The organism is Pseudomonadota bacterium (assembly GCA_016927275.1).
Taxonomy (GTDB): Bacteria; UBA10199; UBA10199; order 2-02-FULL-44-16; family JAAZCA01; genus JAFGMW01.
The window spans coordinates 1-57,671 of the sequence record JAFGMW010000116.1; the positions used below are offsets into that span (position 1 = coordinate 1).

Consider the following 57,671-nt stretch of genomic DNA (forward strand, 5'->3'; position numbering starts at 1 on the left):
CCCGAGAGCGTGAAGAAGAGGACGAAGATCATCTCCTCGGCATAGCGCTCCAGGATTTCGAACACCCGTTCGCGCTCGGGGTTGAAGTTGGCGACCATGATGCCCATGGCCATGGTGGCCAGCAGCTCGTCGAGGTCGGCCAGCCTCGCCAGCCCGAAGCAGAGCCCGAGCAGCGCGAAGAGCATCACTATGAGCACGCCCTCCGTCTGTTTCCTGATCAGCTTCCCTATGAAATTGAAGGTCAGCCCGAAGAGGACGCCCAGGACCAGCGCGCCGACGACCTGGTACAGGGGGACGACCAGGGAGTTGTAGGCTGAGAACGACTCGTGCAGCACGAGCACCTGCGCCGCTACCATCGCGATCGAGAAGTTCATGAGCCCCAGGGCGTCGTCGAACGCCGAGACGGACAGTATCGTGTTCGTGACCTCGCCCTCGGCGCCGAACTGGTGCTTGACCGCCAGCGTTCCGCTCGGGTCGGTGGGCGAGGCGAGCGCGCCTATGATGAGCCCTAGCGGCAGGAAGGCGTGCAGGAAGCTGGCATGCAGTTCACGGGCGAAGAAGGGGACTATGAGCGCCACCCCCAGCGTGACCAGCACGAAGGTGACCTCCGCCTCGAAGATCGTGATCGCTATGATGCTGCGGCCGAGGGATTTTATCTTCGACCACAGGAGCGAGCCGCCTATGGAGAAGGTGATGAAGGAGAGCGCTATGTTCGTGACGAACTCGGTGTGCTGCCCGGTGCCGCTGGGAAGGATCGGGGTGACCTGCGGGTTGAGTATCACGCCGGCGATTATGTAGCCGGTGATCCGGGGCAGCATGAGCTTCTGCGCCAGCTCGCCCATGAGAAACCCGGAGAACAGTATCGTCCCGATTATGAGCGTCGCGTCCATATGACCTCTGGGTGAAGTCCGCTCCCTTCACAGACCGAATATCTCGAGCGCCAGCATGAAACACGGGATGAGCAGCGCCAGCGGGATTATCACCCGCCATGGGCTCACCTTGAATAGCTGCGGTATGGTTATCGGCCCGAAGCGGCCTATCGAGAGAAGCTCCTTGTCCAGCCTGTCGTATATGAAGGCGAATATGCCGGAGCCGACGAGCATGCCGATCATGCCTCCGAAGAGGGCGTCCATGGAACCTCGGCCCACCGCGCCCGCGATCGTGCCCGGGCAGTAGCCGAGTATCGCGAAACCCACGCCGAAGATGAGCCCCCCCACGATCGTGCTGCCCACGGAACCCGACTTTATGTGGAGCCTCACGAGCCCGAGCTCCCGCAGCGCGTACACGCCGATCATTCCGGTGACCACCGCGGAGAGCATTATCTTGAGGATTGTGAAATCGAGCAGCATCAGCTGCCCGGTCACGACGTTGTAGTCGGTGGCGCCCCCCTTCTGCAGGAGAAAGCCCAGGCATATCCCTGTCATGAGCCCCATGACGAGCTGAAGCGCCCTGCGTGTGTGCAGCGATACGAGCATTGAAATCCCCCTACAGCAGAATCAGGGCCGTGATGGTCCCGCTCACGAAGAAGCACAGCACCGCGATCCAGCTCGAGACCGCGAGCTGGAAGAAGCCGCTTATCCCGTGGCCGCTGGTGCACCCCCCTGCCCAGCGGGCGCCTATCCCCATGATCGTCCCGCCCACCAGCGCCCAGAAGAGGCGGACCGCCGGGGCGGCGCCGAACTTGAGCGCCCAGCGCTGAGGGACCCACGTGATGCCATAGTCCCCTGAGATGAGGGCCGCGATTGCCGCGCCGATGACGATGCCGAGCACCAGCATCCACTGCCAGTCGACCTGCGGCTCCACCTCCCGGAAGAAGCGGTTTCTCTCGACCTTCTCCGCGTGGAACACCTTGAGTATCATCCCCGTGGTGCGCGCGAAGGAGGTGGAGGCGCCGAGCGGCTTGTCCGATATCAGAAACGATATCCAGGAGAGCACGCCGATCCCTGCGCCCACCGCGTACGGCGACCACCTGTGCATCGAGAGCCACTCCACCCTCAACCTCCGCTCAAATCTTGCCTAAGATAAATGATCCGTTGATATGACACAAGGTTATCAAGATGCTTGAACCTGCTTCGGGTGGCGCCGGGTCGGGGGCCCCCATTTGACGCCAGCAGCCGCTTTCGATATTTGCCGATATTAGGTGATTGATGCGGCGATGCCGCAAATGGGGTTGACCCGGCGACAGGACCCGAAGCCACAAAAGCCATTGATATCATTAGGTTATTTATTGAGTCCGCATTGTTAATAAAAAAATGAGGTTTCACGCAACCTCTCCCTTTTTCAGCCGATAACTATGGAGAAAGGGGAGGCCGGCGCACGGGAGTCCGCGCGCCGCCTATAGGGGTGATGAAAATAGGTGTTCAGACAACTCTTCTTTCCTCCGTCTTTTCCTCCACTTCGATGGTGGGCGCGTCGCTCGCCGGCTCGCAGCTGGCCCTCGGTTCAGCGGGCATCTTCCTTGGGCCGAGCAGGAACCTGGCAGCGATCACCGCCTCACAGAGAGATCCAGGCCGCTGCCCTGCTGCTGTCTTTGCCAGGGCCAGCGCCACTGAGACGCCGGCGTTCGGATATTCACAGGTCGCGCCCAGGGCAGCCATTGTGTCAAAGGCCGGGGCGGTCGCCTCAAAAAAGAATCCAGTCCAGACCGCGGCGGTCGGGGCCGCATCGAAGACGGAGGTGGCCGGCGAGAGGGGTTCGCCTCTTCTCCATGCGCCCTCTGAGGAGCGCGTTTCCGAGACGGGCGGTTCGGCCGATGCGCCGGATGAATCGGGCGTCATGGGCTGCTCGTCAGAGGGGTGCGCCGAGCGGTTCGAGTGTCCGGCGGAGTCGGTTGCCTTGTTCGCCCAGGCAGCTGTGATCGGCTTTGTTATCGGCGTGGAGTTCGCGATATCGGGCGGAGACGATGATGGGCTTTCGGTGTCCGGCGGCAGCGGAAAGGGCGCCGTCACTCCCTCCCAGCGCTTGACGCCGGAGCAGGGGGGCGCCATTCGCGGCCTTTCGGCCCGGCCCGCACTTGCGCAGGAGGAGACTTTGCGCCCTGTCTCCGATCTCGAGCCGTCGGCGCAGATGCGGTTCCCCGGTGCTGACGCTTCCTCCATAAGGTATATCGCGAAAGAAGCGGCCGAGGCCGATCGCGCGATCGACGCTTTTGCGAAGGGGCTGGCCGGCTCGGTCGCGGTCCTAACTGCCGCGGGACGTGGCGACAGGCCCAGGCTGATCTCGAATAAAATATTCCAGGAGCTCGCCAGGATGGGTTCCTTCAAGGGCGGGCCGTCGATCGCCGATTCGGAGGCGTTTACAGAGACGCTTGACGGCGCAGCGCTCGATCTCGAGATGGGCGGCCGCAGGATCGAGGCGATCTTCGCCAGGCACGACGGCAGGCTCGTATTCGCCGGATGGCGTGAGGCGGGGGACAGGGCCTTCGTGGCGCAGCCGGATGTCGCCCGCGAAGAGGCAGGCAGGATAGAGGCGCGCTTCGACGGGATGAGGGTCATGGGCCTCGGCCAGGCCGGCGGCGAGTCCTCTTTCGGCAAGGAACCGCTCGAGATAGACGACCCCGAAGTCGTCGAGAGGCTCCTGGGCCTCATCCTCGCGCAGCTTGCGGCGGGGCCCGGGTCCCTTGCGCAGGGCGACATGCTCAGGCAGTTCAACGCCTTTGTCCGCGCCAGGCTCTCCAACGGATCGAGCGCGCCGCACACCCCGGAGCAGTGGGAGGCGTATCTCAAGGAGGCGCTGGTCTCGGCGGTCAGGCTCTCCATGCCATTCGACGAGAGGGGCGCTCGCTCCATAGAGCAGATCGAGTCGGACGCGGCGCGCATCCTGGGAATCGATCTCGTCAGGGTCTCGGAGTGGGAGGAGCACCTGGGCGCCGAGTTCATATCGGAGCAGCTCTTCGAGACCGCCGGGAGCCTGTCCATGGAGTTCGACCGGTCGTCGCCCAAGGCCAGGCTGGCCGCTGAATTCACAGGCTCGATAGAGTCCATGGCGAAGAGGGCCACGGGCGCGTCGCCCGATCCCGCGGTCCCGTTCGCCGACGAGGCCTCGGTCCAGTGGGGCGTGGCCCGCGCCGGCATGATGGAAGGGATCACCGCGAAGGCCGATCAGGCGGCAGGGCTCATGAGGGAGCTTCGCCTCTCCGGCAAAAGGGGCATGGCGTCGAGGGCGCTCGCCATAATCTTCAGGTCCTCCGATGCGAGCGAGGCGGGTGCGCGCGAGGACGGGATAGTCCCGCGCTGGTCCGAGGCCGAGGTCGCGGCGGTGGTCAAGAGGCTCATGACCGACGAGACCTGGGACGTGGCGAGCCACCGGTCGTTCCGCATGCACCTCACGCCGGCCGAGAACGCGTTCGCCAACCGCCTGGTGGAGATGGCCAACCTGCACAACGTCGTGGACGTGGTGCGCTCCTTAGACCTCGCCTCTGAGCGCGACATCGACGAGGTCTGGGAAGCGATCGACTCTTCGGGGCAGGGCGAGGCCATCATGTCGATGGTCGTCGGGAAGATGACCGACATCCTGAGGCTGAGCCCCGGGATAATAGACGCTTCGATGAGCGAAGAGTTGAACTGATCGCCTCTTCAGTATCCCTTTGCGATCTCCCTTATCTTCATGATGCAATCCAGCACGTTTTCCGTCTTCGTGCCGCCGGGCTGCGACCTTCGCTCGACCGCGCTCTCGAAAGATATGCGTTCGGCGAGCTCCGTGTTCGGGACGGGGAGCGCCTCCCTGGACCCTTTGCGCGTGACCTCGTGGACCTGCACGCCCATGCGCTCCGCCCGCTCCACCATGCTCGCGGTGGCCGCGTAGGCCTCCCTGAACGGCATGCCCTGCGAGGCGAGAGCGTCCGCCATCTCGGTCGCCAGTATGTGGCCGCGGCCGAGGAGCTCCCTCGCGCGTTCCCTGTTAAGCGCCAGCCCCCTGATCAGCGGTGTCAGCGCCGACAGGACCTCCCTCGTCTCGTCGAACGCCCTGATGAAGGTCTTCTTGAGCTCGTGAAGATCGCTCGCGTAGCTGGTTGGCAGAGACTTGGCGATCGAGTGCGCCTCGTTGGAGAGGGAGACGATCCTGGCAGCCCTCGCCCTTGCGCACTCGGCGACGTCGGGGTTCCGCTTGTTCGGCATGATGGAGCTTCCGGTGGAGTGCTCCGCGGGCAGATCGATAAGCCCAACGGCTGTCGAGGACCAGATGACGATGTCCTCGCTGAGCCTGCCTGTGTGGACAGCGACCGAGGCGAAGGCGTCCATGAGCTCGATCATGAAGTCGCGGTCCCCGACCGCGTCGTAGCTATTCATGGGGGGTGAGCAAAAGCCCAGCTCCTCGGCGCAGGCAACAAGATCAACTCTAAGCGGGGTGCCAGAAAGCGCAGCCGAGCCGAGAGGCATACGATCGAGGCATGCATCCCTCGCCGAGCGAAGTCTCCTCAAATCCCGCACGAAGGCCAGCGCGTGAGCAGAGGCGATATGGCCGAACGAGACCGGCTGCGCGTGCTGCAGGTGCGTGGTGCCGGGTACGATCGCGTCCGCGCAACGCTCACCCAGGTCGCAGAGCGCCGCCGAGAGCGACGAGGCGCGTGATGCCGTATCTTCGGCGCATTTCGCCGCGAAGAGCCTGAGGGTCGTCGCCACGAGATCGTTCCTGGAGCGGCCCATGTGCATCTTCCTGCCGAGATCGCCCGCCTCCCCGGTCACGAACCGCTCCAGGTTCATGTGTATGTCCTCGTCCTCCACCCTCCAGTCAAAGGTGTTGTCCGATATCTTCCCGAGCGCTCGCTCGAGCAGCCCCAGGACCGCTTCGGTCTCCTCCGGGTCGAGATATCCGCCCCCGCCCAGGGCCCGAGCCCACGCCCTCTGCACGCGGATCTCGTGCTGGGCGAGCCTGAGGTCGAACTCGATGCCTCCGGTGAACTCGTACAGCGCCCGCTCGCCGCCCCTGTTGCGATCCGTAATCAGTACGCCCATCTTGCCTCCGTATTCTGATTTCTAGCCCAGAGCCTCAGGCTTTCTCCTCCCCGCCTGCCACTGCCTGTAGGAGAGGGTGCGGCAGAACCCGTGCGAGGCCTTGTTGAGCCCGAACTCATCGTGTTCAAAGCTCACCAGGGCCTTCCCGTAAAGGGAAAAAGGCGATGTCCTACCGGTTATGAACATGTGGCCGTTCTGGATCTTGAGGCTGATCGTCCCGGTGAGCACACGGCTCGCCTCGGCGAAGTAGGCTTCTATCGCCTTCCTGGCGTCCGAGTGCCACAGCCCGTCGTAGACCAGCTCGGCATACCTCCTGCCCAGCTGGGATGATATTCCAAGGACGTTGCGGTCCCAGCACATGTGTTTGAGCACCTTGCAGGCGTAGTGGAGGATCGTTCCCCCGGGCGTCTCGTAGATGCCGCGGCACTTGATCCCGTTGGTCCGTTCCTCCACCATGTCCGCCACACCTATCCCGTGCTCTCCGCCGATCCCGTTGAGCGCCTGGAGCAGTCGCGCCGCCGACAGCCTTTCACCGTCGAGGCCGACTGGGATCCCCTCCTTGAACTCGATCGCAACCTCGGTCGGCATGTTTACGCAATGTGTGTGCGGCCTCGTCCACTCGTATATCCTCCCGGGGTCGAACTCCTTTTCCACCTCCTCGAGTATCTCTCCCTCGCACGATCTGTGGAGGAGGTTCACGTCGACGCTGTAGACGCTCGAGGCGCCGCCGGCGTCGAAGCCCCTGGACTCGAGGAAGCCGACCAGGTCGCTGCGGCCCTTGTAGTCCCAGATCTTCCACGGGGCGATGATCTCCATCTCCGGGACGAGATAGGCCCACGCCAGCTCGAAGCGGATCTGATCGTTGCCCTTTCCCGTGCATCCGTGCGCGATTGCGCGGGCGCCCTTCGCCTTTGCAATCTTCGCCACCCTCTCGGCTATCAATGGCCTGCCGAGCGCCGTGCCCAGCAGGTAGTCGTCCTGGTAGATCGCGCCGGCCCTCACCGCCGGGAAGACGTAGTCGCGCGTGAGCTCCTCCTTGAGGTCCTCGAAGATGAACTCCGCTGCGCCGAGCTCCTTCGCCCTGCGCGCGAGCCAACCCTCGTCGGGCGCGTTGCCGAGGTCGGAGCAGTACGCGATCACCTCCGCGTCGTATTTCTCTACGAGCCACGGGATTATTGCCGATGTGTCCAGTCCGCCCGAATATGCCAGCACGATCAGTTTTTTCTCCATCACCCCTCCTTTACATTAATATGCGCGACTAAGCATAAATAGTCACATTATACAAGTAAAAATGGGTTAATTTATGATTTCATCGCATAATTATGCACTAATTGAACAGGGGAGTTCCGGCAGGGAACGGGGTGGATCCGCGTCCGGATGGATCATCCGGCCTATGAGCGCATCGCTATCACCTGCAGCGCGGCATCGGTGCGGTATTTTTCAAGGGCCGCGACGGCGGCATTGCGGACGACCTCGTCCGGGTCGCGGGTGAGCTCTACCGCGCGCCTGGCCGATTCGGCGCAGTCGAAATGGGGGAGGGCCTGCGCCATCCGCAGCCGCACGACGGGATTCTCGTCGGTGCTCCTGGCTATGATCCAGGGCAGGATGCGCTCGTCCTCCGTGATGCTGAGCGCAGTGGCGACGACTGACCGCACCTCGTCATCGTTCGTGTGCAGGTAATGAGCCAGCCTGGGCACGTATGGCGCCGTGTCCAGGCCGGTCCTCTTTAAAGCCGCGACAGCGCTTGCCGCTATTATAATGAGCTTCTGCGGCGCTTTCTCGGTCTCCAGCATGTCGAATATGCTGTTCAGCCCATCTGCGGGCTTCAGCGCAAGGAGCGACTGCGCGGTGAACAATATCACCGTCGAGTCCTTTTCGGTCCTCAGCATCTCCTCCAGCATCGGTGCGGCGCTCATAGGCTGGCGGAACATGCTTATCGCCTGCAGGGCGAGGAGCTTCAGGGTTGGAGAGTTCTCCGCCGAGCCCTCCTTGCCTGCGACGAGCGGCATGTCCATCATCGCCATGTGAAGGAGATCGCTGTCCGTGCAGTTATCAGGCATCTCCAGCGGATTCAGGATGGGCTTGCCGGTTGACTCCAGCGGGCTCTGCGTGATCCTGTCCATCATGGCGATCCAGTCCCTTTGATTGCGCCTCGGCGGTTCAAAGACCATGTCCCTCTTTCCGCGAGGCGAATTCGAGGCGCGCCCGACCCTCTTCGCTGTATTGTGGTAGCGCTCCAGGTCCCTGGCCAGCAGAGCGGCCACGTCCGGCGCATTCCACTTCATGAGAGCGTGCACTGCCAGGTATTTCACGCGAAGGTCCCTGTCGCCGGCCAAGTTTACGATCGATCTGATGAGCTCGATGCTCGGCCTCTCGATCTCCCTGTGGGAGGGGGTGCCCTTCCTCGGATCCGGCGGACCCTCGATCTCCGCCTCCGGCTGAGCGCCGCTCGCTTCCGGCTGCATATCCGTGATCATGGCCCTCAACGCCGCGATCCTCACGTCGGGGTTTTCGTGATTCGAGAGGTTCTTCAGGTGACTCATCTTCTCCGCATCGTCCAGCAGTACGGCAGCCATTGCGGAGGCGATTTTGAAATGCGGTGAGCTGCGCTCCATGCCCAGCGTCTTCTTGACCCATGCGATCGCCTCATCCGACCTGTCCCCTTTCTTGAAGCAGGCGACAAGCAGCGCAGGGTGAGCCGCCGGATATCTCTCGAGGCTCTCTATGAGCATCGGGATGTCCGGTATCTGCGACGATCCCGTCGCCTTTTGAACCAGGCGGGTGATGATCGGGATGTACACTTCGAAGCGGAGGTCCATGCCCGCAGGGGTTCTGCCGTTGGCTGCGGCGGCCTTGCCCGCAAGGTGGGCGATGATCCCGGCGGTGTGAACGGGATCGTCCAGCAGATCGTCAAATCTCTGGAATATCGCCTTGTAGCTTGCGGCGTCGAGCCCCCTGCCGTTCAATGATTTTTTATTGTTGAGCTTCTCCTGCAGATCTATCGCCCAATCGACAAACGAGAGGGGGGAGATCGTTGCGTAGCGTCTGGCCAGGATCCTGGCCTTGATCCCCTGGAGCCTCAGCCTGTTGGCTTCCGCCCTCTTCCATTGGTTGCCCACGTGGTCCCCGGGAGCCCCTGTGTTCAGCGGATTGTTTCTCGTGAGAGTCATTATCGGGCTGACGACCGTTTGTTCGAGCATCAGGCCCACGGTTTCAGGATCGTAGAGCATGTCCGGATGGCTTTCGGTGTCAAAGTGACCGCCGTTCATGATCCTGGCCAGGAAGGCGTCGTCGCTTTCGGCCCACTTCTCTATGAGGGGGATGGAGTCTATGGACCTCAGTTTCTTAAGATGCTCGAGGGTGCTGCCGAATCTTAGGGCCGCCTCGGCTTCGAAGCCGTCCTCCGGGATCGTTGCGCGCGCCCTAGCGAGGGCGGCTCTGGATTCGGGAAAGTCGTCCACGAGCGGGTTGGCTTTGAAGTGGGCGGCCAGCTCCCTGCCCAGACCGGGTATTGCGCTGAGGATGTCGGGGTTGCGCATTATCTCCGAGTGGATGCGGTCTTCGCCCGACCGCTCGGTTCGGCCGCCCGCGCTCCATCTCGGTTCTTCCGGCTCTTCCCGGCCCGGGCCGAAGTCGTCTATGAAGATGTCATCTCCAGCCTTGTCGCGCGTCAGGTGCTCGAACAGCGGGGCGTTTTGTGATATGAGCTTCGTCGCTATCTCGATCAGGAAGGGATGTTCGTCGAGAGACTCCGGCCGCCCCTTTATCCTCTTAACCGCCGCAGAGACCATCTTGGGATACGCCTCGCTCTCGGCCCTCTCCTCCGCCTTCTTGGCCTCACGCTTCAAGATAATTTCTGTTGGAAGTGAAAGAAGCCCGTCGGATGGATCATCGATATCAAGCCTTTCCAGCAGGGCTGAGCCGCTCACCATCCTGTCGATGTTCATTTCAAGGCTGGACACGTCCATCGCGGACCAGAGCCTCAAGAAGGCCTCCTTAAGCTCCGACTCCTTGATCTCCCCGAGAGCGTAGGCGTAGAGATACTCCCCGATGTTCTCGCTGCTTCCGCGTTTGACGTCCATGATCACGTTGGCCCTGAGCTTGAGCCTCTCTTCGTCCGGGTCGCTTTCGTCGACGCTGAATGGCGCGTATATCTCGTGAAAGGGGACGGCCAGCACAGACCCGCCGAAAACATGGCCGGCCTTGAGCCATCGCATGCGCTCCCCTGAGTCGCTCCTGTCTCCGAAGAACCAGTCGTCGCTACCTTCCAGCACCATGACCATGTCCTCGTTCATCTGATTCTTTTTCGGCTCATGGTGCAGGGTCTGAAAGATGTGGTTCGAAGGGTCGGATTCGGCGTAGTCGATGCATTTTTCGGCCATGGCCATGGCGGATTGCATGCAGGTCGTCGAATGATCCTGCGAGCCATAGAGACGCTCGCATTGCTGCGCTTCCTTCGCGAAGTTGACGGCGCAAATATTAATCAGATCGTAACGGCTCAGAGGTTTCGAGGAGAGTGTGAACCGGGCACCTGCTGATCTGCCGGGCATTGCCGTCCCGTCAGGCCTATTTCTCTTTCCGGTCGTCGCCATGTGCAGAAAGAACTGGGGAGAATAATACAGGGCGTCGGAGTCAGATATGTAAGAGGCCGTGTCCGTTGAGAAAATTGAGATGAAAGAGCCGTCCGAGAGCCCCATCTCCACCTGTTCGGCAAGGCATGTCTCGTCGGAGGGAGGCCCGTCGCCGCGGCACTCCATCCTGATCCTGTCGGCGAGACCGTCGCCGTTGAGATCGGCCTCGATGGTGCGCCTTATCGCCTTGCCCTGGCTGTCGTTTTTCACCACGCCCATATCGAATCCCCTTCCGGGAGGCTCGTCGTCGGCCGTCACCGTTCGAGATTGGAACCCGCGACCCCGTTCTTCAGCCTGTTGCACCTGTCGTCCACCGTCCCGTCGTACCCGTCGCAGTTGAGCTGATCCAGCTCCTGCCTCCAGTTCCTGAAGTGCCCCTTGGGGTCCAGGATCATGCTTATCAGCGTGCCGACGCCAGGGAAGTGGCGCATGAATCCGGCGACATCCTGCTTCGTGACATCATTTCCGCCCGCGCCCCTGGAGTCGTTGCGATAACTGGTGCTGTCCGGCTGACTCGAGCGGCTGTGCGTTTCTTCGCCGCTATCGTCCAGCATCGCACTCCTGATGAGGACCACGCTCTTGTCCTCCATTATCCTGAAGAACAGCTTGGTGATCGAAAATTCATGGGTGACGGAGTCTATTCCGAACGCGCTCACGGTGTCGCCTATAGCCGCGGGTATCCTGACCCTCACCGTCCCGTCGGGGCCGGCGGCGTTGCTGCTGCCCGCTCTCGATCTCAGATTCTCGAGGCTGGCTATGAAATAGGGCCAGTCCGCCACGCATCGAAGATCAGCCCTCGACCTCACGTAGCATCCGTAGAGGTCGAAGATGAAGTGCTTGCCGTCAAAAGACGCCCTGTAATTGACGCGGTCTTTTCTCAGAGGGCCGGGGAGGTCTATCTGCGGAGACGCCCCTGCGTTGCCCACGTATTTTTCCAGGAGATCGTCAAACGAGGGTATGCTGGCGTATCTTGATGAGCCGTCATTTTTGAACCGAGGGTCCTCCTCGTACGGCACCGGATCGTCCAGCCACTTCGGGTAATCGGGGCTGAAGGCGGAGAGGTCGGGCGCCTTTTTGGGGGCCTTTGCGGTCCTGCCGGGCCTTGTTTTCTTTGGCGCAGGGATGTCCGGCAGCGACGGCTCGTCCGGCGCGACGCATACGCCCCCTGCCTCAGGGTCGCTTTTCAGGTTGCGCGCGTCGAGGCACAGCTCGGTGCACCTCTGGCTGTCTATGTACTGCCTTATGTAACTCTTGAACTGCTTGAAGTCCTTGAACCGCATGAGGTCGGCTTCGACCCTCTTCACGTCGTTGAACTCCTTTTCGGAAAGCTGCCCGTCCGTCTTGCCCTCATTCGCCACGGCGTCGATCTTCGTGAGGATCGAATAGAGAGAGATGCCGCCGAGCATCACGCACCTGGGGACGCTCCTGATGTCGAGCGGGGACTCGTTCACCGCTATGCCCGACTCCTCCTGACAGATGGGGTTGAAGCGGTTGTTCTCGATGTAACTTTCGACATAATCCCTGAACCGAAAGAAGCCTTCGAACGCTGAGAGGTCCCTCCAGCCGACGAGCCTCAGGCGCAGGGCATCGTCGTAGTTCGCGCGGGTGAACTTGCCGTCAGGGGCATTTCCCCTCGCCTTGTCCGCTTCGCGGTCCAGCCCCCTCACGAAGTCCTTGAGGTCCGCAAGGCAATTCGGGATGCTGCCCACCGATATGTGATCAAAAGCGCTCATTTATCGCGTTCACTCCGCTTTTTTTGGCGGCGCATAGATCTCGGGAAACGCGCTTCGGTCTTCGACCGACTTGATGTCGGCCATGCGGATTACTTTTGTGTCATCCTGGGACAGCTCCTTGCCGTTGCGCGCCTGGACGAGTTTCGCCTTGGATATGACCTGGAGCTTGATCCCGTCGTAGTTCACGGTCATGTTCCTGCCGTCCCAGCGGACCGCGTCGGTTATCACGATGCGGACCACAAAGTAGGTCCCCTTGGATCCCTTGATAGTCACCGGGTCATCCTCCTGCACGCTCTTCTTGAGGTGTTTGATCGGAAAAGGGGTCTGGTTCTTCAACGGGAAGATGGGCATGGCGAGGTGGGTCTTCACCTTCGTCATGTTATCCGAGACCGAGTACTCCGCATTCCAGAAGGGCCCGGTCAATTTGCCGCCTTCGGCCGTATCTGTGTGCGAATCCTGTTTCCCGAAAAGGGCTGTGACCTGATTGAAGAGCGCCTCCTTCGGCATCTCCCCGCAGAGCGTCAGGATCTTTCTGGTGACGGTGAAGTACTCCTCCTTTTTCCCGTCCAGATTCAGGTCCGCGGGCACCATATCCACTATCGATTCCTGCTTCGCGACCGTGATGCCCTTCATCTGCGGCATGCTGCATACTTTGGGCGTCTTCTCGCTCATAAAATCTCCTTTAATTTCAACATATTGAATTAATGTCCTATATAGATTATCGGTTGAGAAGGGCGCTGAGTTGCTTCATCTTTTCAATTTATGAAAAGAAAAAAGATTGATAACGGGCCCGCATCTGCATATTTATGCTTATCAGGAGGGCACATGGACCATCTGAGGAGGCAGGAGATGATAGAGGCCTTGAGAAAGCTCCTCTCCGAGGGGTTTGAGGGGACGCAGGAGGAGATCTGCGAGGAGCTGGCAGGACAGGGGTTCGAGGTCAACCAGTCCACAGTCTCCCGGGCCCTGAGGAGGGTGGGCGCCGTCAAGTCCATGGCGGCCGGCAGGATCGCCTATCGGCTTGGCGAGGCCCGCTCGGCAGGGTTCACAGGGTCGGTCAGCGACCTGGTACAGACCATTGACGCAAACGACACGATGATCGCCATCAGGACGGTCGCCGGCTCCGCCTCGTTCGTGGCAGAGTTCCTGGACAGGGCGGGGCTCAGGAATGTGCTCGGGATAGTCGCGGGAGACGACACGATATTCGTTGCCCCGAGGCATACCGGGGAAATCGCCACGACGCTGGAGGAGCTCCGCCAGGCGGTCAGGGGCGCTTAGTCCTCCTCATCCGTCCGCCGGGCCGTTTTCGATCAAATTCAAAAAAACCAGGCAACTTTGGGCGGCATCCGGCGATAAAACTCCCTGAAGGAGGGGTCCCACATTACCATGACCATGGCATCGACCAGCCCTGTTAGGTGGCCTTTCCCAAACGGGATGAGCGCGTTCTCCCCGGCCTTTTCAGGGGTGAGGCCTGAGATGCTCTCGAACATAAGGCCAGTTTCCGCGGAGCGGCCGTCGCCCGCGGGCGGAGTTTTCGAAGGGGCCGCCGGCCTCACCGAGGCGCGCGCGCGCGTCATGCTGTGCGGCGGATTTCCGTTGAGGGACGGCCGCGGCTGGACCTTCAGCGAGGCGGGCCACCGCGAGATAGCGAGGGACTACTACAGGCGGTCGCGCGGGATGATCTTCGAGGGGAGCCGCTTCGACCAGAGGAGCGACTACCTCTTCACGAACGAAATCGACTACCACTCAGCGTTGTCGGCGATCAGCGGCAGGGGGGGTGCCTACGCCGGCGTGGGCCACATGCTCTCGTTCACCTATCCCGCATGGCAGGGCGCTGCTGACGCATACGCAGTGGACGCGAACGCGAGGGTCCCTTTCATCACCATCCCGCTGTACGGGCTCATGCTCGCAATGGCTGCCGACCGGATCGATCTCATCTCGCTGCTCACCGGCAAGCTCGTCCCGAGATCGGCGAAATGGCGAGATCTCGTCGACGGGCCTCCGTGGCTGCTCATCGAGAACCTGATCGCGCTCCCGGGCAACCCTTCGTTCGCTGCGGCGGTGAAGCGGGAGCTGACCGAGACCCTGGTCGGCGCCGCGCCTTACCTCGACGCCGGATCGCTCGAGCACGAGGCCTCAGGCCTCGTCGACCGCATCAGGAATTCGATCCTCCGATCCAACGCCTCGTTTTACAGCCTGTTCAACCCGGTGGCGCTCATGAAGGCGAAGGACTCGGCCGGCCGCGGAGGGCCGCTGACTAGCGAGGAGCAGCTCCGGAGGGAGAGGTCGCTCTTCATAGAGGGCAGGATCACGGGGGTCGCCTCCCCGATACAGGCCGCGGGGCTCGATGCGGTGATGTCCCGCGTCTCGGAGTCCGGCGACCGCCTTGGCGTGATGTATCTGTCCAACCTCGAGGACTGGCTCTTCGACGACGTGGAGGAGGACGAGGAGGGCAGGCGCGACGGCGCGAAGGCCCAGAGGTTCGCAGAGGGGGTGGCCGCTCTTTACGGCAGGCTGCGCGGCTTCGACTATCCCGAGGAGTCGCTGCTCGTATCCGCGAAGGGCTGTTACCCCACCTCGGTCCACGGCCTCGTCGGATATCTCGGCGACTCAATGCCTCCCGACATGCCGCCCGCCGATGCCGGGCGTTCCGCGCGCCTGGTCTACAGGCTGCGCAGGGAGGCGGCCAGGGCGGGCCGCGAGCCGATCCGCCAGAGGCTCAAGTTCCTCGAGGGGCATCTTGCAAAGAGGCCCGATCTGGCCGAGATCCCGGCCGCGCTGAGGAGGGGATGGAGGGGGAGCCCCTACGGGCAGAAAGAGGCGTGCCGTGCGCTGCTTGACAGGTCAGGGTATTTCAGGGGACTTACGGATTGGGAGCGTTCATCCGTGATCAGGATACTCATCGGGATGGGAGTCGTAAAAGGGGCGGGCGAATGAACAGGTTCAACCCTCAGATCCCGGCTGCCGCGCCTTTGTCACAGCCGACCCTCGGCTTCGGGCCCATTCCCTCCATGCCGTTACTCAGGTCTCCGCACATCCTGGATTCGACTGCGCATGCGGAAAGGCTGCGCGAGCAGGGGGCGTATCCCGAGCGCGCGTTCGGACGGTGGCGCGCGGACGCGCAGTCTCTGAAACACGTGATGGAGGGGTATTTCGACAGGTCGAAACCGATGATCTCCGCGGGCAGCGACTCCAGCTCAAAGGTCGATTTTTTCCTCACCAACGAGCGGGGTTACACTTCGGCCATAGGCAGCATCAAAGACAATGGAGGCGCTTTCGTGGGTGTGGGCAGGTGCGTGCCGGTCACCTATGCGGCATGGCAGAACGCGTCGCATGCCTATGTCGTGGACAGGAAGGCGGCCATACCGCTGGGCTTCACCCCCATCTACGGCGCATGGCTCTGCATGGCAGGGTCCCGCATCGAGTTTCTGTCGCTCATACTGGGCAGGCCGCTGCAGAGGACGATCAACGCGGAGGGCTTTTCCGCAGAGGACATAGTCGACATAGTGCAGTCGATGCCCTTCGACGCATCGTTTGCGCGCTCCGTCGTGTCCGCCATAGCGTCCACCTTCACGATAAGCGCCAGGACCTCGGGCGTCCATTCCCTCAAGGGCGTGCTCATGGAATGGATGGCGAAGCTGGACAAGGCCTTTTATCGGCATCGCAGGTCAACGGGCGAGGAGATGAATCCGGCCGCAGCCCTCATGAGGCACGACCCGCAGGGACGCGGAGGCGCGCTGTCCAGCGATGCATCGTTCATGAGGCAGAGGGATGTCTTTCTGGAGGGGAGGATCACGGGCGTGTCCGGCGACATGATCGAAGGGGGCCTCGATATCGTGGAAGCGGATATGAGGAGAAGGGGGGAGAGGCTGGGGGCGCTGTACATCTCGAACATCGAAGACCTGCTTCTCTTCAACTACCTGTTCGACGAGAGGAAGCCCGATGTCTACACGAGGGTCCTCAGGGTGCAGAGGTACTACGACTTTTACCGCAGGATTGCGGCCGTGCCCGATGCGGAGGACGCCTTCGTGATATCCGCCAAGAAGAGGCGCGTGACGAGCGTGGACAGGGTGGCAAGATATGTCCGACGCAGCATCCCGCTCGAGCTGGGCGTCGATCAGGCCACCAACGCGGCCAAGGACTTCTATCGTCTTCGCGTGGACGTTGAGTTTCTAAAGGGCTTTCCTCTCATGGAGCGGCTCGAGCGGATTTCGAAGAGCTGCAGGAGCAGGCATCGGTTCAACATCGCGCTGTCTGTCCTCAGGTCGATCTTCCGCGGGAGCGCGGTGAACCGGGAGGCGTTCGAGGCGAGGCTGGCGAAAGAGTTCGATCGCAAAGGATTGGAGAGGAGCGGGTGGTGGGAGCGGATGTTCGTTGAAAATCTCGAGGAGCTGGGCCTTGTGACGAGGAGGCTCAGTCCTTCCTGAACAGTATGGAAGCCAGGTAGAACATGCCGCCGCGCGACACCTTGGCGCCCGGCATCTGGGTCACCTCGGTCTTGACGTCCTGCACCGCGAACCCCCGCACGTCCGGCGAGTTGATAGCGTCGTTTATGCGCTCCTCGAGGTCGTACGGGCTCGTCGCCTCGACTATCTTCACTGTGAATTTCATCTGAGAACCCCTTGAGAAGCTAGAAGCCAGACGCTAGAAGCCAGATAAAAACAGGTGTCTTAGGCTCTGGCATCTCAATTCTAGCATCTAGCCTCTAGCTTCTGCATATCTTCTTCACACCCGCCATATGCGGCACAAGCGCCTCGGGCACGGTCACCGAGCCGTCGGCCTCCTGATAGTTCTCGAGTATGGCGATGAGGGCGCGGCTTATCGCGACCGCGGTGCCGTTGACCATGTGCACGTGAATCGGCCTCTTCTCCCCCTCTCGCCTGAAGCGGATGCCGAGCCTGCGGGCCTGGTAGTCGGTGCAGTTGGAGGTGGATGTCACCTCGCCGAACTCCCCGCCCTCGCCGCGTCCGGGCATCCACGCCTCCAGGTCGTATTTGCGGTACGCCGGCCCGCCGAGGTCGCCGGTGCAGATGTCCATGACGCGGTAGGGGATGCCCATCGCCTGGAAGAGGTCCTCCTCCATCCGCACGAACTCCTCGTGCGTGCGTTCCGATTCCTCCGGTGTCGTGAAGGCGAACATCTCGACCTTGGAGAACTGGTGCACGCGGTAGAGCCCCTTGGACTCGCGGCCCGCGGCGCCGGCCTCGGTGCGGAAGCAGTGCGAGACCCCCGCGTAGCGGAGCGGGAGATTCGCCTCGTCGAGCACCGTGTCGGAGAGCATCCCGCCGAGGGTGATCTCCGCGGTGGCGATGAGGCAGAGGTCGGTGTTCGCCACCGAGTAGATCTGGGTCTCCTCGCCGCGCGGGTTGAAGCCTATGCCGTCGAGGATCGACTCGCGCGCCATGTCCGGCGTCGCCACCGGCACGAAGCCGGCCTTGACAAGCCTCTGGAGCGAGAAGTTGATGAGCGCCTGCTCCAGCAGCACCGCCTCGTTCTTCAGGTAGTAGAACTTCTGGCCCGCGACCTTGGCGCCGGTCTCGAAGTCGATGAGATCCAGCCTTGCGCCGAGCTCGAGGTGGTCGAGAGGCCTGAAGCCGAACTTTCGGGGCTCCCCGTGCCTGCGGATCTCGCGGTTGCCCTCTTCGGTTGCGGCCACAGGCGCGTCCGGGTGCGTCATGTTGGGGATCGATCGCATGAGCGAGTCGAACTCCGCTTCGATCTGCGCGACCTGCGCCTCCGCGTCCTGGATCTCGGCCTTCTGCGATTTGCCCTCCGCGATGAGCCTCTCGCGCTCGGGCTTCTCCATCCCGCCCTTCATTCTGGACGAGAGGTCGTTGAGCGCTCGACGCATCTCCTCGAGGCGCGTGATCGCCTGCCTGCGCCCCTCGTCGAGCGAGGTGAAGCGGTCCAGATCGACCCTCGCGTTTCTCGCCAGGCAGTTGGCCCTGACGGCGTCGAGGTTCTCGCGTATGAATTTGGGATCGAGCATAAAATAAAACCAGGCTGAGGCTGAGGTTTAGGTTGAGTGACCTTATAACTTAACCTAAACCTTAACCTAAACCTAAACCTAAACCTTCAATTATCGACTCAACTCTGTTTCAATTATCTCCTTGAACGATCCGTAGGGCTGGGCTCCGGACAGAAGTATACCGTTGATGAAGAAGGTCGGCGTCCCGTTCACTCCGGCCTGCATGCCCTGCGCGACCGATTTCTCCACCTCGGCCGCGTGCGCTCCGCTTTCGAGGCACTCGCCGAAGGCGCCGGCGTCGAGCCCGAGGTCCTTCGCGAGGCTCTTCATGTCCGCCACGGACATCCTGCTCTGGTTGTCGAATATCTTTTTGTTGAAGTCGAAGTATTTGCCCTGATCCCCCGCGCAGCGGGCGGCCTCGTGGGCCTTCTTCGCGTCCTTGTGAAATGAGAGAGGGAAGTCCATGAAGACGTACCTGATCTTGCCGTCGTACTCCTCGAGCAGTTTCCAGACGGTGGGCCTCACCCTCTGCGAGAACGGGCACTGGTAGTCGGAGAACTCCACGATGGTGATCTTGCCGCTGCCCGTCTCGGGGGCGCCGGCGAACTCCACCTCCACCCTGGGCGGGCTGAGCAGCACCTTCACGTTCGCGTCGGAGCGCAGCCTCGCGAGAAGCTCCGCGCGGGCGCGCGCCATTCGGTTGCCTACGAGGTAGTCGCGTATCTGGTCCTTCACCTCGTCGAACGGCTGTTTCATGGCGCCCTTGCGGGCGTCGTAGAGGGCCTTCACCTCCTCGTCGGTCGGGCGGTTCACCTTGGCCTCTATCTCCTGCCTTATGAACTCGTCGGCTGAAAGCCCCTTCTTCTTGGCCTCCAGGGCGATGATCTTCTCCTCGATCAGGCTGTCGAGCACCGTCTTCTTGATCTGGAATATCTGCGTCTCGACCCTCATGAGCTGGTCCTTCGAGGCGGTGTTCAGCTCTCCCATGGTGATGGTCTCGCCGTTTATCGTCGCTGCGGGCGACCTGTCGCTCTGAGGCTGCGGGCCGGTACCGGAGCAAGCGGAAAGCGCTAGGCATGCCGCCAACGCAAACAACAGAAATCTCTTCATGATTTTCCTCCCCAGCGTTTCGGGCGAATGATTTGTTCAAAGATCGCGGAAGGTTAGACCATGCCGGCGCCGCTTGCAACGGAAATTGAGCGATTCCCCGGGCGAGGCTATTGACACGAAACCCGGCGAAATATAACAGTTGCCGCCCAAATCCGGACCCCTACGCTGAAAGGAGCATGCAGATGGAAAAGAGGAGATGGCTCGTGGTGGTCGGCGCCATGCTGGTGCAGCTGTGCCTGGGAGCGATCTACGCGTGGTCGGCATTTACCAAGCACCTGACGCTTCCGCCTTACGATTTCAACAGGACCCAGACGCAGGCGATCTTCTCGCTGGGGCTGCTCTCGTTCGCGGTCGTCATGGCCCTGATCGCCGGGAAGTGGCAGGCGAAGGTAGGCCCCCGCAGGGTGGCGCTGGTCGGAGGCCTCGTCCTGGGCGCAGGCTACGTCATGGCCGGGCTTTCGGGGGCAAGCTTCTACGGGATGCTCATTGGGATCGGCCTCCTCGGCGGCGCCGGAATAGGCCTGGGCTATGTCTGCCCGATCGCCGCGCTCGTGAAGTGGTTCCCTGACAAGAAGGGGCTCATCACCGGGCTTGCGGTCGCGGGTTTCGGGTTCGGCGCCCTGATCTGGATCAAGCTCACGAGCGGTTTCGAGTTCGGGCCGCTGAACCTCACGCCCGGATGGGCGGGGCTGTTCGGTGACGGCCTTTCGGTCAATCAGATATTCATCCTCTACGGCATACTCTTTGCGGCGATCGTGGCGCTCGGATCGACGATGCTCGTCAATCCCCCCGATGGGTTCAGGCCCGAAGGCTGGACGCCGCCGACCGATTCAAGGGCCGCGCTGACCGGCGGGATAGACTTCACCGTCTCCGAGATGGTCCGCACCTCGCAGTTCTGGGGTCTGTTCTTCATCTTTGCGGTGGGTGCCACTGCAGGCCTCATGGTGATAGGGGTGATCAAGCTATTCGGAATGGAAGCGCTCGCAGCGAGAGGGGTGGACGATCTCCGCGCCGGTGTGATCACCGGCACGGCGATGGGCCTGTTCTACGCCCTGATGAACGGCCTCGGCCGTGTGGCATGGGGCTTCATCTCAGACAAGATCGGGCGCAGGGCGTCTATCGCGGCCATGAGCCTTTTGCAGGGCGTCACGATGATCGCTTTCTATTACACCGGCGGCACGGAGACGGGGCTCTACATAGGCTCTGCGATCGTCGGCTTCAACTTCGGCGGCAACTTCGCACTCTTCCCTGCGGCGACCGCCGACTTCTTCGGCAACAGGAGCGTGGGCACGAACTACCCTTGGATATTCATGTCCTACGGCCTTGGGGGGCTTGTCGGGCCGCTGCTCGGCGGCGCGATGGGCGACGCCAGGGTCTGGATGTGGGCGTTCATACCTGCTGGGGTAGCGTGCCTGGCCGCCGGCGTGGTCGCGCTGAGGCTGCGCTCGCCCCATCACAAGGCCGTGATGGCAAAGGGCGGCGCGGCTTTGTCGGCACAGCCCTCCTGAAAGGTGTCTTTGGCGCCTGAGAGGCCCCCAGGAACCATGTGTATTTACGGGCGTTTTTTATTTTTTTAGAAAACAGAATTTTCAGGGCAACAAATCCCTGCGCCTGCCGATAAAGAAATTGAGTGGGGGAGAGAATCGGGGTCCTGGTGATAAGGCGTGCTTTTTCAGCCGCAGCGCTTCTGTTCGTGGTCCTCTCGGCATCGGCGCTCCACGCAAACCCCAAGATAGACCCCTATCTGGACAGCTCGTCCGCCGATCCCGATTTCAAGGCGCTTTCCATAAGCGCCCCCCTTCCGAAGCCCGCCGATGATCCGCCGGTGGAGGTCTTTGTAAAGGCCTCCGATGTCGGCGCGGCGGCGGATCTGATATCTTCGCTCGGCGGCAGCGTCCGCGTGACCTCCGGTTCCGTGATCACCGCTTCCATTCAGGCGTCGGGCCTTGAGGACCTCGCAGGATCGGAAGACGTGGTCTTCATCGAGGCGGCCAAGCCGGTCGGTTTATCGAGCGACCTCGCGGGCGCCGAGATAGGCCTGCCGGAGGTGAGCGCCGGCATGGGGCTGCCGGCCGGATACACCGGCGAAGGGATCGTCATCGGCATCGTGGACACGGGCGTCGATTATTCTCACCCGGATTTTCTGGATTCCGAGGGGCGCAGCCGCGTGCTCGCCATATGGGACCAGGGCCGCAGCGGCGGCCCCCCGCCGGCGGAGATAGCGAACAGCTACGGCAGCGAGTGCGAGCATGAGAAGATTTCCAGCGGCACCTGCGCCCTCACCGACGCGGACGGCCACGGCACGCACGTGGCGGGGATCGCGGCGGGCAGGCACGGCCAGTATCGGGGCGTGGCCCCCGACGCCAACATCGTCGTGGTGAAGTACGACGCGAAGCTCGACCTCGAGTCGGGCTACGCCGACACCCTGTTCTCCACCAAGATCTGCGAGGCGGCATACTACGTCTTCGCCAAGGCGGCGAAGTACGGCGTTCCGGCGGTCGTCAACATGAGCCTCGGCACGCACCTGGGCGCGCACGACGGGACGTCGCTCTTCGAGCAGTGCCTCGCAGGCCTTGCACAGGGCCAGGCTGGCCGCGCCCTCGTGGCGGCCGCCGGCAACGAGCACAACTCGGACCGCAGCTACACCGGGATACACGCCGGGTTCGACCCTGCCGGCAGGGAACTCGCGTCGAATTTCGTGATAAGGCAGAAGACCGGCGACCGCCTCTACTACATCGACCTGTGGGGTGCCAAGGGCTCCGACATTGCGGTGGGGCTCGCGATACACAACGGCACCCCTTCCAGAGACCCGGCGCAGCGCTCCTATATGGCGAGACCGGGCGACAAGATCTCCGGCTCGTTCTACAGCGGGAAGATAAAGTATCTCATCAACGCGACGGAGAAGAGCTCGCCGCTAAACGGCAAGCCGCACGTGGGGATAAGGATTCAGCTGTCCACTGAGGTGGAGAACCCGCTGGCATACTCGTTCGACCTGGTGGTCAAGGGAACAGGCGGATTCGACGCCTGGCTCTTCCCCGACAAGCCGGCGCGGACGATGGAGTTCACCGCGATCGAGGGGAACAAGGGCGGCGCCTACGACTACGTCCCCGGCGACCGCATCAAGAGCATCGCGATACCTGCCACATCCCCTGAGGTCATAGCGGTCGCGGCGTACGCCACCCGGACGCGCTGGGAGGCGGACTCCCTGACATGGGTATTCAACGGCCAGGAGCTCGGCGACATACTCAACTTCTCTAGCTCGGGCCCCACCGCGGACCCGGCGTTCACGGGGCAGAAGCCCGAGCTGGCCGCCCCGGGCGGCATGGTGGCGTCCGCGCTCTCCGCGAGCGCCGGCGTCTCGAGCCAGGTCATCACCGCGGACGGGAAACATTATATGCAGGCCGGGACCTCCATGGCCGCGCCGTTCGTGAGCGGCGCCGTCGCGCTCATGTTCCAGCACAACCCGAACTTCACGCAAACGGACGTGGAGGCGTTCCTCACGCAGGGAGCGTACGCCGACTCATTCACCGGGGGCGTGCCCAACGACAGGTGGGGGGCCGGCAAGCTCGACCTGCTCAAGTCCATGGAGCTTGCGGTCAACGGGACCGCCTCGGGCAGCTTCGCGGCGCAGGGATCGGTCTCCATCCCCTCCGGAGACGGGGGAAGCGGCGGATGCGAGATGATCGCCTCGGCCTCGGGCGCGGGAAGCCCTGCGGCATTGGTTATCGCAGCGGCGCTTGCGCTGTGCGCCATGGCTTGGAGGAAAAGGACCGAGACATCGATTCGGTGAAGCCTTATTTCACCGACCCCGAAAAAGGGCCCCGGCTCCTTGCGGAACCGGGGCCCGATTCTATGTACAACAAGGCTGAGGTTAAGGCTTAGGCTAAGTGGTGCTCAACCTCAACCTCAACCTGATTTATATATCGTAATACAGACTGAACTCCATGGGCACGGGCCGAAGCCTCATCTGGTTCACCTCGTGCTCGCGCTTGTAGGAGATCCAGGTGTCGATGGCGTCCTGCGTGAACACGTCGCCCGCGAGCAGGAACGCGTGGTCCTGTTCCAGCGCGTCCAGCGCCTCCTCGAGCGAGGCCGGCGCGCGGCCCACGTCCTTGAGCTCCTCTGGGGAGAGCTTGTAGATGTTCTTGTCGAGCGGCTTTCCCGGGTCCACGCGGTTCTGTATCCCGTCCAGCCCCGCCATGAGGATGGCGGCGAACGCGAGGTAGCCGTTGCACGACGGATCGGGGGTTCGGTACTCGATCCGCTTGGCCTTGGGGCTGGAGGAGTACATGGGGATCCTGAACGAGGCGGAGCGGTTGCGGCTCGAATAGGCCAGGTTGATCGGCGCCTCGAAGCCGGGGACCAGGCGGCGGTAGGAGTTGGTCGTCGGGTTGCAGATCGCCGAGAGCGCCCTGGCGTGCTTCAGCATCCCGCCCATGAAGTGCATTGCGGTCTCGGAGAGCCCGCCGTAGCGGTCGCCGGCGAACAGCGGCTTGCCCCCCTTCCAGAGGGATACGTGGATGTGCATGCCGCTGCCGTTGTCCTCGAAGAGCGGCTTGGGCATGAATGTCACTGTCTTCTGGTTCCTGCGGGCCACGTTTTTCACGATGTACTTGAACCACAGCAGCTTGTCGCCCATCTCCACCAGCGGGGCGAACCGCATATCGATCTCGGCCTGGCCCGCGGTGGCCACCTCGTGGTGCTGGCATTCGACCTGGATCCCCACCTTCTCCATCTCCAGCACCATCTCGGTGCGCAGGTCGTGCTGGCTGTCGGTGGGGGAAACAGGGAAGTAGCCCTCCTTGTAGCGGGGCTTGTAGCCCAGGTTTTTCTCGTGGTCGGTCCCGCTGTTCCAGCGCCCCTCCTCCGAGTCGATGCGGTAGAAGCCCTCGTTGGTGGTCTGGTCGAACGCTATGTGGTCGAAGATGAAGAACTCGGCCTCGGGCCCGAAGAACGATGTGTCCGCGATGCCCGTGGAGCGGAGGTACGCCTCTGCCTTCCGGGCTATGTGCCTCGGATCGCGGGTGTACGGCTCCTTTGTTATGGGGTCCACGATGTTGCAGATCATCGACAGGGTGGAGTGGTTCATGAACGGGTCCATGACAGCGGTCGCAGGGTCCGGGATGATGAGCATGTCCGAGGCGTGGATCGGCTGCCAGCCCCTCATCGAGGAGCCGTCGAAGCCGAAGCCGTCATCGAACGAGTTCTCGTCCAGCTCGGTGACCGGCACCGAGAAGTGCTGCCAGACCCCCGGGAAGTCCACGAACTTGAAGTCCACCATCTTCGCCCTGTTCTCCTCGATCATCTTCAGCGTCCTGGATATAGGCATCTGCCCTCCTGAGAAAGGTTATAAAGAACGTCCGGTTTTTTAGAAAAAAAAAAGGACTAAAGGGCCGATTCGCCGGTCTCGCCGGTCCGAATCCTCACTGCGTCGTCGATTGTGCTGATAAAGATCTTTCCGTCGCCGATCCGTCCCGTGTGCGTCCGCTTCTGGATGACCGAGGCGACCTCGGCCGCCTTTTCCTCGGGGACGATGACCTCTATCTTGATTTTAGGGAGAAAGTCAACGACGTACTCCGCGCCCCGATATACTTCCGTGTGCCCCTTCTGCCTGCCGAAGCCCTTCACCTCGGTGACGGTCATGCCCTGGACGCCCAGCTCCTGGATCGCCTCCCTCACCTCGTCGAGCTTGAACGGCTTTATGATCGCCTCGATCTTTTTCATGATGGCGCGCAACTATCATGCGGAAAAATCACTGTCCATGAAAAATAAAAACATCTCCCCTTGGTCGGGGTGAGAGGATTTGAACCTCCGACCTCACGGTCCCGAACCGTGCGCTCTAAACCAAGCTGAGCTACACCCCGACAAAAGAGAGACGCATCTTTTCAAGTGCGTGAGGTCTAGTTTAAACGGCAGGTACTGTCAACGGCGCTTTGCCCTGCCCGATCGTCTTGTATTTATAAGAATATTATAATAGAAGGACTATTCAATGGCCATGGGGGGTAAAAAAATCAAGGTTAAGGTTAAGGCTAAGGCTAAGGCTAAGGCTAAGGTTAAGCCTAAGCCTAAGCCTAAGCCTAAACTTAAGCCTAAACCTAAGCCTAAACCTAAGCCTAAACCTAAACCTCAAGTTAAGGCCAAATTGCCTGAGTGGCCGCCCCCCCTTGAGATCTACTCTTCAACGGATCCGCTCTCTCTGATGCGCAAGGTGCTGGCCCGCTGCGACCAGGCTTTTCTATCGCGCCAGGTCTCATATTCGCTCTCCACCTCAGAGGGGCTGGGGGAGGTGTGGGTGGACGAGGAGGGGATATCCTCTGCGATGGACACCCTTCTCATGCACCTTGTTTCGCGTTCCCCTCGCAAATCGGTGATCTCCGTGCAGCTTTGCCCGTTCGCCATGCACAGCGGCTCAGGCGTTCAGATCGCCTTTGAGGCCATCGACAGGTTGATCAGGGACGTGGACCACAAGGCGTTCATGGCCTCGATCTTCGACGGGGGGGCGGACCAGGAGACCGGCGTCTCGCTCGCCGCCCTGAGGGAGAGGGTGATGGCGCAGCACGGAAGGCTCTGGGCGGAGCTGCCGGGCGGGAACAGGACCCTGTTCAAGATAGTGCTCCCCTCGACGAGGGACGTGGCCAGGCAGGCCCTTCTCGGCCAGCGCACCTTCAGGTGCGACATCGCCATCACCAACTACCCGCTCGTGAGAAAGCGCTTCGGCCTGATGAAGGGCAGGCACCTAGTGGAGCAGGTGGAGCGCTACGTGAAATCGCTGGTGAGGTTCCCTATCGACATGGTGACCGCGGACCTCGACGCAGGCAGCATCACCGCGATCTACGAGGCCCAGCCGGGGGCCGCGGAGTCGGTCTACTCCCGCATATCCAAGAGGCTGGGGCAGGAGACCTTCCACATCGGCAAAAGACCGGTGGAGCTCCTCTTCAGGTACGAGCTCAAGGGCGGCGCCGGCCATTCTGCGCCATCGGCCGGCCGAAACCGGGGGAAAGGCTAGGGCATGGACTGGCAGGGTGCGGCAGAGGCGTTGTGGCGCGTGCGATGGTGGTTCGTGCCGGTGTTTGCGGCGCTCTATCTCGTGCCGCTTTTTCGTGTGGCGGGAATGGCCTTCGAGGGCGGCGGCAGCGCCCTCATGCGCGTCAACCGCCTCTTCGGCCTGTGGGAGCACGCGGTCTTCATCCCGAGGGACACGTTGGCGACCGCGTATCTCGCGGGCGGGTTCCTCTGGCACCTGTTCCTGGCGCTGGAGCTGGCGAGCCCGGAGCACGCCGCTGTCGCGGCCGCGGCCCTGGCGCTCATGTCGGCGGGCTGGGCCCAGCGCCACTTCCGCAGGCAGGGGCACATGGCCCTGGCCGAGTTCGCGAGCCGAAACCCGACGGTCCACCCGCAGGAGTTCTTCGACCACCTCTTTTGCGTGTCGGGCGCGATCAGGCACAGGCTGCCCCAATCCCCGGCCAGGGTGATAGACCCCGCGCACCTCGATTTCCGAAACCACGGAAAGGGAGCGAGGCTCCGGTGGCCGACGCTCGCGTGCGGCGCGTGGAGCACCGCGTGGCTGGCGAAACTCCTCGTGTCGTGCGGCGACATGAAGAACCAAAGGTGGCTCGCCAGGTTCGCGGACGCGATGGCGCTCGTCTGGGCCTCGAGGCTCGCACAGCTCATGCGCGCCGAGGTCTCGGTCGAGGGCGCGGACAGGCTCGCCGCGCACGCCGGGCCGCAGATGCTTCTCTACACACACGCGAGCTTCGTGGATTTCGCGCTGGCCCCGCTGGTGCCGGCGTCCATGGCCGCTCAGCCCGGCGGCCCAAGAAAGGGCTGTGTCCCGTCGTTTCTCATTGCGAAGGACCACTTCCGCGACAACCCCCTCTACTACCGGCTACTTGGCATCGGCAGGGCCGCGGAGGCGCTCGGCATGATCTTCGTTGAGCGGAGAGGGCGTTCATCGCCCGCAAGGGCCAGGGGCGTGGTGTGGCAGGCGACCGGGAAGATGGTGGACGAGGGGGCGATGCTCGGCATCTATCCCCAGGGCACGCGCGCAACGCCTTGCACGGGGGTCGAGGGCGAGAGGCTCGACTCCGCGTATTACACCGTGGGCGAGCCGGAGAGGATAAAGCGCGACGGGGCGCACCTGAAAAGGGGCGCGGCATTCATCGCGGTCGAGGCGGCGATGGGGCTTGCTGCCGCAGGGGAGCGGGAGGGGGTCCGCATCGTCCCGGTCGCCATAAAGGGGAGCGGGATCGCCTGCCCGAGGGGGAGCGCCAGGATCATGTCTGACGTCCGCATGAGGCTCGTCATCGGCGAGCCGATCCGCATCCTGGCCAGTGATGTCGCGGGGCTCAAGTCGCCCGATGAGGGCGGCCCGCATAACAAGGGCGAGGAGCGCTACTTCGAGTTCGCGGACCATCTGCACCGGAGGATAGACGTCTCGCTAAAGGAGGCGTACGGGGTGCACGCGGTTCTGGAGAGGCGGTTCTTCGAGGACGTAAGGGGCCTGCTGGACCACAACGAGATCGAGGAGGTGGCGCTCGCGGTCAAGCCGTGGCGCGGTGACGACTTCCTCTTCCACGCGGTGCTCGACGCGATCTACTGTGCGCCCCCTTCCAAGTGGCGCAGGTTTCTTGGGGAGCTGGTGCACCTCATGCTCAACTTCGCCACGCGCGAGGAGATGCTCGCATTCAAGGGGCGCGTGGTGGACGGGATGTCGATGTGAGGAACCTTTCCTGACCTATCTCAGCGGTCCCCGCAGGCCCATCATCAACGAGGCCCCTCCGTTGAGCGGGGGGATGAACGGACCCCGGTTTGCGACTGCGCCGAGAGGGCTCAATGCGGGCGCGAAGGGCAGGTTCGACGGGCGGACCGGCGGTGCGGCATCCCGTCCTTCGGGGTCGCGGTTGTCGTCGCCCGACGGGATCTCGATCACCATCGACCCGTGACGATACTCTATCTTTCCGCCGACCCTCGCAGCGAGCGTGTCCAGCTCCGCCCTGCCGTGGCTGGCCGGTCCCAGCGCCGCAAAGGCGCTGCGGCCTTCGGTCAGATCGGTCACCACGAGAGTCCTCCGGTCAGGCCTCCAGTCCACGTCCACGCGGGCAGGCGTCACGGGCCGCAACGACGAGGCAGGCGCGGACCCGTCGTACGCATACGATGCACCCATGAGGAAGACGAGCCTGGCGGCCAGCCGCTTAAGATGCCTGTTGTTCCTCGCGGTTATCAGGGCGTCATGGGGGGCGCTCACCCTGACGTCGAGCCATGGCCGCGCCTCGCGTTCCGCGCCGAAGCTCCTCATGAGCGAGAGCGGGCAGAATATCCCGCGGCAGCTGTCTGCCGTCTCGGCGTTCCTGAAGATGTTGACCAGCGCAGTCAAGGCGGACGGATTCCCGGCGAGGTCAATCCAGGGGAGCCTGTCCAGGAAGTGGTCCATGAGCCCGGCGACGAATGCGCTCTCCCACCTGCCGCCGAGCGCCTCGTTTTTTCGAAATCCCTTGAATGCGCCGAAGAGCGCTTTCAGCGGCATGGCGTCCAAGCCCACTGACCTCGCCGTCGAGGCATTGTCGATCCCCTCCGGCCTCAGGAATGCGCGCTCCAGCCTGAACAACAGTTTCTCCGCCATGAGATATAGGTCGGAGGAGAGGCTCTCCCATGCCTGGAGGTAGTCCGCCGCGTTTGTGGTGGCCGCCACCCTCCTGCTGAACTGCTCGATCAGCGAAACGGACCACAGCTTGCTGCCATAGCCCTCGATCATCACCTCGTAGTTGTTGACGCGCTCCACCCTCAACGCGCCGTCGGCGGTGGTCGCCTCGTCGTCGAAGGGGAACTCATCGCCTTCGACGACGGCCTTGAAGTCGAGATGGGCGAGCAGCGGCGCATTGGTGCGCATGGCCGATGAAACTGTGAACACCGCGAGCGCGGCGGAGTCGATCTCGTCCTCTTCGAGCTGGTGCCTGTCGGCGCCGATGATCATGCGGCCGTGCGGGGTGTGGGCCACGAATCCGCCGGTCGGGAGGTCCTCGAGCCACAGGAGGTCGCGGTCTGCCCTGAGGATGTCTTCAAACGATCTGGTTATCGCCTCGGCGGATATGCCGTCTGAAAACAGCAGCGGGAAGATCGAGCGCCCGGCGCCCGCCCCGCTGGGGAAGATGTCATTGAAGAGGGCGCTCACGGCGTTGTCGTAGGAATCCTCGTTCCCGCGCGCGAGGGCGACCACATTGCGCCACTTGTCCTCGAGCGGCTCTATCTCCCTGAGCAGGTCGAGCACCGTCGCTTTTCTCATTTCCACCGGGTGCGCCAATTTTCCCTCCATCCATCAGAAAGCGCCGACAAGCTTTTATCGGCAGGAGGGGAAATTAGTTGCTATATATTATGCTTTTTACCGGGCTGATGGATAAGGGGCGGTCTGATGTCTAACAGTTTGTAATAAAAGGACAAATCAATTGGAACGGGTCTTGAGGAATCGCTCGATCGCCTTGTGCGAGAGGGAGAAGAGGTTCGTGAACCGGATCCCGATGCCGGTCTCGGTTCCGCTCTCCTCCACGCGGGTTATGTTGCCGCGCATGGCGACGTCGCGGTCCTTGTCTGAGAGGTCGAAGATCACCTCGATCGGCCTGTTGTTGGAGATGCACTGCTGATCCGCCCTGATGTACATGCCGCCGCAGCTTATGTTGAGGGCCGTGGCAGGGATGATCCGGCCCCTGTGCCTGAGTATCACCGGGAGCTCGATCCCCAATCTCTGATGGCGGCGTCTCTCTTCCATTTGGCCCTCATTATCGGCGAAGGTATTTTTGGGTGCAACCGTTTTCACCCCATGTATCGGCATGCCTCCAAATAAGTTGCGTGACTTCTTCGACCAGAAACTATCAGCTTGTTACTGGTATTCTTTTACCAGAAACTATCAGCTTGTTTCTGGTAATTTGCGGTTGCAAAGGCTGTAAAAACCGATATTTACGGCACCATGGGTGAAAGGGTAACGGTCATCGGCGCAGGCTCCTGGGGGACGGCCCTGGCGAAGTTGCTCGCTGAGAAGGGCCTCGATGTCGCGCTCTGGGCGCACGAGCCCGAGGTCGCGGAGGGGATAAACCGAAAGCGCCGAAACCCCCTCTATCTCGCAGAGGTGACGCTGCCCGAGGGCATCGCAGCCACCGACCGACTGGAGGGCGCTGTGGCAGGCGCCTCTGTGGTCGTCTCGGCGGTGCCCTCGCACGCGCTGCGCAGGATCTGGCAGGCCCTTGCCTCCGAGCTGCCGGATGACGCCCTGGTGGTAAGCTGCACCAAGGGCATCGAGGCGGAGGGACTGAAGCTCATGAGCCAGGTGCTCGCCGACTGCCTTCCGTCGCATCCGGCGAAAAACCGCGTGGTGCTCTCGGGCCCGTCGTTCGCCGCCGAGGTCGCGAGGGGCCTTCCCACCTCGGTGGTCGTCGCGGGGACCGACGCGGGCGTCACGGCGCGCGTCCAGGAGATCTTCCGCACGCACGCGTTCCTCACATTCACCGGCGACGACGTGATAGGCGTGGAGGTGGGCGGCGCGGTCAAGAACGTCATCGCCATCGCGGCCGGGGTCTCAGACGGACTCGCCCTCGGCCACAACACTCGCGCCGCGATCATCACGCGCGGCCTCTACGAGATGATAAAGATCGGGCAAGCGCTCGGCGCCAATCCCATCACCTTCGCGGGGCTCTCCGGCATCGGAGACCTCGTGCTCACCTGCACCGCGAACCTCTCGCGCAACCACACCCTCGGCTTCGACCTCGGCCGGGGCAGGGCGCTTTCCGACCTCAGGCGCGGCATGCGCATGGCCGTGGAGGGGCTGCCCACCGCTGAGGCGGTCCACAGGCTCGCCGCGAAGCACGGCCTCAACATCCCCATCTGCGACGCGATGTATCGAATCCTCTACGAGGGGCTGGAGCCGAGGATGGCGGTCGAGGAGCTCTGCAGCATGCCGCTCGCCCTCGAACTCGGCGCACTTTTACACTGAGTGAGGCAGACGGAGCGGGACGGGGTGCAGCGCTTCCGGCCCTTTCCTCGTCGACTGGCGCGCTCGCCTCGCTACTCGTCGCGAAAAGATCGCTGGTTTCCTGGCATTTTAGCCCATGCTGTCGGTACGAGTTAGGTGTCTTCCCCTGTCAGCCTCTAACTCGTGAAACCAGCGATCTTTTCGCATCCTCATACGCTCGGTCTCGCATCCCGAGCACTCAATGCCTTGAGTGCTCGGGAGGAGCGCCTTGATGTCTCCTCCGGAAAGGGCCGGAATCGCTGCCGAACGCATGAGAGGCTGAATAGTGCCGATTTGACGGAGCGGATCGGTGCGCTCTTCGCAGCGGGGCTCACGGAGGCCGGGTGCCGTAGCCTGTTATGATCCGGCCGACGTGGCCCAGCGAGGAGCCGGCGCTTGAGGCGACGAGCGTAGCGAGAAGAGCGCACCGATCCGCTCTGTCTGCAGAGCTCTTTATGGCAAATCGGCGCAGGGGATAAGACGTGTTGACCGGGGGGCGGATTGGTTATAAAGGCGGGGGCATGGCGAAGAAGAAGGCCAGGGGGCGCAGGAAACCGGCGGGCGGTTTCGATCTCGAGTTCTCGATCGAGGAGGACGGCCTGCTCCGCGGGCTCATGGACTCCAAGGGCAAGAAGGTCGAGGTCATAGCCTTCGGCATCGTCTACTCGGGGGTCTTGGAGAGCGTGGACCTCGACGGCGGCCAGATCGTGATCGCCGACGGAGAGGACCGCGCGATGATCGAGATCGAGCGCATAGAGTCGCTCACCCCCCTCGAAAACTACCTATGAAGCGGGCCGCGGCGGTCTCACTTGCACTGTTTGTCATCGCATCCTCTCTCTGCGCGCTGGCGGGGGAGCAAGGAGGGGCCGCATCCGCGCGGGCGGAGGAGTCGGGGTTCGCGATCATTATCCTCGGCACGCGCAGCGCGGCCGACGTGAGGGTCATCGAGAAGAACCTGCGCTCGCTCCCGTACGTATCGCTCATGGTGCCCACGGTCATGAGCCAGCAGCACCTCGAGTTCCAGGGCAGGATGAGCGCCTCCGACGAGGCCATGGTCGCGGACGTGGCAGGGCTTGCGCAGGACCGCTACGAAGTGAAGGCCCGCCGCGAGCACAGGCGGGGGCTGGTGATAACGCTGAGAAAAATCAAGGGATGAGAGGCTGAGAGGCTGAGAAGCTGAGAGGCTGAGAAGCTGAGAGGCTGAGAAGCTGAGAAGCTGAGAAGCAAAGAAAAGGCCCTGCTGAGCAGGGCCTTGTTTTTTGCTCCTCATCGGCTCACCATACTCCGCCCATGGTTAAAGTGAGCGCGGAGAAGGCGTCTCCAGGGCCGTATGCCCGCAGCAGCTCGTCGCCGATGTCGAAGACGTATATCGCGGCGCCCATTTCGAGCAGACGGCTGCCGCTTCGGACAGCTGCGATGAGCAGTTCAGGCTGTCCGTCGTTGAACATGTCCCCTGGCGTGAACATGAGGGCGCCCAGCATCTGGTCGTTTTCGAACAGCTTTGGCGATGCGGCGCCTGTGAAGATCGCGTTGGCCTGTTCCGCGCCCCTGTCGTCCCATAATTTGCTCGATCCCATCCCTTCCTCGCCCAGGTAGAGGTAGACCTTTCCGCGGTAGATTCTGTAGATGTCGTCCCCGACCTCCACCGTAGCCGGGAGCATCATCGGGGCGCCCACGACGAGATCTGCGCGGCCGTCGTTGTTGTAGTCGTCGGCGATGATGTTGAACATGTTGAATATTGCGTATCCGTCCCCGGTCCTCTCGGCTGAAATCTTCGCGTGCAGGTCCTCCTCCGCTTCGCTGAGCGGCACTAGCGAGAGGCTGGCCGGCCAGGGGCTGCGGCCTGACAATATGTGCACCTCGGCCGGGTCGTACTCCGGGAGTATCGCCTTTACAGGCACCGAGGGGTTGACCTCGTTGGTAATGCCCACGATCAGGTCGTCGAGCGCCATGGCCGTGTCCTCGCGGGCGTCGCCGTCGAGGTTCGCGATGAAGACGGTCTGGATCATGTCTGGATAGAGCCCGCTGCTGCCCACGGCGGTGATAACCGAATCGGGATTGTCGATCACGCCGCCCTCGACGGTGCCCTTGAATATCTTCACCACGTTCTTCTCGAGCGAGCTGTCGTAGATGACGACCGCTATGTCGTTCAGCGGCTTGCCTGTCTCAGGGTTCATGTCGCCGTCGAGGTTGCCCCACCCGATCGACGGGTAGTAGGGGAATTGCATCAGTCCCAGGGGCAGGTCGAGGCCCTCGGTCCACTGCCGGTAAATCGCCTGCGACATGGGGAATCCCTGGATCGGTATCACCACGTCCGCGTCCGCCGTGGAGATCCTGCCGGCGAATTTGCCCGGCCCGCCGAAGAATATCGTTATGTAGGTGTAGTAAGAGAAAATCAGAGAGGAGCCGGCCTCAATCTTGCCGGCATCGAGGTCGGGCTGCTCCATGGTGGTCATGACAAACGGGAGATCGGCCTCGCCGTCGCCGTTGAAGTCGAAGACCCTGCCCTCGGGGCGGATGAGCGGGAACGCGATCACGAGGCTTGAGTCCAGCTCGCCGTCGTCGTCGTCATCTGCCACGAATTCAGCCACAGGGCCGGCGGCCGGGTCCTCGAAGTATAGATAGCTCCAGCGCGTGTCCTTGATCTCCGACCCGCCGGGATCCGGGACTGGAACCGGAACCCCACCCCCGCCTCCGGAAGTTTTCCCGACCGAGACCGCTTCCGCAGGGGGAGGTTTTACAGGTTTCGCGGTGAAGATGTCCTGGCAGGCGTCCGGAGTTCCCACGCGGCCAACCAGGTATTTCTGATAATCCACCTGCTGGAACTGAGGGATGGTGATGCTGAAGGCAGGGGAGCCGACTTTGCATCCCTCAGCGTCAAAGGGGTCCATGTAGAACCGCCCGGACTCCGCTCCAGTGAGCGCGATCTGCTCCAGCATGCCCATCAGGTCGATGATGTTGTCCTCTTCGGAAGGCGGTATGAGCGATTCTTCGCCTATTATGAAGCTCATTCCCATAAGGGCCAGGAGGAAGTCGGCGTTTTTGCCGTCCACGAGCGACATCGGATTGGGCGGAGAATCCACTGCATACTCGCCGTCCGGGACTGCGGCGCCGTCCGCGAACGCAAGCCCGCTCCAGGCCACCCTGTATCTTATGCTGTGCCTGGTCCTGCCGAAGAACTTCGCCCAGGTGCCGTCGCTTGCCATTATCATGCGGTTTATGGCGACCGGGATTCCGGTCAGATCCTCCGCGATGGAGAAATTGGAGGCGTCAACGGCCCTGGATGGCGAGGTCGTCAGCGATACAGGGGCGTCGAAGCGGAGTATGACGGCCTTTCCGTCGAACTCGGCGTACGTGCCGGCCGGGGTCGTGTCGTCGCCTCCGTCTCCGCCGCCGTTATCGGTATCGACCGAACCCAGCTCGCCGCCGCCGCAGGCAGCGAACAGCGTCAGGGCGAATGCCGCTCCGACCACGCAAGCGAGTCTTGATATCTTCATGACCGCCTCCTGTCCTCTCATCCAACCGTTCCGATTTCAAAAATCCTACTTCGTAGCGTCATAGACGATATTGCCGAGCATCTTGAAGCCGCCCGTGCTCCCGGCTGATATCTCATCCACACTTGCTCCCGGGCCGCCGCCCAGTATTGCGAGGTAATATACGGTACCCAAATCAGTTACGCTCAGCCAGACGCCTGTGTCGTCATATCCGTCGTTGTCGACGTCTCCCAATGAGGTTATATCTTCGCATGAGGCGCCGGTCAGCGCCTCGGCACAATCGACGGCCAGGCCCTGCGCATCGATCGCAGCGTCCCACTGCGCCCTGCCGCTGATGCCGACGATCCTGCTCGTCTGCTTACCGACGATCGGGTCATAATCCTGGATTAAAAGGATCACGTCCTCGAATCCGTCTTCGTCGATATAGCCGAGGTTTTCCGCCTTCAGTTCCGTTGCAGTGCCGAGCTTGATATCCACGTCCACGTCGGCGGGCACTGCCATATCGGAGCGGACGCCCTTCTTGCCGAAGAATATGAGCGCCCCGCTTTCAGTGCTTGCCGGCGCCTTCGAGCTGCCTGCAACCTCGAGATAAGGGGTGATCAGATCATCTATCGTGTCTCCGTTGAGGTCCGCTGCGATCACGCCGGTCAGGGATAGACCGGTCTTAGCCGGGACATTGGTGATGGCAGGACCTGCGAGCGGATCGCCGGGAAGAGAGGCCGCGTCTGCGCCGAAATATCTGATCACGGTCTGAGTTATCTCATTCTCGACTCCCATTTGATAGCAGGCGGACACGTCGCCAAACCCGTCTCCGTCAAGATCGCCCACCCCTATGGTCACAGATTTTGAGCAATTTCCGACAGCACCCGCCTCCATCCGGGCAGATACGGCATAGAGATTTTCATCGGTCGCCGGCTTTTCGCCCAGATCGGAGAAGAACGTGGCGTTCCCCAGGATAAGAGCGGAGACGGCGGTCGTGTCATCGATGGCAGCCTGGATGGCCAAGTCCTGATAGCCGTCGGCATTGAGATCGCCGGCTGTCTGGAACCCGATCACTTTGGGCAGGTCGCTGCCGATTATCGTCAGAGGGTCTGAGGCATCGTGTGAGAAGAGGTTGAGATAGCCGTCTACTCTGGCCCCCACTATGGCGCTGCCGTCATCCAGCCTGCCCAGCATCCTGAATATCTTTTGTATATCCAGAAGTTCGCTGGAATAATGCCAGAGGCCTTCCTCTTTGAGATTTATTTCTCTCAGGTTGACCATCATGTTCGCCGGGTTCGTAATAAGCCGCAGTATCTCCTGCTGGCTCAGCACGAGAAGAGTGGGCAGCGGGTTTCCCATCCCGTCCGTTACGAAACCGTCGTAGACATGGATATCGGCCGTGTCGCCTTCGTCGCCGTCGAAGTTGAGCTGATTGAGGCCCACTCGGGCGACAGCCACGATTCTCTCAGCGATGTTTGTCCCGGCCTCCGATTTGGCGCCGGCGTCGAGTATGAGCGTGTATGCGTGGGAGTAGCGCGCAGGCCATTTCACGCTCACGCTCTTGTGATCAGGGGCCCATATATAGGATTTGACGTCGATCTCATCCCCGTCATCCACCGCCTTGGAGATGCCGGCGCTCGCGGAGAAGTCCCCCTGCACGATGTACAGGTTGCCCTCCACGGACGCAGCATCCATGGGTTCTGAGAACTCCAGGGTCACGCCGTTGCGTGCGCTGGCAGAAGTCGCAAATTCGGCCGCAAGCGTGATCTCGGTGCCATCGCCCCCGCCTTCGTCTTCGGAGACCACCTCTCCGCTGTGGCATCCGGCCATCGGTATGATCAGCGCAAGGACGAGGCCGATCAGCCAAACACTGCTCAAGTATCTGGGAAACATATCCACCTCCCTGTGCCAGGGGCAGTTTCCATCAATATTGATTAACAGCATAAAGCGTGCCATCCCCTGTATCGGGAGCTGCCTTTCAAGTTATTGTAAATAATATGGTTTAAAGCTCAGGCAATAAGGGGCATGGATCAAAAGGGTAAAAACATACCGGCTTGTGTCAGGAATCCGACATGCAGTCGACTACCAGAAACTATCAGCTTGTTTCTGGTTATTGGTTTGTATTTGCGCGTCGGACGGAGCGGATCGATTCCCACACCAGCGTGACAGCGAGCGCGAGCAGCGCTGCGCTGATTGAGGCCAGCGCGAAGTTGCCGGCAGAGAGGTCCTTGTGGATGATCACACCGAGCGCCGAGAGGGTGATGGCGAACATCGCGAACATGGGGATCCTGAGGAACGCGCTCTTTCCGCCCGCCCTCTTGAGCCAGATGGAGACGGCGAGGAGGGCGATGGCGGCGAGCAGCTGGTTCGCCGCCCCGAAGATGGGCCAAATCATCTTCCACTTGCCCGAATAAGCCAGGGCGCCCGCTGCGGCCACGGTGAGGATGGTGGCCACGTAGCGGTTGCCCGAGACGATGTTGTGCGCAGCGCCCTTGCGCGGGGCGAAGAGCTCCTGCAGGGCGAAGCGGCCGAGCCTCGTGGCGGTGTCTAGCGTGGTGAGCACGAACGCGGAGACCGCCAGCGCTGCGAACTCCGCGCCGCGCGCCTGCGGCACGCCCAGCGCCCCAAGCATCGCGCCGATGCCGTCGGAGAAGATCGCGACCGGGCCCGCGGCGGAGATCCGATCGAGATAGTCCGCCCGTCCCATGCGCATCACCACGATCAGCGCGATCAAGGCGAGCAGCGACTCCAGGAGCATGGCGCCGTATCCTACGGGCCTCGCCTCCGATTCGCGGTCGAGCTGCTTTGCGGTGGTGCCCGACGCCACTATCGAGTGGAAGCCCGATATCGCGCCGCAGGCGACGGTGACGAAGAGTATGGGGAAGAGGGCGCCGAGCTTCGGGTCGAACCACGCGACGTACGCCGGATAGCTCGCCACGCCCCCTGCCGCAAGGACCCCGACCGCTCCGGCGGCGATCAGCGCGTACAGGAGGAACGAGTTGAGGAAGTCGCGGGGCTGCAAAAGGAGCCACACGGGCAGCACTGCGGCCAGCACAATGTAGGCGATGAGCAGCGATATCCACGTGCGCTCCGCGAGCGCGAGCGGCCAGGCCCAGCCGGCGGCCATGCACGCGGCGAGCACCGCGACTCCGGCGACCGTGGCGACGCCGAGCGGCAGGCGGAACCTGTAGATCGCCAGCCCGAAGGCGCAGGCGAGTCCGATGAAGAGAGTCGACGCCGTGGAGGCGGACGGGGCAGACTCGAAGGTCTTGGAGACCACGACGAGGAAGACCGCCATGAGCAGCACGAGCGTCGCCCACAGGAAGAAGAGGAAGATCCTGCTGCCGAAGCGGCCCACGTAGCGACCGATGATCTCGCCTATGGAGAGCCCCCTGTGGTGCACGCTCGCCACGAGCGCCGCGAAGTCGTGGACCGATCCCAGGAATATACCGCCGAGGACTATCCAGAGGAGCACCGGCAGCCAGCCGTAGGTTGCCGCCACTATTGGGCCGACTATGGGAGCGGCGCCGGCGATGGATGCGAAGTGGTGGCCGAAGAGGACCGGCGCCTTCGCCGGGCAGTAATCCACGTCGTCGCGCATGGTGTGCGCGGGGGTCGGCCGGTGCGGCTGCACTCCAAGTCGGCGCGAGATCCACGGGCTGTGGTATCTATAGGCGAGCGCGAAGAGGGCGACGCTCGCGCCGAGTATGATCGCGGTGTTCATAATGCTATTCGTTCACGTTCACGATCTTCTCGCCGCGGGTCATGGCGTCCAGCGTGCTGTACGGGTACGCGGTGAGCTGCGTCTCCTTCCCGTCGTTCGTGACGAGGTAGAATGCCACCCCGCCCTCGAAGCTCTGGTTGAGCTGCATGGCCCGGTTGAACGCCTCGGTGTTGATCGCCACCCAGTGGTACTTGGCTTGGTCCTTGTTCGGCTCGTAGATCGCGCACCAGAGGTAGGCATGCCGGCCGTCCAGGAGGTAGGTGCCGTTGGTCGCGTGCCAGTATGCGGTGTCGTTCCTGCCCAGCTTCCTGATCTTTATGGCCCGGTCGTATGACTTCACCACCTCCACGTCCGCCGGCTGCGTCGCGACGATCGTGTGCACCGCCGCCCCCTTGCCCACCGGGACGTCCTTGGCCGATGCAGCTGATGCGAAGAGCGCCAGCGCCGCGACTGCCGTTGCGATTGCTTTGACCTTCTTCATGAAACCCTCCTTTTGGGATGTGGGACTTATATCACACGCGGAGGCGATGGCAATCATATCCCCATGCCTTCCATGGCATCGTCTCTCGCTTTGCCGATCCGGCTGCGGTAGGCACGGATAATGTCGCCGTGGGTGATGAGGCCGATGATCCTGCCCGGGTCGTCGGGGTCCACGACCGGCAGCCTGTCCACGTCGCTTATCTCCAGCCTCTCGGCTATCTGCGCGATGCTCTCGTCCGGAAAGGCCACCGGCGGAGGGGCGAGCATCAGCTCCCCTGCGACCACCATCTCCCCGAGCTCGCCTATCAGCGACAGCGCCGCCCTGACCTGCGCGAAGGTGATAAGCCCCGCGAGCTTTCCCTGGCCGTCCACGACCGGGAAGCCGTGCTGGGCCCCGCGCTGGATCCTGTCGATGAGATCCACCAGCTTCGTGTCCTCGCCTATGCTCTCAAATTTTTCGCGCATGACGTCGCGCACCGCCATCATCGCCAGTGCGTCCTCCTTTGGGGCTCCGAGCCTTATGCCGCGCCTGATGAGTTTAAGCGTGTATATGGTCTCCTCGCTGAGCAGGCGCGAGACGAGCGTGGCGATGACGACGGCGGTCATCACAGGGAGGATGATCTCGTAGTCGTTGGTCATCTCGAATACGATGATGATCGCGGTGATGGGGGCGCGGGTGGCGCCTGCGAAGAGGGCGCCCATGCCCACCAGCGCGTAGGCACCGGGTGAGCCGACTATCCCTGGCAGCACGACCGAGAAGGCCCGCCCCGTGAAGCCGCCGAGCATTGCGCCGATGAAGAGCGATGGCGAGAATACCCCGCCGGAGCCACCGGAGCCGAGGGTGAGAGACGTCGCCAATATCTTCGCTGCGGACAGCACTATGAGGGAAAGTGCGCCCAGATGGCCGAGCATCGCAGCCTCCGTGGCCTCGTGGCCCGTGCCCAGGACCTGCGGCATGGCGATCCCCATGGCCCCGAGGAGGAGGCCGCCGAGCGCGGGTTTGAGCCACTCGGGCATGCGGATTCCGTCGAACACATCCTCGATCTTGTAGAGAATCTTCACGAAGGCGCGGGCGTAGAGCGCTGCGATCGCTCCCAGGGCCGCGAACAGGAAGAGCTCCCAGTGGCTCACCAGGTCGTACACGGGCACGTGGAAGAAGAAACCCTCGCCTAGTATGAGCCTGGAGACGGCGGATGCGGTGACCGATGAGATGACGACCATGGAGAACGCGCTGGCTGCGAACTCCTGGAGTATCACCTCCATGGCGAAGAGCACGCCGGCGATCGGCGTGGCGAATGTGGCGGAGATGCCGCCGGCTGCGCCGCATGCGACGAGCATCTTGGTCATGCCGCCGGGCATGCGGAAGAGCTGGCCGACCGACGAACCGAACGCGGAGCCGATCTGCACGATCGGCCCCTCCTTCCCGGCGGAGCCGCCGCTGCCTATGCAGATCGCGCTGGCCAGCGCCTTGACGACGCCGACTACAGGCCTGATCTTCCCCCCCCTTCGCGCCACGGCCAGCATCACCTCGGGCACGCCGTGTCCCCTCGCTTCACGCGCGAAACGCGTGACAAGCAGGCCCACGAGCAGACCTCCAAGCGCCGGTATGAACAGGACAGCCCAGCGCCACGGCCCTGTGAATATGGAGCCCTGTGCGCCGTATGCTATGCCGGCGATGGCGTCGATGAGCCACTGGAAGACGCAGGAGACGAGCCCGGTGATGAGGCCGACCAGGAGGGCGAGCGCCAGCAGCTTGCGGGTGGCACCGGGCATCGAGAGCGCCCAGAAGATCCTGCCCGGATATGCCTTGATCCTTGCGAGGAGGGATCTTCTTTTGTCTGTTTGTTCGGTTTCGTCCATCTGTAGTCCGGGTCGGGTTCGCAGGTATGATGAAAGGCGGCTCAAATGTCAACATTGTGACATGATGCGCAGGCGGGTTCAGATCTTTCCCTCGATTTCACGGTTGAACCTCGCGAAGAACTCCAGCATGAACGCGTGCCGCTCCCCGGCGAGGCGCCTGCCCTCTTTGGTCAGCATCCTCTCGCGGACGTGGCGGAGCTTGTGCAGGAACTCGCGAAATGCGGTGTCCTCGGGGCCGTACGCGGGCGCCTTGAGCGGATCGGTGCCGGGCGGGTTGTGGAGCCTGGCCCCGTTCTCGCCGGCGAAGAGGAATGCGCGGCCTATGCCGACCGCGCCGATGGAGTCGAGTTTGTCCGCGTCGAAGAGGGACCGCGCCTCAAGCGTGTCGGGCCGGGATTCGCCGCGGAAGCGGTGGTGCTCGATGCAGTGCACGACGGCGTCCGCTATGCGGGCCTCCACTTCGTGCCTTTCTAAGATGGACCGGGCGAGCCTCGCCCCCTCCTTCGCGTGGCACACCTCGCCGAGCGACTCGTCCTCCCTGTGCCTGCCGATGTCGTGCAGGAGTGCCGCCATCTCCAGTATTTCAAGGTCCGCACCCTCTCTTCTGCCTATGTGCAGGGCGAGCGAGCGGACCCTCTCGGTGTGGTCCCAGCCGTGGCTGCCCCTGGAGCGGGTGAAATGGGCCCTGGCCTCCTCCGTTACGGCCTCAATCGCCTTTCGCATGACTGATATCTCCCTTTTGCGCCCCTGGCCGCTAGGCGGTTGTCATTTGCGGCGAAAATGCTAAACTGCCGCACAAAGTCAAGGGGGCCGATATGCGCATGTTCATCGCCGTGTCTTTTGCCGCAGCCGCAGTGCTCGTCTGTGCGCCCCTGTGGGCGCAGACCCAGGTCACGGGCCAGGGGGGCCAGACCATAACCGAGAGCACCGAGCCGCCGCCGCGCACGATAATACCCGAGAAGAAGGCGCCCTCGGCGCAGCCCAGGCCCTATCAGGAGAGGAGCTACTCCGGGCCCTCGTATCAGCCGCAGTACCAGCCGATGCCCTACGGACATGGCTACCACGGCGCCGGCTCGACCAAGTGCGACCTCCCCGGCGGGTGCGATACTGCGGTGCCCGAGGGCGCGGTGACGCTCGAGCAGCTGGATGCGCGCAGGTCCGGCGCCGCTGCCCCCGCGCCGGTCCCGGCGCAGCGATACACCCCTCCGCCCCCGGCGCCGATGCCGCCGCCGCAGTACTCGACTCCGGCCCCTGCGCCTGCCCCTGCGCAGAGGTATGTCGCTCCGGCTCCGCAGAAAACGCCTGCCCCGGCTTATGAGGAGCCGATCTACGAGTCGTCGAAAGACAAGCCGGTGGTGCTCAGGCACTACATACCAGGGGTCTCCGATACGATGCCTGTCTATCCCGGAGCAGCCCCTTCGCCTGCACAGCGATACGCCCCACCGCCCCCTGCGCCGGCCCCGATGCCGTCACCGGCCCCGAAATATGCGGCGCCTGCCCCTGCGCCGGCCCCGATGCCGGCACCGGCGCCCTCCTACGGGCCGGTGAAGAGCGATCTGCCGGGGTATTCGCCCGAGCCGCTCCCGCCGGGCACGATCCGGCTGGAGGACGTGAAGTCGCCGCAGTCCGGCTATGTGCCGCCGCCAAAGGGGGCAGGGCCTGCGCCCGCACCGGCTTACGACACAGCCCCTGCAAGGCAGATGGACCAGTACGAGGAGATACCCGCCCGGGCCGCACCTGACAGCGATCTCGAGGTGCAGAGGCCGGCCTCCCGCTGGAAGCAGGGGAAGTGAGGGTTGCAGCGAAGGCTGCGATGTGAATAAAAGGCCCGCTCGAGCGGGCCTTTTGGTCTGGATCGATCGTTTGAGTTCTCTGGAATGGAGGGGTGCGTGAGTGGCCGAAACGGGCGGTCTTGAAAACCGCTGTGGCTGAAAAGCCACCGTGGGTTCGAATCCCACCCCCTCCGCATTTTTTACGGGAAGCGCGATGTCGCCATACTACAGACGAGACAGGAGCCAGGCCAACCGCCAGCGCCAGATGCAGGAGCGCAAGCGCGCGCTCGCCAGGCGCGGCGGGGGCAGGTCAAAAGGGCCGGGCGTGCTGCGCAGGGCGGCGAGGCTCTTCAAGGTCCTCGTGGTGCTCGCGATCGTGGGCGGCGTGGCGCTCTTGTACCACTTCCATCACCTCGACGGGATGATCGAGGAGAAGTTCGACAGGCCGCGCAAATGGGACCTCCCCTCGCGAGTCTTCTCGGACGCCGAATACCTCTATCCGGGGCTGGACATAAAGGCGCGCAGCATCGCCTCCAAGCTCGACCGGCTCGACTACCGCAACACCGGCCAGGAGATAAAGGGACCGGGCGAGTACTCGCTCACCGACTCGCGCCTGCTCATCCACCTGCACGACTTCGACTACCCGGACGATCCGTTCAAGGGGTTCCCGCTAGAGGTCGGCATAGAGGGCGGCACCATCAGGCAGATGAAGAGGATGGACACCGGCGAGGCGCTGGAGATCGCGAGGCTGGAGCCGGAGCAGGTCGCCTCGATATTCAACGAGAAGATGGAGGACCGCACCCCCGTGGCCCTCTCCGACGTGCCGGAGAATCTCGTCCGGGCGATAATCCTGATCGAGGACGAGCGGTTCTTCGAGCATGGCGGCGTGGACCCGGTCGGCATCGCGCGCGCCGCGCTCGCGAACCTCAAGGCCCTGCGCATAGTGCAGGGCGGCTCCACTCTCACCCAGCAGCTCGTGAAGAACTTCTTCCTCTATCCGAAGAGGTCTTTCGCGCGAAAGCTCAACGAGATGCTCATAGCCTGGCGGATCGAGAAGAAGCACTCCAAGGGCGAGATACTCGAGGCGTATCTCAACGAGATATATCTCGGCCAGCGCGGCTCCGCCTCGGTCTCCGGCGTGGAGGAGGCCAGCCGCCTCTACTTCGGCAAGGCCGCGAGCCAGCTCACCGCAGGCGAGTGCGCGATGATAGCGGGCATGATCAAGTCGCCGAGCCTGTACAACCCGATCGCCAACCCCGAGAAGGCGAGGGAGCGGCGGGACTTCGTGCTGGCGGGCATGCGCGACAAGGGCTTCATCACCGCCGAGGAGCAGGGGAAGGCGAAGAAGGAGAAGATCGTGACCCCCAGGGTCAGGACGCGCACGGTCGTGGCGCCTTACTTCATAGACTTTTTGAAGCGGCAGCTCGCGGACCTGTACCCGCCCGACGTTCTCAAGACCGAGGGGCTGCGCATCTTCACCACGCTGGACATGTTCATGCAGCTGGCGGCCGAGCGGGCGGTTTCGCAGGGGATCGCCTCGCTGGAGAGGGACTACGCGACGAGGCTGCCCAGGGAGCACGAGGGAGGGCTGCAGGCGTGTCTGGTTGCGGTCCAGCCGTCCACCGGCTACCTTCGCGCGCTCGTCGGCGGGCGCGACTACGCCGACACCCAGTTCGACCGGTGCACCCAGGCCATGCGCCAGCCGGGCTCGGTCTTCAAGCCGTTCGTGTACCTCACGGCCATGGACCCCGCGCGCAGCAGGGCGCTGTTCACACCGGCGTCGCTCGTGGACGACACCTCGTTCAGCGTGAGATCAGGCGGCAAGGATTGGAGCCCGGCCAACTACGACAAGAAGGAGCACGGTCCGGTGACTCTGAGAAGGGCGCTCGAGCAGAGCTACAACATAGCCAGCGCGAAGCTGGCGATCGAGGCGGGGCTCGAAAACGTCGTGAAGACCGCCAGGGACGCGGGCATCGAGAGCGAGCTGATGGCGGTCCCGTCCATGGCGCTCGGCGCCTTCGAGGTCACCCCCATGGAGATGGCCAGCGCATACACGATCTTCCCCAACGGCGGCATCAGGGCGGACCCGGTCTCGATCATCAACGTGGTCACCAAGGAGGGTGAGGTCCTCGAGAAGAAGTCGCTCGTGATGAAGCGCGAGTTCGAGGCGGGGCCGGTCTTCCTCACCACGAGCGTCATGAAGGGCGTGCTCGACAGCGGGACGGGTGCCGGCGCGCGCAGCAGGGGCTTCACCGCGATCGCGGCCGGCAAGACCGGCACGACCTCGAGCTACCGCGACGCATGGTTCGTCGGGTTCACTCCCAAGCTGCTGGCGCTTTCGTGGGTGGGCTACGACGACAACGCCACGATGAACCTGAGCGGAGCCTCGGGCGCGCTGCCGATCTGGACGAAATTCATGAACGAGGTGCGGCCCAACGGCGACGGCGATTTCTCTGGTCCGTCCGGCGTCATTCTGGTAAAGATCGACCCTGTGACCGGCGGGCTTTCAGATTCCTCCTGTCCGGGCGGGAGATTCGAGGTCTTCATCAAGGGAACGGAGCCCGAAAAGACATGCAGCGAGATAGGGACCGACGCATCGGCACGGGAGACCGCTCCCATGGAGTTCTAGGGATCGCACTGGCCCTGATCGCCGCGCTCTCGCTGACCGCTTGCCCCAGAAAACCCCCTCACAAGAAACTCCCGCCCGGCGCGCGCGTTCCGCCGAGGGAGGTCCGCGAGCCGGCGACCGCACCTCAGATGGAGGTGGGGCCCGAGCGCCAGGCCTCGGAGAGGCTGGTCGAGAAGGGCAGGGCGCTCATGGAGAACGGGCAGTGCGAGCGCGCAGCGGCGTTGTTCAGGGACGCGGTGGGCGTGGACACGACCAACGGGCACGCCTACTACTACCTCGCCGTGGCTCAGGCGGAGCTGGGCCACCCCGACGTAGCCCTTGGGTTGCTCGACAAGGCGGAGGCGCTGCTGGCGCACGAAGAGCTCTGGGCGGAAAAAATCGACGAGTTGCGCCGGGAGCTGGGTTCGCGCGGGCCGGGCGAGATCGTCCCGTCGCCGATAGATCAGGCTTTTTAAATCCGTGACTCGTGACTGGCGCAAGCACGCTAGTCACTAGTCACTAGTCACGAGTTGCCAGTCACGGCTTTATCCTTTGTATCGTTTGAACTGCGGAAACCAGCGTGGGACCGCCTTGCGGTATCTCTCGTATTCGTGGCCCAATCCATCCTTCAGCGCGGGCTCCTCGTAGAAGAGGACCCAGAAGTGTATGGCCCACGTGATTATCAGCGCGTAGGCCAACATGGCTATCCGGGACATGATGAGCGCCTCGCCCCACATGGTGAGCAGCACGCCGAGCATGAACGGATTGCGCACGTACCTGTACGGGCCGGCCACGGTGAAGACGCCGCCAGCGTCGTAGGGCGCGGGCCTGGAGGCGCCGGGCAGCAGCAGGACCGCCCCGCAGTAGAGGGTCAGCGGAGCGCCGACGGCGATGAGCGCGACGCCCGCGTAGCGGAACATGCCGATGTCCAGCATCGGGAAACTTGCGTCGAAGCGGGTCGCGAGCCACGGCCCCACGAAGAGCGACAGCACCATGAAGACCATGCCCCAGATGATCGTGCGGAATACGAACATGGAAAACCCCTTGATTTCCGGATGATATTTGCACGGGAGGGACATGTCAACCAGGGCTTTTAGCAGGTTTACAAAATCGCGCGCATTACTTAGATTGACGGCATGGGCATAGTGACGGGGGCAGGCGATCGGCGCAGGACGAGGCTCATATCGGGCGAGGAGGTAGCAAAGTCGGATCCCCGCATCGAGGCGGTGGGCGCCATCGACGAGCTCAACTCCCACATGGGGCTCGCGCGCGCCATGGCCGAAAAATACGGCGGACGATTGAGCGGACAGGCCCGGGAGATGCGCGAGCTGCAGCTGGAGCTCTTCCGCATGGCGGGCGAGCTTTGCTGCGCCGACATCTCGAAGCAGGGCTGGGTCGAGCCCACCTCGGTGCGCCATGTCGAGAGCATCGAGGCAAGGATCGCGGCGCTCGAGCGCTCGATCGAGCTCCCCCGCTCATTCATCGTCCCGGGCGCGTGCGATGCCTCGGCGGCCCTGGACATGGCGCGCGCCGTGGCGCGTAGGCTGGAGAGGCACGCGGTGAGGATGTCCGAGGACGGCCTGTACGACAACGAGCAGGGGCTGGTCTACCTCAACAGGCTCTCCGACTACCTCTTTCTTCTCGCGCGCGCGATCGAGAAGGCGGCGGGCGTCCCCTTCTCCACGAAGGAGGGCCAGTGAGGGAGCCGGTCTTCGCAATGACCACCACGAACAGGGCGGACGAGGCGCGCTCCATCGCCGAGCTCGTCGTCAAGGAGGGGCTCGCCGCCTGCGTGCAGATAGTGCCGAAGATCGAGTCGATCTACGAGTGGGATGGGAAGATTCACGCGGACCAGGAGCACCTGCTGCTCATCAAGACGTTCGAGGACCGGATCGGCGCGATCAAGAAGATGATCGAGGAGAAGCACAGCTACGAGGTCCCGGAGTTCCTCGTGGTCCCTGTGATCGACGGCGCTAAGGATTACCTCAAGTGGATGGAAGAGGGCACCAAATAAGCACCAATGACCAAATTCCGAACTGAGCCTTTGTTCGGTCATTGGTTATTTGGAATTTGTTATTTGGTGCTTGGAGTTTGCGGTTATCCGGCGCCGATTATTCTCCCCACCTTGGGGCCAGTCCCGTCCCTGGAAGCGAATATCCTCTTCGCTGTCTTCATGGCGCGCTTCTCCGCCTCGAAGGCCTCCCGGAGTATCGCTGCGCGCGTGGCGAAGTTGTGGTACTTGTGGCAGGGGAGCCTCTTCTCCTTCTTGCGCCTGTCGATCTTCTCCAGGAAGCCGATCATCGGCTCCACCGAATAGCCCATGAGGAACATGACGCGCCCGGAGAAGGCATCCGCGTCCCCCTCCTCCTCGCGCCTGATCGCGTGCAGCCGGTCCCAGGAGAGGTGCGACCAGTCGACCCCCTTCGGCAGATCGCTCATCATGTGGCCCCACTCGTGGGCCACTATCCCGGCGATCAGCTCCTCGTCCCCGCCGTGCTGGGCGAGGAAGTCCACGCCCACGTAGAGGTTGTCGTCCTCGTCGACCGAGGCGATCGTGTTCCTCGCCGGTATGATCTTCCCGCCCTTCTTGCGGGAGAAGAGGGAGAGCTTCTTGCGGAGACGCTCGAGCAGCCCCTTGGGCGCGAAAAACGCCGCCACCTCGGGGGGGAGGGTCTCCGGGTCCACGATCTCGGGTATGGGCTCGCCGAGCAGCTTCTTTATCTCGGTGGCGTTGGCGATCGTGCCGCCGCGCGACACGGCGCGGCTGATCCACGCGGGCGGCATCTCCGCGAGCTTTGCATGTATCTTCTCTATGCCCATGGGGTATCCTGTCCCTCTATTGTACATTATCGGCATGAAAATCAAAATGTTTCGCGATATTAATGATTAGCAGCATTGACATTGATAATTGTTGCCTGTTCCTTTTCAAAAGGGCCTTATAACTCGTGGCTTCGGGGCCTGTCAGCGGGTCGGGGGACACTGTCTCGCTACGGCTCGTTCGCTCAGGCGCCGCTCACTCGCCTGCGTCTCTTCGCCGCGGTCATCGCAGGGCTCTTGATTCGCGGCGAATTCACACGCCGCTCAACAGGGTCCCCCGACCCGCTGACACCCGAAGCCTCCAAGGTAATAGAGTGATGAAGGAGCTGATAAAGAAGAGGGCGATCGAGGTCGGTTTTGCGCTGTGCGGGGTGACCACGGCCGAGCCGGTCGATGAGCTTGCGCATCTGCAGGGGGCGATTGCAAACGGCAGGGTCGCCTCGATGAACTATCTGGCGCGCGACCCTGCGGCGCGCTGCGACCCGCGTTCGCTCCTCGCCGGCGCGCGCTCGGTGATATGCTGTGCGCTTGCGTACGGCGAATCGGGGATCGGCGACCGGGGATCGGGGACCATGGATCGGGAAAGCTCTTTCAGGTCCCGGGTCCCGGGTCCCGGGTCCCGAGTTTTGAGGGCCAGGTTCGCGCGCGGGGCCGAGTATCACGCGGAGGTGGGGCGGAGGCTTACGCTACTGTGGGATGCGATTCGAGAGCGGGCGCCCGGCGCCAGCGCGAAGGCCTGCTGCGACACGAGCCCGATTCTCGAGAAGGCCCTGGCACAGCGCGCTGGGCTGGGCTGGATCGGCAGGCACACGGTGCTGGTGAACCGCGAGCTGGGCTCGTGGTTCGTGCTGGGCGAGATCGTGACCGATCTCGAGCTCGAGCCGGACTCCCCGCACGATGATCTCTGCGGCGACTGCACAAAGTGCCTGGACGCCTGCCCTGCGCGCGCGATCCTCTCGCCGCGCACGCTCGACGCCCAGAAGTGCATCTCCTATCTCACCATAGAAGCCCCGCGCCTTGAGATTGGGATCGGGGATCAGGGATCAGGAACCGGGAGAACCCTTCCATGTCCCGGGTCCCGGGTCCCGGGTCCCGGGTACGGCTGCGACCTCTGCCAGGAGGCATGCCCTTATAACAATAGAGGATGCGCCCAATAGCGCCCACTCTGCCGCTTTGATGAAACGGTTCAGGGTGCTTTTCGCAGCGTGGCTCGAGCCTGCCTGCCGGCAGGCAGGGAGGCCGGATTCAGCAGCCTATAAGTACCGGCCGACGAAAGCCCCCGATGACCTTCAGACAGTCTGGTTCATCTAATGATGAAATGCCGGGGCGTGGGGACTGCGCCCCGGCCGAGACGGCGTTTGAGGCGAGGAGGGATAGCGAGAAAAGCACCTTGAACCGTTTCGTCTGCTGAGTCAGCCTTCCCAGGTTGACATGTGAACGGGGAAGGGCCTAGCGCGTGGGACATGGCCTCGCCCATCACGCTCCACAGTTGGCCGCGCGGCATCGCGCACATCGACGCGGACGCGTTCTTCGCGTCGGTCGAGCAGGCTATCCACCCTGAGCTGCGCGGCAGGCCCGTCATCACCGGCGCGGAGCGCGGGATCGTGGCCGCGGCCTCCTACGAGGCAAAAGCGCGCGGGGTGAAGCGCGGCGTGCCGCTGTGGGAGGTGAAAAAGGTCTGCCCCGACTGCGTGATCCTGCCGTCCGACTACGAGACCTATTCGATCTTCTCGAAGCGAATGTTCTCGATCATGCGCCGCTTCACCCCTACGGTGGAGGAGTACTCGATCGACGAGGGGTTCCTCGATCTCACCGGGCTGCGCCGCCTCCATCGCACCGGGTACGCCGGCATCGCCGCTAAGATACAGGACGCGATCCACAGAGAGCTCGGCATCACCGTCTCGGCCGGCGTGTCGCTCTCGAAATCTCTCTGCAAACTGTGCTCCAGGCTCCGAAAGCCCGCCGGGCTTGTGGAATGCGGCGGCAGGAGGATACACCTGCTGCTCGCGCGCACCGGGCTTGCGCAGGTCTGGGGCTTCGGGCCCTCCACCGTTGCGCTGCTTCAGAAGCACGGCATAAAGAGCGCGCTGGACTTTGTGCAGAGGCCGGAGGCTTTTGCGTCGAAGCTGCTGGGCAAGGTCGGCCGCGAGCTGTGGGCGGAGCTGCGGGGTGAGTGCGTCTACGAGGTCTCGGCGGAGGGGCCTGCGCCGCGTGCCTCCATCTCGAAGACAAAGACCTTCACCCCTCCATCCTCCGACCGCGCGCACGTCTGGGCGCGCGGACTCAGGAACCTCGAGTCAGCGTGCATTAAGGCGCGCCGCCACCGCCTCGCGGCCCGCGGGCTCGCGCTCTTTCTGCGCACGCAGGGGTACGACGGAGAGGGCGCAGAGGCGAAGGTGGAGCGGCCCACCGCATCCACAGGCGAGCTGGTGCCGCTGCTGCGCGGGCTCTTCGACGGGATATACAGAGAGGGTGTTCTGTATCGCGCCACAGGCGTTGTGCTCATGGACCTGACCGCAGATATGCCCTCCCAGTTTGTCCTGTTCGATGAGCCGGCGCATGTCCTCGCCGGGGAGCGTGCATTCGCGGCGGTGGACGAGGCGGCCGCCAGATTCGGCAAGCACGCCGTATTCTTCGCAGACTGTGCGGCGCTCGGCGGGCAGCACGGGGGTGCGCGCGGCCTCGTTGCCGAGCGCAAGTCATTGAAATTGAAGGGTGAAACTGAGAGACAGAGGCTTGCGATCCCGCTGCTCAGAAACAAGGCAACATCTTGAGCCAAAGCGCGATAAGGTCCCTGCAGGAGGTAGGGTGTCGAAAAAGGTTCCCACATGGCTGGGGTGGAGGATGCCTGAGCGGTCGTTCTGCTACAGCCTGAAGGCAGAGGACGCGCATGCGGCAAAGCTGTGCGAGCTGATGCAGGGGCGCGGCGTTGCCAGGGAGCTCATAGACACCGGGCTCTCCGCCAGGATCTTCCGGCCGCCCGCGGATTCCCTCGTGCCGGACGGGACGATCGAGCCGGCAGAGGTCTACGCGCTGGCGATAGAGATCATCGAGGACGAGTACTTCCGCTCGGGCGAGACGACATTCGAAGAGGAGCAGGGTTCGTTCGCAATTAAGGCGTGGGAGGCCGGCTTCAGGCTCCCGTGGATCGTGTACGACGGGAACCCCTACACGAAAAGCGATGTTGAGACGAGAGATGAGCTGAGCCGGATGGCGCGCTCGGTCCGCGGCGAGAGCGAGCTGGAGCTCGCGCGCGCGATCTACGACACGGCCTTCTCCAAGGAGGGGCTAGGCATGGAAGTGTGGAATTCGTTCCCCGTGGAATACAATGCCGAGTACGCACTGAAGTTCCGCTGGGGCGACTGCACCGAGATAAGCTGGGTGCTCTATTCGCTGTACAAGTATGCAGGCTTCGATCCCAGGTTCGTGTGGGTCAGGGAGGAGTTCGACGGCAGCCCCCTCCTGCACATGGCGGTCGCGGTCTGGGCCGACGGCCGGGAGGTGATCGCGGACAGCCACTTCGGCTTCGATGCGGACCATCGAGTCGTCGTTGACCTGCCGCCGCTGGCCGCGCTCGCGTCGTACGTCAACAACGTGGCGGTCGGGCAGCAGGACAAGGTCGACGCTGCAGGCATGCTGGGGAGATCGCTCGGGTACGACCCCACATATTCCCTCACATACCTCTATATGGCCGGAGACAGGATGTCGGACATGTTTCAGATGGACCGCGACGAGTGCGTAGAAAAGGCGGCCGGATTGGATCCGGCCGCGCGGGAATACATGGATTTGCTCCTCAAATCCGGCGACTAGTCGCTCGGAAACCCCTCGAGATATTCAAGCGGGATGAATATGTCGCCCTCCGCCTTGAGGGCGGCACGGGGGAGCTTCACACCCCGGTACAGCTTTCCGTCGTGATCTATGTCGAAGACGTTCTCGCCGCTCGGCTCCCGTCTCTTCTCCGCGATGGAGGCCCTGACGAGCCCGAGCGCCTTTGCAGCAAGGATGTCCGCTGCGTCGTCCTTGACCGACTCGAAGCCGGTGCCCACGAACGACTCCTCGATCACCTCGGCAAGCATCACCGGGCTCCGGCTCCCGTCTTCGAGCACGACCGAACCGATCTTCATGTCCTCGCCTTCATGCTCAGCGCGCGCCTTTTCCACGAAGTAGGCCGCCTGCTCGGAGGTGAGCCTGCCGACCGCCGACAGGGCAGCCGCGTCGCGCGCGATATGCGGGGCGTTTTCGGCGAACCGGCCGGCGCCGCTTATCCTCGTCTCCTCGGCAGGCGCGCCCGTCATTATGGTCTCGAACGCGTCGAGATTCGCGACCTCCGTCTCTATGCGCGCCTTCTCCAGGGACTTCGCGTAGTTCGGATGCTCCTCGGGCATCCTGTATATGCGTATGGAGCCGTCGGGAGCCCTGTCGTACATGAGAAGATAGTGCACGGCCCCGCCGCTGTCGGTCACCCTGTAGAGGTTTTCGATGTGGACCCCGTAACTCTGCAAACCGTCATATCCTGGATCGCCCCTCGACCCTTTGTGCCTGACCTGCTCCGGCGTGAAATCGATGTAATCGGATTCGAATCGGATGTCCTGTCCCCGGCCCCCTTCGTCCCTCGCCGTGTGCGACAGGGCGAGGTTCGAGCCCGTGGTGCCGGAGAGCTTGCCGATTTCCGTGAGATGATCCCAGTTATGTACGATCAGGTTTTTCAACCCCTCCCATTTTTCCTCTTCCATCTTCTTTACGAGCGCCAGATCCTTGGCCCCCTGGACCCTGTCGATCACCATATGACCCTCCTTGCCCTGATAGCAGCGGTGAAACACCACAGACAGAGTGAGCAAGAATCGTGCCCGGAAAAGGGTGTCAGATATTTTATCGAGTTATATTGATATTTTGGGATTTTTTGAGAAGGCGAGGATTCAAAAATGCTTATCCGACATGAAGAACTATCAATATGACCATCCTATGACGTGCGCAGCGTCAAAAATTTGGCGCCACTTCGACAGGCGGCTCATCGCTGCTTTCCGCGGAGGCCCTTTATCGCGGCTGCGTAGTCCTTTGTCCCGAACACCGCCGAGCCGGCGACTATGATCTGGGCGCCGGCATTCAGCGCCTGCCCCACGGTCTCGGCGTTGATCCCGCCGTCGACCTCTATCAGAGTGGGCAATCCCTTCCTGTCGATGTGCCTTCTTATGACCGCGATCTTGTCGATGCACTCGGGGATCATCTTCTGGCCGCCGAATCCGGGGTTGACGGTCATCACCAGCACGAAGTCCGCGAGCTCCACGAATGGCAGGACCCTCTCGACCGGCGTGGGCGGATTTATGACCGCGCCGGCCTTGCAGCCGAGCTTTCGTATCGCCGGCAGGAGTTCGGAGAGGTCGCCCGTCTCCACGTGCACCGATATCCAGTCCGCGCCCGCCTTCGCGAAGTCGGCGACGTATCTCTTTGGGTTCTCGATCATGAGGTGGCAGTCGAGCGGCAGCTTCGTGACCGGCCTGATCTTCCGCACGACCGGCGCGCCGATGGTGATGTTGGGCACGAAGTGGCCGTCCATCACGTCCACGTGAATCACGTCCGCGCCCGCGGCCTCGACCTCGCGTATCTGATCGCCCAGCCTCGAGAAGTCGGCCGAGAGTATTGAAGGAGCGATGAGAGTCCTTGTCATCCCAGTTTCTCCCCTCTTTCTATGGCGTGTCCGCGCATGAACTCCACCGCGGTCATCCTTTTGCCGCCCTCCATCTGTATCTCCACGAGCTTGAGCGCGCCCTCGCCGCACGCCACGCAGAGCCGGTCGCCGGCCTCTATCACCTCGCCGGGCCTGCCGCTCCCCTCGTAGAGCTCGGCGATGTGGATCCTCAATCCCCTGCCGCGCAGCGCGGTGAATGCGCCGGGCCACGGCGCAAATCCCCTGACGCGGTTGCGGATCGCGCGCGCCCCCATCGTCCAGTCTATGCGGCCGTCCTCCTTCTCGATCATCGGCGCGTATGTCGCCTTCGCGTGGTCCTGAGGGATGGGACGGAGCTTGCCGTCAGCCAGCTCCGACAGGGTCGCCTTGAGGAGGTCGGCCCCCATCGCGGCCAGCCGGTCGTGCAGCTCCGGCGCGGTCTCGCTCTCGCCGATGGGGGTCTTGGCCGCGAGCAGGACGTCGCCCGAGTCGAGCTCCTCGTTTATGAACATCGTGGTCACGCCGGTCTCCCTCTCGCCGTTGACTATCGCCCAGTTTATCGGCGCGGCGCCCCTGTACTTCGGGAGCAGCGATGCGTGCACGTTGATGCATCCGTGCGCGGGGATGTCGATGAGCTCGCGCGGCAGGATCTTGCCGTAGGCGATGACGACGATGAGGTCCGGCGCGAGGTTTCGGAAATGCTCGATCTCCTCCGGGTTCCGCACGCTCGCCGGGTGATTGAGCGGGATGCCGCGCTCGCCTGCGAAGGCGGCGGTAGGGCATGCCCGCACCTTCATGCCTCGTCCTGCCGGTTTGTCGGGCTGCGCGACCATCTCGAGGATGTTGTGATGAGAGTCGGCAAGCGCCCTGAGCGCTGGCAGTGCGAACGCAGCCGATCCCATGAAGACGATGTCCATTGGCTATAGGGCTGTGGGGTGGCCTTCTTCCTTCTTGCGCTTCTTGAGGTAGATGTCCCTCTTGAGCCTGCTCACCCTGTCGATGATGAGGACGCCGTCGAGGTGGTCGATCTCGTGCTGCACCGCGATCGCGAGCAGCCCGTCGGCGTCCATCTCCTCGCGGATACCGTTCTCGTCGAGGTAGCTGACCTTGACGCGGGCCGCGCGCTTTATCTTGACCAGCATGCCGGGCACGGAGAGGCATCCCTCCTCGTATTCGACCTCGCCCTCCCGCCCGACTATCTCGGGGTTGACCATCTTGATGAGCGCCTCGGACTCGGTCTTGCCGCCTCCGCTCACGTCCATGACTATCGCGCGGACCGACTCGCCGATCTGGGGGGCGGCGAGCCCCACGCCGTCGGCCGCATACATGGTCTCCGCCATGTCGTCGAGCAGCACCCGCACCTCGTCGGTCACCTCTTGTATCGGCTCCGCGACCTTGAGCAGGACCGGGCTGGGGTATTTAACGATCTTCCGTATCATGGCGCCACTATAGGCAAGCAGGGACCTCAAGGCAAGCCCGGCCTTATCAATCCGGAACGCATGTTTGCTTGGTTCGGCGACGGATCGGGAAAGACTGCCGAGCGGCGTCAGGAGGCGTCGCTTTCAAAGCCTATGGTGCTGCGGCGCCGAGTGCGCAGGCGAGCGAACGGCGTATGAGTGAGCGAGCCGTAGCGAGGAGGCTTTCCCGATCCGTCGCCGTGCCCGAAGCAAAAAAAGGACCCTCCAACACTATCGCTGAAGGGCCCAAAGGGGGGGGTCGAACTTTGTGACTCCCGATTTCTCTCTTCGCTTCCACAGTAGTTATCGGCAGGGAGGGGTACCCAAGTTGCGTGGGCCGCAAAAAATTCCCACAAAGAGGTAACCATTTGTTTTAATTAAGTTTTACTGCGAAAATGGGTTTTTTTCGGCAAAAAATTCTACATCAGGGTGGCCGGATCCACATCGAGGGAGACCCTGGCGGCCCTCGGCACCTCGGATTCGATCCTCGCCTGGGCCCTCGAGAGCACGAGCGCAAGCTCCCTTTGGTTTGCGGCCTTGACGAGCAGATGCCAGCGCCAGCGGTTCCTCTGCTTCTCCACGGGCGCAGGCGCAGGGCCGAGAATGCTGATCCCCGGGCAGCCGGCCGCCTCCGCCCTGAGGATCGAGCCCACCTGCCCCGCGGCGTCGCGCGCCGCGTCCTGCCTTACGGCCGAGACCCTTGCGCAGGCGATCTTCGAAAACGGCGGGTATCCGGCCCTCTTCCTGTAGGCGAGCTCCGCGTCGAGGAACCCCTCGAAGTCGTTTTTCGCCGCCGCGGCGATGGACGGGTGCTCGGGCTGCCACGTCTGGATTATCACCCGGCCCGGCTTTTTGCCCCGTCCCGCGCGTCCGGCGACCTGCGTGATCAGCTGGAGGGTGCGCTCGGCGGAGCGGAAGTCGGGCATGTGCAGCGAGTGATCGGCGCTCACCACGCCCACGAGCGTTATCCCCGGGAAGTCGTGTCCCTTCGTCACCATCTGTGTGCCCACGAGGATGTCGATCTCGCCCCTGCGCATGCCCCTGAATATGCGGTTGCGCTCCTTCTGGCCCCCGGCCATGTCGCTGTCTAGGCGCGCGACGCTCGCGCCCGGGAAGAAGTCCGCTATCTCCGCCTCGAGCCTCTGCGTCCCGTGGCCGGCCGGCACGAGCTCCAAGGAGCCGCACGAGGGGCACGATTCGGGATACGGGGCGCGGAAGTCGCAGCAGTGGCAGGAGAGAAAATCGCCCCTTCGGTCCGAGTGGGCGCACAGCGATATGTCGCAGTTGGGACATCCGATCCTCTCGCCGCACGACTCGCAGATGAGCGCGCTGGCGAATCCGCGCCTGCCCACGAAGAGCAGCGCCTGCTCCCCTCGCTCGATCGTCTCGGAGATCGCGCGGTGGAGCGCAGGCGAGAGCGAGGAGAACCCCATCCCGTCGCCCGAGCGCCTCGCCGCGCGCATGTCGACGATCTCGACCGAGGGCATCGAGGCGTTGCCCGTGCGCGAGCCGAGGGAGAGCAGCCCGTACTTGCCCGACCTGGCGTTGGCAGCGCTCTCGAGGGACGGGGTTGCGCTGCCGAGCACGCAGAGCACCTTCTCGAGGTGCGCGCGCATCACCGCGCAGTCGCGGCCGTTGTAGGTGAACCCCTCGTCCTGCTTGTATGACCCGTCGTGCTCCTCGTCCACGACTATGGCGCCCAGCGAGGGGAGCGGCGCGAAGAGCGCGGAACGCGTTCCGATGACCACGTCGACCTCGCCCGACCTCATGCGCCGCCACTGGGCGTGGCGCTGGGCGTCGGTGAGCGCCGAGTGATAGACGGCAACGCGCTCGCCGAAGCGGGCCGCGGCGCGGCCCGCGAGCTGCGGGGTGAGGCCGATCTCCGGCACGAGAAGCAGCCCCTGCCTCCCCTCCGCAGCGAGCCTCTCGAAGAGCCTGAGATACACCTCGGTCTTGCCGCTGCCTGTCACGCCGTGGATGAGGCAGGTCGAGTGCGCGTTCGATCGGGCCCGGCCCGCGATCTCCTCTATGGCAAAGGACTGCTCCGCGGTGAGCAGAAAAGCGTCCTCGTGGAGGGCGGCGATCTCCGCGGGCGCAGAGGGCCTTGTGGTCCTGGGGGGGGCGGGGTCGAGCATCCTGGCCGGCAGCGCCGCGCGCACCGCCTCGCCTATCGGGGCGAAGTAGTACGATGACATCCACTGCATGAGCTCGAGCAGGGGGGCCGAGAGCGACGGCGACTCGTCCAGGACCTCCACGATCGGCTTGATTCGCCCGGGCGCCACGCCCTCCGGGAGGTTTTCCCGGAGCGACAGGACCACTCCGATCGCGGACTTCTTCCTGAACTCGACCAGCACGCGCATGCCCGGCTCGAGGGATGCCCCCTCGGGCACCGAGTAGGTGAAGGCGCTGCGGATCGGAGAG

At 63.1% G+C, this 57,671-nt stretch carries 47 protein-coding genes and 2 tRNA genes (1 of these 49 running past the window's edge); 20 read left to right on the forward strand and 29 right to left on the reverse strand.

The genetic code is table 11. From position 1 onward, the window contains the following. From JXA24_07815 to JXA24_07825, 3 genes are all read right to left on the reverse strand, one after another. The coding region (locus JXA24_07815) for a cation:proton antiporter (protein ID MBN1283659.1) at nt 1–890 on the reverse strand (890 nt) is incomplete at its 3' end. 27 nt (nt 891–917) lie between these two features. Continuing rightward, nucleotides 918–1,475 (reverse strand): YeeE/YedE family protein, encoded by a 558-nt coding sequence (locus tag JXA24_07820; GenBank protein ID MBN1283660.1) that lies wholly within the window; start codon nt 1,473–1,475, stop codon nt 918–920. A gap of 10 nt (nt 1,476–1,485) precedes the next feature. Next, complete coding sequence (locus JXA24_07825; protein ID MBN1283661.1) at nt 1,486–1,977, reverse strand: YeeE/YedE family protein; 492 nt, start codon at nt 1,975–1,977, stop codon at nt 1,486–1,488. 369 nt (nt 1,978–2,346) lie between these two features. Here JXA24_07825 and JXA24_07830 point away from each other — a divergent pair, with 369 nt between their 5' ends. Beyond that, entirely contained in the window at nt 2,347–4,566 is a 2,220-nt protein-coding gene (locus JXA24_07830) for a hypothetical protein (GenBank protein ID MBN1283662.1), read from the forward strand. 8 nt (nt 4,567–4,574) lie between these two features. Here JXA24_07830 and argH read toward each other — a convergent pair whose 3' ends face one another. The 5 genes from argH to JXA24_07855 form a co-directional block, all read right to left on the reverse strand. Further along, nucleotides 4,575–5,954, reverse strand: a complete 1,380-nt coding sequence (gene argH, locus JXA24_07835) for an argininosuccinate lyase (protein MBN1283663.1) — start codon at nt 5,952–5,954, stop codon at nt 4,575–4,577. A gap of 21 nt (nt 5,955–5,975) precedes the next feature. Beyond that, nucleotides 5,976–7,184, reverse strand: a complete 1,209-nt coding sequence (locus tag JXA24_07840; protein MBN1283664.1) for an argininosuccinate synthase — start codon at nt 7,182–7,184, stop codon at nt 5,976–5,978. Between the two features lie 161 nt (nt 7,185–7,345). Beyond that, the gene (locus JXA24_07845; protein ID MBN1283665.1) at nt 7,346–10,804 is read right to left on the reverse strand and encodes a HEAT repeat domain-containing protein; all 3,459 of its coding nucleotides are present in this window, start codon (nt 10,802–10,804) and stop codon (nt 7,346–7,348) included. Between the two features lie 35 nt (nt 10,805–10,839). Beyond that, nucleotides 10,840–12,318, reverse strand: coding sequence for a hypothetical protein (locus JXA24_07850; GenBank protein ID MBN1283666.1), 1,479 nt, complete (start codon nt 12,316–12,318; stop codon nt 10,840–10,842). Between the two features lie 9 nt (nt 12,319–12,327). Then, on the reverse strand, nt 12,328–12,990 hold the full coding sequence (locus JXA24_07855) for a hypothetical protein (GenBank protein MBN1283667.1): 663 nt from the start codon (nt 12,988–12,990) through the stop codon (nt 12,328–12,330). Between the two features lie 153 nt (nt 12,991–13,143). Here JXA24_07855 and JXA24_07860 point away from each other — a divergent pair, with 153 nt between their 5' ends. The 3 genes from JXA24_07860 (at nt 13,144) to JXA24_07870 (ending at nt 16,745) form a co-directional block, all read left to right on the forward strand. Further along, entirely contained in the window at nt 13,144–13,596 is a 453-nt protein-coding gene (locus JXA24_07860; protein MBN1283668.1) for a hypothetical protein, read from the forward strand. A gap of 108 nt (nt 13,597–13,704) precedes the next feature. Then, on the forward strand, nt 13,705–15,255 hold the full coding sequence (locus JXA24_07865; GenBank protein MBN1283669.1) for a hypothetical protein: 1,551 nt from the start codon (nt 13,705–13,707) through the stop codon (nt 15,253–15,255). Next, nucleotides 15,252–16,745, forward strand: a complete 1,494-nt coding sequence (locus JXA24_07870) for a hypothetical protein (GenBank protein ID MBN1283670.1) — start codon at nt 15,252–15,254, stop codon at nt 16,743–16,745. The genes JXA24_07865 and JXA24_07870 overlap by 4 nt, the downstream gene beginning before the upstream one ends. Here JXA24_07870 and JXA24_07875 read toward each other — a convergent pair. From JXA24_07875 to JXA24_07885, 3 genes are all read right to left on the reverse strand, one after another. Next, on the reverse strand, nt 16,732–16,929 hold the full coding sequence (locus JXA24_07875) for a hypothetical protein (GenBank protein ID MBN1283671.1): 198 nt from the start codon (nt 16,927–16,929) through the stop codon (nt 16,732–16,734). The two genes, JXA24_07870 and JXA24_07875, sit on opposite strands and share 14 nt — an antisense overlap. 94 nt (nt 16,930–17,023) lie before the next feature. Next, nucleotides 17,024–18,307: a serine--tRNA ligase gene (gene serS, locus JXA24_07880; protein ID MBN1283672.1), complete on the reverse strand. Its 1,284-nt coding sequence runs from the start codon at nt 18,305–18,307 to the stop codon at nt 17,024–17,026. A gap of 90 nt (nt 18,308–18,397) precedes the next feature. Next, nucleotides 18,398–19,396 carry a thioredoxin domain-containing protein gene (locus tag JXA24_07885; GenBank protein MBN1283673.1) on the reverse strand — a complete coding sequence of 333 codons (999 nt, stop codon included), beginning with the start codon at nt 19,394–19,396 and terminating at the stop codon, nt 18,398–18,400. A gap of 176 nt (nt 19,397–19,572) precedes the next feature. Between JXA24_07885 and JXA24_07890 the strand changes: the two genes are divergently transcribed. Next, nucleotides 19,573–20,904, forward strand: coding sequence for an OFA family MFS transporter (locus tag JXA24_07890; GenBank protein MBN1283674.1), 1,332 nt, complete (start codon nt 19,573–19,575; stop codon nt 20,902–20,904). Nucleotides 20,905–21,026: 122 nt separating this feature from the next. Further along, the gene (locus JXA24_07895) at nt 21,027–23,186 is read left to right on the forward strand and encodes a S8 family serine peptidase (GenBank protein MBN1283675.1); all 2,160 of its coding nucleotides are present in this window, start codon (nt 21,027–21,029) and stop codon (nt 23,184–23,186) included. A gap of 126 nt (nt 23,187–23,312) precedes the next feature. On the opposite strand, the gene glnA is transcribed toward JXA24_07895, so the two are convergent. From glnA to JXA24_07910, 3 genes are all read right to left on the reverse strand, one after another. Continuing rightward, complete coding sequence (glnA, locus tag JXA24_07900) at nt 23,313–24,725, reverse strand: type I glutamate--ammonia ligase (protein MBN1283676.1); 1,413 nt, start codon at nt 24,723–24,725, stop codon at nt 23,313–23,315. A 56-nt stretch (nt 24,726–24,781) separates the two neighbouring features. Then, nucleotides 24,782–25,120 (reverse strand): P-II family nitrogen regulator, encoded by a 339-nt coding sequence (locus JXA24_07905; GenBank protein ID MBN1283677.1) that lies wholly within the window; start codon nt 25,118–25,120, stop codon nt 24,782–24,784. A gap of 61 nt (nt 25,121–25,181) precedes the next feature. Next, nucleotides 25,182–25,260, reverse strand: a tRNA-Pro gene (locus tag JXA24_07910). A 131-nt stretch (nt 25,261–25,391) separates the two neighbouring features. Here JXA24_07910 and JXA24_07915 point away from each other — a divergent pair. Next, complete coding sequence (locus JXA24_07915; GenBank protein ID MBN1283678.1) at nt 25,392–26,402, forward strand: hypothetical protein; 1,011 nt, start codon at nt 25,392–25,394, stop codon at nt 26,400–26,402. 3 nt (nt 26,403–26,405) lie between these two features. Beyond that, nucleotides 26,406–28,115, forward strand: a complete 1,710-nt coding sequence (locus JXA24_07920; protein MBN1283679.1) for a 1-acyl-sn-glycerol-3-phosphate acyltransferase — start codon at nt 26,406–26,408, stop codon at nt 28,113–28,115. Between the two features lie 15 nt (nt 28,116–28,130). Here JXA24_07920 and JXA24_07925 read toward each other — a convergent pair whose 3' ends face one another. Beyond that, the gene (locus JXA24_07925; GenBank protein ID MBN1283680.1) at nt 28,131–29,675 is read right to left on the reverse strand and encodes a hypothetical protein; all 1,545 of its coding nucleotides are present in this window, start codon (nt 29,673–29,675) and stop codon (nt 28,131–28,133) included. Nucleotides 29,676–29,831: 156 nt separating this feature from the next. Beyond that, entirely contained in the window at nt 29,832–30,155 is a 324-nt protein-coding gene (locus JXA24_07930) for a PilZ domain-containing protein (GenBank protein ID MBN1283681.1), read from the reverse strand. Nucleotides 30,156–30,353: 198 nt separating this feature from the next. On the opposite strand from JXA24_07930, the gene JXA24_07935 reads away from it, so the two are divergent. From JXA24_07935 to JXA24_07945, 3 genes are all read left to right on the forward strand, one after another. Beyond that, on the forward strand, nt 30,354–31,373 hold the full coding sequence (locus JXA24_07935) for an NAD(P)-dependent glycerol-3-phosphate dehydrogenase (protein MBN1283682.1): 1,020 nt from the start codon (nt 30,354–30,356) through the stop codon (nt 31,371–31,373). A 539-nt stretch (nt 31,374–31,912) separates the two neighbouring features. Further along, nucleotides 31,913–32,179, forward strand: coding sequence for a hypothetical protein (locus JXA24_07940; protein ID MBN1283683.1), 267 nt, complete (start codon nt 31,913–31,915; stop codon nt 32,177–32,179). Beyond that, nucleotides 32,176–32,547 carry a hypothetical protein gene (locus JXA24_07945; GenBank protein ID MBN1283684.1) on the forward strand — a complete coding sequence of 124 codons (372 nt, stop codon included), beginning with the start codon at nt 32,176–32,178 and terminating at the stop codon, nt 32,545–32,547. The genes JXA24_07940 and JXA24_07945 overlap by 4 nt, the downstream gene beginning before the upstream one ends. A gap of 118 nt (nt 32,548–32,665) precedes the next feature. Here JXA24_07945 and JXA24_07950 read toward each other — a convergent pair whose 3' ends face one another. From JXA24_07950 to JXA24_07975, 6 genes are all read right to left on the reverse strand, one after another. After that, nucleotides 32,666–34,888 (reverse strand): hypothetical protein, encoded by a 2,223-nt coding sequence (locus JXA24_07950; protein MBN1283685.1) that lies wholly within the window; start codon nt 34,886–34,888, stop codon nt 32,666–32,668. A gap of 45 nt (nt 34,889–34,933) precedes the next feature. Beyond that, nucleotides 34,934–36,760, reverse strand: coding sequence for a hypothetical protein (locus JXA24_07955; protein MBN1283686.1), 1,827 nt, complete (start codon nt 36,758–36,760; stop codon nt 34,934–34,936). Nucleotides 36,761–36,977: 217 nt separating this feature from the next. Further along, a complete protein-coding gene (locus JXA24_07960; protein ID MBN1283687.1) occupies nt 36,978–38,591 on the reverse strand; it encodes a carbon starvation protein A in 1,614 nt (537 codons plus the stop codon). Nucleotides 38,592–38,595: 4 nt separating this feature from the next. Beyond that, on the reverse strand, nt 38,596–39,072 hold the full coding sequence (locus JXA24_07965; GenBank protein ID MBN1283688.1) for a hypothetical protein: 477 nt from the start codon (nt 39,070–39,072) through the stop codon (nt 38,596–38,598). 53 nt (nt 39,073–39,125) lie between these two features. Then, the gene (locus tag JXA24_07970) at nt 39,126–40,820 is read right to left on the reverse strand and encodes a chloride channel protein (protein ID MBN1283689.1); all 1,695 of its coding nucleotides are present in this window, start codon (nt 40,818–40,820) and stop codon (nt 39,126–39,128) included. Nucleotides 40,821–41,009: 189 nt separating this feature from the next. Further along, a complete protein-coding gene (locus JXA24_07975) occupies nt 41,010–41,654 on the reverse strand; it encodes an HD domain-containing protein (GenBank protein ID MBN1283690.1) in 645 nt (214 codons plus the stop codon). A 92-nt stretch (nt 41,655–41,746) separates the two neighbouring features. Here JXA24_07975 and JXA24_07980 point away from each other — a divergent pair, with 92 nt between their 5' ends. The 4 genes from JXA24_07980 (at nt 41,747) to JXA24_07995 (ending at nt 45,787) form a co-directional block, all read left to right on the forward strand. Beyond that, a complete protein-coding gene (locus JXA24_07980; protein MBN1283691.1) occupies nt 41,747–42,724 on the forward strand; it encodes a hypothetical protein in 978 nt (325 codons plus the stop codon). Nucleotides 42,725–42,810: 86 nt separating this feature from the next. After that, nucleotides 42,811–42,897, forward strand: a tRNA-Ser gene (locus tag JXA24_07985). A gap of 20 nt (nt 42,898–42,917) precedes the next feature. Continuing rightward, the gene (locus JXA24_07990; protein MBN1283692.1) at nt 42,918–45,332 is read left to right on the forward strand and encodes a PBP1A family penicillin-binding protein; all 2,415 of its coding nucleotides are present in this window, start codon (nt 42,918–42,920) and stop codon (nt 45,330–45,332) included. Next, nucleotides 45,275–45,787 carry a tetratricopeptide repeat protein gene (locus JXA24_07995; GenBank protein ID MBN1283693.1) on the forward strand — a complete coding sequence of 171 codons (513 nt, stop codon included), beginning with the start codon at nt 45,275–45,277 and terminating at the stop codon, nt 45,785–45,787. Before JXA24_07990 ends, JXA24_07995 begins: the two co-directional genes overlap by 58 nt. A 69-nt stretch (nt 45,788–45,856) precedes the next feature. On the opposite strand, the gene JXA24_08000 is transcribed toward JXA24_07995, so the two are convergent. Further along, entirely contained in the window at nt 45,857–46,345 is a 489-nt protein-coding gene (locus JXA24_08000; GenBank protein MBN1283694.1) for an isoprenylcysteine carboxylmethyltransferase family protein, read from the reverse strand. A gap of 102 nt (nt 46,346–46,447) precedes the next feature. Between JXA24_08000 and JXA24_08005 the strand changes: the two genes are divergently transcribed. Together JXA24_08005 and JXA24_08010 are read left to right on the forward strand one after the other, a co-directional pair. Continuing rightward, entirely contained in the window at nt 46,448–47,011 is a 564-nt protein-coding gene (locus JXA24_08005) for a cob(I)yrinic acid a,c-diamide adenosyltransferase (GenBank protein MBN1283695.1), read from the forward strand. Between the two features lie 17 nt (nt 47,012–47,028). Beyond that, a complete protein-coding gene (locus JXA24_08010; GenBank protein ID MBN1283696.1) occupies nt 47,029–47,325 on the forward strand; it encodes a divalent-cation tolerance protein CutA in 297 nt (98 codons plus the stop codon). An 83-nt stretch (nt 47,326–47,408) separates the two neighbouring features. Here JXA24_08010 and JXA24_08015 read toward each other — a convergent pair whose 3' ends face one another. Then, on the reverse strand, nt 47,409–48,131 hold the full coding sequence (locus JXA24_08015; GenBank protein ID MBN1283697.1) for a hypothetical protein: 723 nt from the start codon (nt 48,129–48,131) through the stop codon (nt 47,409–47,411). A gap of 314 nt (nt 48,132–48,445) precedes the next feature. On the opposite strand from JXA24_08015, the gene queG reads away from it, so the two are divergent. The 3 genes from queG to JXA24_08030 all read left to right on the forward strand — a co-directional run bounded on the left by queG (nt 48,446) and on the right by JXA24_08030 (nt 51,938). Next, nucleotides 48,446–49,285 carry a tRNA epoxyqueuosine(34) reductase QueG gene (gene queG / locus JXA24_08020; GenBank protein ID MBN1283698.1) on the forward strand — a complete coding sequence of 280 codons (840 nt, stop codon included), beginning with the start codon at nt 48,446–48,448 and terminating at the stop codon, nt 49,283–49,285. A gap of 276 nt (nt 49,286–49,561) precedes the next feature. Continuing rightward, nucleotides 49,562–50,902: a DNA polymerase IV gene (locus JXA24_08025; protein MBN1283699.1), complete on the forward strand. Its 1,341-nt coding sequence runs from the start codon at nt 49,562–49,564 to the stop codon at nt 50,900–50,902. Between the two features lie 34 nt (nt 50,903–50,936). Further along, nucleotides 50,937–51,938 carry a hypothetical protein gene (locus JXA24_08030; protein MBN1283700.1) on the forward strand — a complete coding sequence of 334 codons (1,002 nt, stop codon included), beginning with the start codon at nt 50,937–50,939 and terminating at the stop codon, nt 51,936–51,938. Here JXA24_08030 and JXA24_08035 read toward each other — a convergent pair. From JXA24_08035 to priA, 5 genes are all read right to left on the reverse strand, one after another. Then, complete coding sequence (locus tag JXA24_08035) at nt 51,935–52,912, reverse strand: hypothetical protein (GenBank protein MBN1283701.1); 978 nt, start codon at nt 52,910–52,912, stop codon at nt 51,935–51,937. The two genes, JXA24_08030 and JXA24_08035, sit on opposite strands and share 4 nt — an antisense overlap. Nucleotides 52,913–53,136: 224 nt before the next feature. Continuing rightward, a complete protein-coding gene (locus JXA24_08040; protein ID MBN1283702.1) occupies nt 53,137–53,793 on the reverse strand; it encodes a ribulose-phosphate 3-epimerase in 657 nt (218 codons plus the stop codon). Beyond that, on the reverse strand, nt 53,790–54,710 hold the full coding sequence (locus tag JXA24_08045) for a methionyl-tRNA formyltransferase (GenBank protein MBN1283703.1): 921 nt from the start codon (nt 54,708–54,710) through the stop codon (nt 53,790–53,792). The genes JXA24_08040 and JXA24_08045 overlap by 4 nt, the downstream gene beginning before the upstream one ends. A 3-nt stretch (nt 54,711–54,713) precedes the next feature. Then, nucleotides 54,714–55,232, reverse strand: coding sequence for a peptide deformylase (gene def, locus JXA24_08050; protein ID MBN1283704.1), 519 nt, complete (start codon nt 55,230–55,232; stop codon nt 54,714–54,716). A 437-nt stretch (nt 55,233–55,669) separates the two neighbouring features. Beyond that, a protein-coding gene (gene priA, locus JXA24_08055; protein MBN1283705.1) for a primosomal protein N' crosses the window boundary here: on the reverse strand, nt 55,670–57,671 show its 3' portion. 26 nt of this gene lie beyond the right edge of the window; 2,002 of the gene's 2,028 nt are visible here — the last part of the coding sequence; the start codon falls outside the window, past its right edge; its stop codon occupies nt 55,670–55,672.

Excerpts from the sequence above, each read along its gene's own strand:
- JXA24_07820 (MBN1283660.1), bottom strand. The coding sequence starts at position 1,475 with ATGCTCGTATCGCTGCACACACGCAGGGCGCTTCAGCTCGTCATGGGG.
- JXA24_07825 (MBN1283661.1), bottom strand. The coding sequence starts at position 1,977 with ATGCACAGGTGGTCGCCGTACGCGGTGGGCGCAGGGATCGGCGTGCTC.
- JXA24_07830 (MBN1283662.1), top strand. The coding sequence starts at position 2,347 with ATGAAAATAGGTGTTCAGACAACTCTTCTTTCCTCCGTCTTTTCCTCC.
- argH (MBN1283663.1), bottom strand. The coding sequence starts at position 5,954 with ATGGGCGTACTGATTACGGATCGCAACAGGGGCGGCGAGCGGGCGCTG.
- JXA24_07840 (MBN1283664.1), bottom strand. The coding sequence starts at position 7,184 with ATGGAGAAAAAACTGATCGTGCTGGCATATTCGGGCGGACTGGACACA.
- JXA24_07845 (MBN1283665.1), bottom strand. The coding sequence starts at position 10,804 with ATGGGCGTGGTGAAAAACGACAGCCAGGGCAAGGCGATAAGGCGCACC.
- JXA24_07850 (MBN1283666.1), bottom strand. The coding sequence starts at position 12,318 with ATGAGCGCTTTTGATCACATATCGGTGGGCAGCATCCCGAATTGCCTT.
- JXA24_07855 (MBN1283667.1), bottom strand. The coding sequence starts at position 12,990 with ATGAGCGAGAAGACGCCCAAAGTATGCAGCATGCCGCAGATGAAGGGC.
- JXA24_07860 (MBN1283668.1), top strand. The coding sequence starts at position 13,144 with ATGGACCATCTGAGGAGGCAGGAGATGATAGAGGCCTTGAGAAAGCTC.
- JXA24_07865 (MBN1283669.1), top strand. The coding sequence starts at position 13,705 with ATGACCATGGCATCGACCAGCCCTGTTAGGTGGCCTTTCCCAAACGGG.
- JXA24_07870 (MBN1283670.1), top strand. The coding sequence starts at position 15,252 with ATGAACAGGTTCAACCCTCAGATCCCGGCTGCCGCGCCTTTGTCACAG.
- JXA24_07875 (MBN1283671.1), bottom strand. The coding sequence starts at position 16,929 with ATGAAATTCACAGTGAAGATAGTCGAGGCGACGAGCCCGTACGACCTC.
- serS (MBN1283672.1), bottom strand. The coding sequence starts at position 18,307 with ATGCTCGATCCCAAATTCATACGCGAGAACCTCGACGCCGTCAGGGCC.
- JXA24_07885 (MBN1283673.1), bottom strand. The coding sequence starts at position 19,396 with ATGAAGAGATTTCTGTTGTTTGCGTTGGCGGCATGCCTAGCGCTTTCC.
- JXA24_07890 (MBN1283674.1), top strand. The coding sequence starts at position 19,573 with ATGCAGATGGAAAAGAGGAGATGGCTCGTGGTGGTCGGCGCCATGCTG.
- glnA (MBN1283676.1), bottom strand. The coding sequence starts at position 24,725 with ATGCCTATATCCAGGACGCTGAAGATGATCGAGGAGAACAGGGCGAAG.
- JXA24_07905 (MBN1283677.1), bottom strand. The coding sequence starts at position 25,120 with ATGAAAAAGATCGAGGCGATCATAAAGCCGTTCAAGCTCGACGAGGTG.
- JXA24_07915 (MBN1283678.1), top strand. The coding sequence starts at position 25,392 with ATGGGGGGTAAAAAAATCAAGGTTAAGGTTAAGGCTAAGGCTAAGGCT.
- JXA24_07920 (MBN1283679.1), top strand. The coding sequence starts at position 26,406 with ATGGACTGGCAGGGTGCGGCAGAGGCGTTGTGGCGCGTGCGATGGTGG.
- JXA24_07925 (MBN1283680.1), bottom strand. The coding sequence starts at position 29,675 with ATGAGAAAAGCGACGGTGCTCGACCTGCTCAGGGAGATAGAGCCGCTC.
- JXA24_07930 (MBN1283681.1), bottom strand. The coding sequence starts at position 30,155 with ATGGAAGAGAGACGCCGCCATCAGAGATTGGGGATCGAGCTCCCGGTG.
- JXA24_07935 (MBN1283682.1), top strand. The coding sequence starts at position 30,354 with ATGGGTGAAAGGGTAACGGTCATCGGCGCAGGCTCCTGGGGGACGGCC.
- JXA24_07940 (MBN1283683.1), top strand. The coding sequence starts at position 31,913 with ATGGCGAAGAAGAAGGCCAGGGGGCGCAGGAAACCGGCGGGCGGTTTC.
- JXA24_07945 (MBN1283684.1), top strand. The coding sequence starts at position 32,176 with ATGAAGCGGGCCGCGGCGGTCTCACTTGCACTGTTTGTCATCGCATCC.
- JXA24_07950 (MBN1283685.1), bottom strand. The coding sequence starts at position 34,888 with ATGAAGATATCAAGACTCGCTTGCGTGGTCGGAGCGGCATTCGCCCTG.
- JXA24_07955 (MBN1283686.1), bottom strand. The coding sequence starts at position 36,760 with ATGTTTCCCAGATACTTGAGCAGTGTTTGGCTGATCGGCCTCGTCCTT.
- JXA24_07960 (MBN1283687.1), bottom strand. The coding sequence starts at position 38,591 with ATGAACACCGCGATCATACTCGGCGCGAGCGTCGCCCTCTTCGCGCTC.
- JXA24_07965 (MBN1283688.1), bottom strand. The coding sequence starts at position 39,072 with ATGAAGAAGGTCAAAGCAATCGCAACGGCAGTCGCGGCGCTGGCGCTC.
- JXA24_07975 (MBN1283690.1), bottom strand. The coding sequence starts at position 41,654 with ATGCGAAAGGCGATTGAGGCCGTAACGGAGGAGGCCAGGGCCCATTTC.
- JXA24_07980 (MBN1283691.1), top strand. The coding sequence starts at position 41,747 with ATGCGCATGTTCATCGCCGTGTCTTTTGCCGCAGCCGCAGTGCTCGTC.
- JXA24_07990 (MBN1283692.1), top strand. The coding sequence starts at position 42,918 with ATGTCGCCATACTACAGACGAGACAGGAGCCAGGCCAACCGCCAGCGC.
- JXA24_07995 (MBN1283693.1), top strand. The coding sequence starts at position 45,275 with ATGCAGCGAGATAGGGACCGACGCATCGGCACGGGAGACCGCTCCCAT.
- JXA24_08000 (MBN1283694.1), bottom strand. The coding sequence starts at position 46,345 with ATGTTCGTATTCCGCACGATCATCTGGGGCATGGTCTTCATGGTGCTG.
- JXA24_08005 (MBN1283695.1), top strand. The coding sequence starts at position 46,448 with ATGGGCATAGTGACGGGGGCAGGCGATCGGCGCAGGACGAGGCTCATA.
- JXA24_08010 (MBN1283696.1), top strand. The coding sequence starts at position 47,029 with ATGACCACCACGAACAGGGCGGACGAGGCGCGCTCCATCGCCGAGCTC.
- JXA24_08015 (MBN1283697.1), bottom strand. The coding sequence starts at position 48,131 with ATGGGCATAGAGAAGATACATGCAAAGCTCGCGGAGATGCCGCCCGCG.
- queG (MBN1283698.1), top strand. The coding sequence starts at position 48,446 with ATGAAGGAGCTGATAAAGAAGAGGGCGATCGAGGTCGGTTTTGCGCTG.
- JXA24_08035 (MBN1283701.1), bottom strand. The coding sequence starts at position 52,912 with ATGGTGATCGACAGGGTCCAGGGGGCCAAGGATCTGGCGCTCGTAAAG.
- JXA24_08040 (MBN1283702.1), bottom strand. The coding sequence starts at position 53,793 with ATGACAAGGACTCTCATCGCTCCTTCAATACTCTCGGCCGACTTCTCG.
- JXA24_08045 (MBN1283703.1), bottom strand. The coding sequence starts at position 54,710 with ATGGACATCGTCTTCATGGGATCGGCTGCGTTCGCACTGCCAGCGCTC.
- def (MBN1283704.1), bottom strand. The coding sequence starts at position 55,232 with ATGATACGGAAGATCGTTAAATACCCCAGCCCGGTCCTGCTCAAGGTC.